We start from the raw sequence: 57671 nt of genomic DNA, 5'->3' as shown, positions 1-57671 counted from the left end.
GGGCACGGTCGATTCCAGGCTCAGCCAGCCGTTCCAGGCTGGCGTTCCGGCAGGCAAGCTGTTCAAGCCGGCCGACGCTGCTGCCCTATTGCTGGCCGTGGTCGACGGCCTCGCTCCCGCTCGATCCGGCGGCTGCTTCGCGTGGGATGGCTCGCAGATCCCGCCATGAACAGGGAACTTGCGGGAGCTTGTACAGTAAACTCACTCGGTCGAGGCCAAGTGCCCGATGAGGATGGGAAGCGAGTTTTGGTGAGCGACGAACAGCTCGACGACCATGACAAGGCCGGGAGCTCTCCTGGCGGTGCCGAGCCGAGCAGCGGCATCCCCGAGCTCGGTATGGTCGACGCCACGTCCTACAGCCCGACCGGCGGCTCCGGCATGCGCCACTGGAAGCAGAGCACGATTTCCGACCCGGGGCTGACCGATCGCGGCAGCGTGTTCTTCGCGGCCCTGCAGATGACCCGCATGCCGATGATCCTCACCGACCCGCGTCTGCCGGACAACCCGATCGTCTTCGCCAACAAGGCCTTCTTGGACCTTACCGGCTACGAGGAGGAGGAGGTGGAGGGGCGCAACTGCCGCTTTCTGCAGGGAGCCAGGACCGACAGCGCCGCCGTCCGCAGCCTTCGCGAGGCGATCCAGGCCGAGCAGGCGATGTCCCTGGAACTGCTCAACTACCGGCGCGACGGCACCCCGTTTTGGAACGCGGTCTTCATCGCGCCAGTCTACGATGCGGAGGGCGGGCTCATCTACTTCTTCGCGAGCCAGCTCGACGTGACGCGGCGCCGCTCGTCCGAGCAGGCCTACCGGCAAGCCCAGAAGATGGAGGCGATCGGGCAGCTCACCGCCGGCCTGGCGCACGACTTCAACAATCTGCTGCAGGTCATCGCCGGCAATGTCGAACTCGTGCTGAAGAGCGAACTCGACGACCGGCAGCGTCGCAAGCTGGAGAACATCGGCCGCGCCACCGATCGCGGGGCGAAACTGACCAAGCAGCTCCTGGCGTTCGCGCGCAAGACCAGGCTGGAGCCCAGGCCCACCGACCTGAACGCTTTGATCGGCGAGTTCGGCGAGATCCTGGACAATACGGTGGGACCGCGGATCGACCTGGTCACGACGCTAAAGCGGCGGCTGCCGCGGACCGTAGTTGACCCAACTCATCTCGAGATGGCGCTGCTCAACGTGCTGATCAACGCACGGGATGCCATGCCCGGCGGCGGTACCGTCACGGTCGGCACCTCGACCACCCGGCTCGAGGGCGAGGGGTTGAACGCCGGCGCCTATGTCGTGCTGAGCGTGCAGGACGAGGGCGTAGGGATGCCGCCCCATGTGGTCGAGCGGGCGACCGAGCCTTTCTTCACAACCAAGGGGGCGGAGAAGGGCACCGGGCTTGGGCTGGCGATGGTGCACGGGTTCGTGGAGCAGTCGCTCGGACGGCTCGAGATCCAGAGCGAGCCCGGGCGGGGTACCTGCGTCCGGATGTTCTTTCCGGTGGCACTGGACGATGCACCTCTTCCCAAGAGCGAGGTCGAACGCGGCCCGGTCGTGGAGGAGCCAAGAGGGCAATCCGAGACGATCCTCCTGGTCGAAGACAGCGACGACGTGCGCTCGCTGGCCGAGAACCATCTGCTCCGACTCGGCTACAAGGTGATCTCGGTCGAAAGTGGCGAGCGCGCCCTGCAGATGCTGGACGGCGGGCTGAAGGTCGACCTGCTGTTCACCGACATCGTGATGCCCGGCGGCATGAGCGGCCTGGAACTGGCCGAGGCGTTCGCGCGCCGGCTCCCGGACATACCCCTGCTCGTGACCACAGGCTACAATGACGACCTGGTGGCTGACATCCCGCGCGCCACCACGCTGGATGTGATCGGCAAGCCCTACCGGGGCTCGGAGCTGGCTGATCGTGTCCGTGCGGCGCTCAACCGCCGGCATGCGGGCGCGCGACGTGTGCGGTCGGACTTCGGTCCAGCCGAGGCGTGAGCGGGCGCGCGGGAGAAGCAAGTGGATGAGCCGGGTGGCCTGCCGCATGTGGTGGTGATAGGAGCGGGATTCGGCGGGCTGACCTGCGTGCAGGAACTTGCCCGTTCGCCGCTGCGGATCACGCTCGTCGACCGGCGGAACTACCATCTGTTCCAGCCACTCCTCTACCAGGTCGCCACGGCCGCCCTCTCGCCGGCCGAGATCGCCTGGCCGATCCGGAGCATCCTGAGCACCCAGCGGAACGCGGAGGTCCAGCTGGGCCAGGCCGCCGGGGTCGACGTGGCGGAGAAGCGCCTGCAGCTCGATGATGGCCGCACGCTCGCCTACGACTATCTGGTGATCGCCACGGGCGTCCGGCACGCCTATTTCGGCCATGACGACTGGGCACCGGTCGCGCCCGGATTGAAGAAGATCGCCGACGCCACGCTGATCCGCGAGCGCATCTTGACTTCGTTCGAGAAGGCGGAGGTCGAGCCCGAGCCGGCAAGGCGGGCGCAGCTCCTGACCTTCATCGTCATCGGGGGCGGCCCCACCGGGGTGGAGATGGCCGGCGCCATCGTGGAACTCGTCCACTACGCGCTCGCCAAGGACTTCCGGCGGATTGGGCCTGCCGATGCGCGCGTGATCCTGATCGAGGGCGGCGACCGGCTGCTGCCGGCCTTCCCGCCCGACCTGTCGGAGAAGACCTTGGCATCCCTGGAGCGGCTGGGCGTGAAAGTCCTCCTGGGCCACCAGGTGACGCAGTGCGACGAGGACGGCGTGATCGCAGGCGGCGAACGCATACCTGCAAGCTCGATCGTCTGGGCGGCCGGCGTGCGCGCGTCGCGGGCAGCGGCCTGGCTGGGTGCCGAGGCCGACCGGGCAGGACGGGTCCTGGTGGCGCCCGATCTGTCCGTCCCGGGCCGGCCCGAGATCTTCGTGATCGGGGACACGGCGTCGGTCCAAAGCGACGGAGCGCCGGTGCCCGGCATCGCGCCGGCTGCCAAGCAGATGGGCCACTACGTCGCCCGACGGATCCACGCTGCCGTGACCGGGTCGCAGATGCCCGGCCCGTTCCGCTATCGTCACGCCGGCAATCTCGCGACCATCGGCCGAAACGCCGCCGTCGCCGATTTCGGGTGGATGAAGATCAGCGGGTTCCCGGCCTGGGTGCTCTGGGGCGTCGCCCACATCTATTTCCTCATCAGCTGGCGCAACCGGTTCACGGTCGCCCTGAACTGGCTCTGGGAGTTCGTGACGTTCCAGCGCGGCGCCCGGCTGATCGTTGGCGCCCCGCGGTCCGATGATGCCGCCGACGACGAGCGCCCGGTGATCTGAAACCGCCAAAACCATGTAACTCCTTTTGGCGGTTGGTCGTACAACCTACTGGTGGCTGACGTGAAATCGCGGCCGGTCTGGGAACGGGTCCGTCCAGCGGTCCGGCGGTGCATCGGGAGGAGCGCGGAACGTGGCAGTCGACCGATACTCGGGTGTTCATGGTTCCTCGTCCCCAGCGGCGCTCGCGGCCTTCGAAGATGCCGTCGACGCCGTCGCTGCCCACCGGCCCGATGCCGCGGACGCGCTGCAGCGCTGCCTTGATGCCGATGCCGACATGGTCGCTGCGCATGTGCTGAAGGGCCTGGGCGCGGTCATGCTGGCGCGGCAGGAATGCCTGGCCGCCGCTGCGACCCAGCTGGCGGCGGCGCAGGCGGCCGCGGGACGGGCAGGCTCGACAACCAGGTTCGAGGCGGTGCTGCTGCGGGCCCTGGAGAAGGCGGTCGAGGGCGACATCCGCGCCGCCACCGCCCTGCTGGACGCAGAGCTCGATCAGTCGCCGAAGGCATTCCTGATCGCGAAGCTGGCCCACGGCCTCCGCTTCATGGCAGGCGATGCCGGCGGCATGCTGGCATCCACCACCGCGCTGCTGCCGGCCTGGTCCGCGCAGGATCCGGGCTATGGCTACCTGCTCGGCTGCCACGCCTTCGCCCTGGAGGAAAACGGCGAGTACGCGGCTGCGGAGCGGGCCGGTCGCCAGGCCGTGCTGATCGAGCCGCGCGATGCCTGGGGCATGCATGCGGTTGCCCATGTCTACGAAATGCAGGGCCGCAGCCGTGCCGGCATCGGCTGGCTGACCAATGCCAAGCCGGGCTGGCAGGACTGCCACAATTTCCGCTTCCACATGGCCTGGCATCTCGGCCTCTTCCTCCTGGAGGAGGGCCGGACCGAAGAGGTGCTCGACCTCTACGACCATTCGGTGCGCCCCGAATGCACCGACGACGTCCGCGACATCGCCAATGCCACTTCCATGCTCTGGCGCCTTCGCCAGGAAGGGGTGCATGTGGGCGGGCGATGGGAGGAGCTGGCCGAGATCGCCTCCAGGCGGCGGCAGGAGACGATCCTGGTCTTCGCGACGCTCCACCAGCTGCTGGCCCTGGTGGCCCGGGGGGAGCGCGCCCAGGCTGACGATCTGCTCAGTGCGCTGGCCCGGGCCGCTGCCTGCGGCACGACCAACCAGTCGGTGGTGGCCCGCAGGGTCGGCCTTCCCCTCGCACGGCTCATGGTCGACGGGAAAGGCGAGGGCGCGGCCGTCCTGGCCCTGGCCCGACGGCTCCATCACCTGGGCGGCAGCCACGCCCAGCGCGACGTGTTCCTGCGCATCCTGCTCGACCACGCCGCTTCGCAAGGCGACACCGCGCTGGTCGGCAGCCTGCTCGATCTTCGCCATCAGTGGCGGCGCATCGACCGCTTCGCGAGCAGGATCCTTCCCGCGAGATTGGGGAGCCGGGTGGCGGTCCAACCGTCTTGACCCCGACCAGCCGTATCGGAGGGAGCTGATGTCGATCGCCGTCGCCATTGTGCCGTCCCCGACCCATGGTCCCCCTGCTGTCGCCACGCCTGGCAATCGCCTTACTTCTGTTGGGAGCCGCCGCCCCGCTGGTGGGCTGGCCGCTGGAGCTTGTGGTGCTCGTCCGGGCAGCGTTCGGCCTGTGGGTTCTCACCCTCTTCGTGATCGCGCACCTGATCGCGGGAATTCCTGCCTTCCCGGGCTTCATTCCGCTGGCCTGAGTGTCGCTGATCGGGCACCTCCTGTTTGGCATCGTGGTGGCCATCGTGGTCCGCTTGCGGGAGGGAGCCATGGGTGATTGACGACCGGCCATGGCGGGTGGCCGACCAGATCGCCCGCACCCTGCACGCCCACGGCATCCGCCACGCCTTCGGCATGCCCGGCGGCGAGGTGGTCACCCTGATCGACGGCCTCGGCCGATCGGGGATCGCGTTCGTCCTGGCAAGGCACGAGACCCCGGCGGCCATCATGGCGGCCGGCACCTATTGGGCAACTGGCGCTCCGGGCCTGCTGGTGACGACGCTGGGGCCGGGGCTCGCCAACGCCGTCAATGGCATCGCCGATGCCTGGCAGGAGCGCGTACCGCTCATCGTGCTCTCGGGCGTGGTCGAGCGCACGATCCGCGGGCGCTACACTCACCAGATCGTCGACCACGCCGCCCTGTTGCGCCCGCTCGTGAAGGCGAGCTTCGAGGTCGAGCCGGAAGGGGCCGCGGACGTGGTGGCCCGGGCGATCCGGCTGGCCACGACCCGTCCCTACGGCCCGGTGCATCTCGACCTCTCGCCAGCCAGCGCGGCCCAGCCGTCACCCTCCGAAGCGTTGATCCGGCCGGCGGAGGGAGCGCGGCCGCAGGTAGATCCTTCCGATCCAATCCTGGCCATGGTGTGCCGCAAGCTGTCGGCGGCATCGCGGCCGGTGGTGGTCGCCGGTCTCGATGCGGCGCGGCCAGCGGCAAGCGAGCCGCTCCGGCTGCTGCTGGAACGGCTGGGCGCCCCGTTGATCACGACCTATCGGGCCAAGGGCGTGGTGGACGAGCGCCATCCGCTCGTCCTTGGCGGTGCCGGCCTGTCGCCGCTGGCCGACCGGCATCTCTTGCCTGCACTGCAAGCAGCGGACCTCGTCCTGCTGGCCGGCTACGACCCGATCGAGATGCGCCCGGGCTGGATGGACCCTTTCCCGTCCTCCGCCCTGGTGATCGAACTCGCCGCGGTTCCCGTCGACCATGGCATGCACCGTGTCGACATCCGCCTTCAAGGCGAACCCGCCGATCTTCTCCATGCGCTGGTGCAGGGTCTGGACCCGGAGCCGCACGGCCGTCCATCCGGGCCGGAACGTATCCGCGCGCCGCTGGAGGAAGCCTTTGCCGCGCCGCATGACCGGTTCGGGCCGCACGCGGTGGCCGCGGCGCTCCAGGACATGCTCACGCCGGACACGACCCTGACGGTGGACAGCGGCGCACACCGCATCCTGCTGAGCCAGAAGCTGCAGCTTCGGCACCCCTTGCAGCTGCTCCAGTCCTCGGGCTGGTGCACGATGGGGGCAGCACTGCCGCTGGCGATCGGGGTGAAGCGGGCGAGGCCCGACCGGCAGGTCGTGGCGGTGATGGGCGACGGCGGCCTGGAAATGGTGGCCGGCGAACTGGCGACCCTGCGGGACCTGGGCCTTCCGGTCACGCTGGTGGTGCTCCAGGACCAGAGCCTGGCGCTCATCGCGCTGAAGCAGGCGCAGGCCAGGCTGCCGCCGGCGGGCGTGGCCTTGCCGGCATCCGATCTGGTCGGCCTGGCCGCTGCCTTTGGCGGCCACGGCGTGCGGGCCGGAACGCGGGACGCCCTGGCGCGCGCGCTCGGCGAGGCAGCCGCCCGCGACGTCTTCACGCTCATCGTCTGCCCGATCGACGCGGAGGACTATGTCGGCCGGATCTGAAGGGGCGGGCAGCGCGCGGGACCTGCGGCTCGATTTCTTCCGCGGCATCGGGATGTTCATCATCCTGATCGCCCACATCCCCGGCAACCCGTGGATCAACTGGATCCCCGCCCGGTTCGGCTTCTCGGATGCCACCGAGATCTTCGTGTTCTGCTCGGGCATGGCGTCGGCCTACGCGTTCGCCAGCGTGTTCGACCGGCATGGCGGATGGATGGGCGCCGCCAGGATCCTGCTGCGGGTCTGGCAGGTCTGGTGGACGCAGATCGGCGTGTTCGTCGCGGTGATGGTCGTCCTGATCGCAGCCGACCGGCTCTACGTGACGGACGCCTATACGCGAAACCTCCAGCTGGACCGTTTCTTCGCCGATCCCGCGTCCGGCATGCTCGGTCTGGTGACGCTCACCTACGTGCCGATCTACTTCGACATCCTGCCGATGTATCTCGTCATCCTGATGCTGATCCCGGTAATGGTCACGATCGCACGCCATGCCGGACCTTCCTGGGCCCTGGCCCTGTCCGTGGCGATCTGGGCCGCCGCGCAGACGCGCCTGACGGCCCTGCCGGCCGATCCCTGGGTGTACCGTCCCTGGTTCTTCGACCCGTTCGGCTGGCAGCTGGTCTTCTTCACCGGCTTCGCCTTCATCCGCGGCTGGCTGCCGGCGCCGCCACGCAGCGAGCGGCTCGTCATCCTGTGCGCCTGCGTCCTTGTCGCCTCCATCCCGTTCGCCTGGCTGCCCCTGTTCAGGGCGGTGCCAATCCTGCAGGCGGCCCATGATCTGCTGCTGCCGCTGACCGACAAGACCCGCTTTGGCCTCTTGCGATATCTCCATTTCCTGGCCCTGGCCTATCTCGCCTGGCTGCTCGTCGGACCGGCCGGAAGCAGGCTCAGAGGCGCGCTGGTCGAGGTGGCCGTGGCGGTAGGGCGCCAGTCCCTGGCGGTCTTCGTGACCGGCCTCGTCACCGCGCAGATCCTCGGGATCGTGCTGGACAGGGTAGGTGCGGGTCCGGTCGTCACGGTGCTGGTCAACGTCCTAGGCATGGCCGTGCTGGTGGCTGCCGCCTATGCCGTCGGTTGGTACAAGAGCGTGCCCTGGCGACAGCGGCGCGGCACGAGCGAGCCAGCGCGCGCGGCGGAGCCCGTGGCGGTGCTTTCCCGCCCGGTCCGCTGAATTTTTCGATCCTCGCCAGCCGACGTCGCTCGTAGCACTTCGGCCGCGCGTGGCAGGCGCGCTAGGAAGGGCTCCCCAAGCGAGCGAGGCGACCCATGACCCAGACCCTGCCGGCCCAAACCGACGTCGTCATCATCGGCGGCGGGGTCATCGGCTGCTCCATCGCCTACCATCTGGCCAGGCTCGGGATCACCGACACCGTCCTTCTGGAACGCCGCCAGCTGACCTGCGGCACGACCTGGCACGCGGCCGGCCTGATCGGCCAGCTCCGCGCGACCCGTGTCATGACCGAGCTTGCCAAGTACACCTCCGAGCTGCTGCACGAGCTGGAGGCGGAGACGGGCCAGTCCACTGGCTTCAAGCAGAACGGCTCGATCTCGCTGGCGCTCAACGACGAACGCTTCGAGGAGATGAAGCGCGGCGCCTCCATGGCGAAGAATTTCGGGCTGGAGGTCGAGGTCTACTCGGTCGGGGACGTCCGCGCCAGGTATCCGCTGCTCAAGCTCGACGACGCCGTGGGCGGCGTGTTCCTGGCGAAGGATGGTCAGGCCGACCCGGTGAGCGTGACGCAGGCTTTTGCCCGCGGTGCCCGGCAGCGCGGGGCCAGGATCCTGGAGAACTGCCAGGTCGACACGATCCTGGTCGAGCAGGGCAGGGCCGTGGGTGTGCGCACCGCGGACGGCCAAGCGATCCGGGCCGGCACGGTCGTGATCGCGGCCGGCATGTGGTCGCGGGAGCTGGGTGCGAAGATCGGCGTCTCGCTCCCACTGCATGCGGCCGAGCATTTCTACATTGTCACGGAGCCGATGCCGGATCTGCCGGCCGACCTTCCGGTGCTGCGCGTTCCCGACGAGAGCACCTACTACAAGGAGGATGCCGGCAAGATCCTGCTGGGTTGCTTCGAGCCGGTCGCCAAGCCCTGGGGCATGGACGGCATCCCCGAGAGTTTCTGCTTCGACCAGCTGCCGGAGGACATCGACCACTTCCAGCCGATCCTGGAGGCGGCGATGGCGCGCTTCCCGATGCTGGAGACGGCGGGGATCCATACCTTCTTCAACGGCCCGGAGAGCTTCACCCCCGATGACCGCTACCTCCTGGGCGAGACACCGGAGGTGCACGACCTGTTCGTCGCCTGCGGCTTCAACTCGATCGGGATCCAGAGCTCCGGCGGAGCCGGCAAGGTCCTGGCCGAGTGGATCCGCGACCGGGCGATGCCGGTGGAGCTAATCGACGTCGACGTCCGTCGCATGCAGCCCTTCCAGTCCAACCGCCGCTACCTTCGCGAGCGCACCACGGAGACGCTGGGCCTCCTCTACGGCATGCACTGGCCGTATCGGCAGATGGACACGGCACGGGGTGCCCGCCGCTCGCCCCTGCATGACCGCCTGGCCGCCGCGGGGGCGGTGTTCGGCGAGACCGCTGGCTGGGAGCGACCGAACTGGTTCGCGCCGGCCGGGACGGAGCCGCGCTATCGCTACTCCTGGGGACGGCAGAACTGGCATGAACCGGTCGGACAGGAATGCCGGACGGTGCGCGATGCGGCGGCCCTGTTCGACCAGACCTCGTTCGCGAAGTTCCTGGTCGAGGGGCGGGATGCGTGCGGCCAGCTGAACCGGATCTGTGGCAACGACATTGACGTGCCCGTGGGGCGGATCGTCTACACGCAGTGGTTGAACGAGCGTGGCGGCATCGAGAGCGACCTGACCGTCACGCGCCTGGGCGAGACGTCGTTCCTCGTCGTCACCGCGGCCGCGGCCCAGACCCGGGACCTTTCCTGGCTGCGGCGGCATGTCGATGCCGAGGCGCGCTGCCATCTCCAGGACGTGACCTCGGGCCTGCCGATGTTCGGGCTGATGGGCCCGGCGAGCCGGACGATCCTGGAGAAGATGAGCGGCCAGGACCTGAGCGACGCAGCCTTTCCCTTCGCCACGTCGCGGCAGGTCGAGCTTGGCTATGCCAAGGTACGGGCATCCCGGATCACCTATGTCGGCGAACTCGGCTACGAACTCTACGTGCCGGCAGAGTTCGCCACCCACCTGTTCGACGAGATCATGGCTGCGGGGCGGGAATTCGGGCTCGGGCTGGCCGGCTACCATGCTATGAACGCCCTGCGCACCGAGAAGGGCTACCGGCACTGGGGCCACGACATCGGGGTCGAGGACACGCCGCTGGAAGCTGGCCTCGCCTTCTGCCTGGCCTGGGACAAGCCGGGCGGATTCATCGGCCGGGACGTCCTATTGCGTGCGAAGGAGGCGGGACCATCCCGCCGCCGTCTCGTCCAGCTCAAGCTCGAGGACTCCTCGCTCTCGCTGCACCACGAGGAGCCGATCTGGTGCGGCTCCCGAATCGTGGGCTCCGTGACGTCCGGCATGTACGGCCACCGCGTCGATGCGTCGCTCGGCATGGGCTATGTACGCGCGGACGAGCCCGTCACGTCGGCGTGGCTTGCAGCCCATCCGCTCGAGGTCGAGATCGCCTGGCGGCGGGTGCCCGTGGCCGCGCAGCTGCAGCCTTGGTACGATCCGCAAAACGATCGGATCAGGGTGTAGCAGGGGCCACGGCGTTCTATCGCCGGTTGCTAAAATCGCGGCCAATCATGTGAAGTGGTTGCGCGAAGGCAGGAAGTCATTAAGTATCCGTAACACAAATCACAACGTGCTTGCCGAGCTCAGCTTGCCCAGTTTCCTGCAGCGCTGCCCATTGATGTCGTCGCGCCGGTCGTCCTGGCGGCGCTGTACCGTGGCCCTGGGCTGCACGGCCGCGCTGCTGTCGCTGCAGCCGGTCGACGCAGCGGACGACGTCGATCACATGACCGCGCGGGTGTCCCAGCCGCCGGCCAAGATGGTACGTGTCACCAGCCATGCCGTTCCATCGGTCGTGCCCGTGAATGGCCAGGGCCACGAAGAGCGCACGTTCCTGGACCTTCTCACGAGCTGGCTCGGCATCGTCGGCCAGGACGAGGATGCGCAGCCGGCCGTGAAGGTGGAGCCGCAGGACGTCGATACCCCGTCTGAGCTGGTGGTCGTCCCGGACGATGGTGAGCGCGACGCGATCGTGCCGATCGACCCGTCGCCAAAGCCGGCCCCGGCCCCGGCCTTGGCGGAACCCTCGCTCGGCCAGGCCCGCCTGGCGACCACGACGATCCAGCCGCCGGTCGATCCGGAACCGCTGGGCGTGCTCACCATGCGACTCGTCTCGACCTCACTGGTTTCTGCCTCCTTGTGGGGCAAGACCGTGTCGGCGGAGGACCAGGACGACGATCTCGACCGGTTCGCGAGCGTGGCGTCCAGGCGCCTCGACCGGCCCTTCTTCCCGGTATCGCGCCGGCTTCTCGACCGGGCGCGGCCGCCGCTGAAGGCGGGCCGAATCATTACGACCGAAGAAGGTGCCGGCTTCCTCACCCCGATCGAACCCGAAGCCGCGTCGCCGGCCCAGTAGGCGCTGCGGTTCTAAGGCTTCGGGCGCCCGTTGGCTTCGAGCAGCTGCCGGGTCGCCTCGAACTTGAGCTCGGCCCGGGTCCGGCCGTCCAGTTCCTCGGCAGGCTTCGCCATGCCTGCGGCCGCGAGCGTCAGCAGGCTGCCCTGGCCGATGATCTGCCCGAAACATCGCCGCAGCCGCACCCAGGCCTGGACCGGCCCGATGGCGCGCAGATCGCCCAGCGTGCGGACCCCGATCGCCACCAGCCGCAAGGCCAGGCTCCGTGGCAGCCGCACCGGTGCTACAATGCCGGACATGGCCGGCGCGGCGATCGGTCGACCGGGCGGGCTGATCCTGATCCCGGCTCCGACCAGGCTCCGTTCCAGATCGGCGCGCTCGAACCCCAGAAAATCCACGAGCAACTCGACATAAGCCCGCACGAAGTCCGGCCCGTGCCCATCCAACGCCAAGCCATGCGCGCATTCGTGCAGCACGATCGGCCTCGTTCGCGCCCATCGGGGCAGCTTGATGACGTCCCGCGATCCGGCCGCGTGCCGCCGGCCACGGCCGTCCTCCACCCGCGGTGGCTTCTGGTCCGGACCCTGACGCTCTGCGAAGACGCGACCGACGAGCGCGCGGCATGCGTCCAGCGACATGAGCTTGCGGTCGTGGGGCAAGACGTGGTCCGCTTCCCAGCGATAGACCCGCGACCGTTGAAAATCGCGCACACGCTGGGGGCGGCGCACCCGCTTCGGCGCAGGTCGGGCGGCGGGCAAGGCGTCGGCCTCCTTGATCGACTCGTACAGCAGCAGCTTGACGGGCGGCGGTCCAGTCGGCAAGCGGCTGGGCGATGTTCAACGGACGCCCCACTCGATGACCGGCAGAGGTGATCCGCGCGGCTATTACGCGGCGCTGGGCCTGCCGTTGACGGCCTCCGCCGACGATATCCGGCGGGCGTTTGGGGAGCGGGCCAAGCAGCTCCACCCGGATCATGCGGGCAGCAGGGGCGACCCGGCGGCGTTCCAGCGCGTGCTGGATGCCTACGAGGTGCTGCGCGACCCGTCGCGGCGTCTGCGCTACGATGCCGACAGCGTCTATATGAGCCGGCCCGAGCCCACAGCCGCGGACGAGCCGGTGGCGCCTGATCCGCTGGCGCCGCACTGGCCGGTCGATGCGCCGGTACGCGCCATCCCAATTCCAGACGCGCGGACCTTGTTTCTGCTGGGCGCGGTGCTCGCGCTTTTGCTGGGCGCTGGCAGCTGGATCTGGGCGCAGAGCGGCGAGATCGCTGCCTATGAGGCGCGCGTGGCACATCTGACGGTCGACCTGGAGCGGGCCAAGTCGGACCAGGCCGAGGTCCTGGCGCGCTACCGGGCGGCCAGCGTCGTCGAGCTGGGCCAGGAGTTGGCGGGCGATGCCGCGCTGGACGCGCCTGCCCATCTCTTCGCGACCGACCTGACCTTCGCCACGGAGTCCGCGGATCTCGACCCGGAGCTGGACGCACAACTGGTCGAGGCGATCCGGCAGGTCTCTGCCATCGTCGAGCGGCTGGCGCCGGATCGGCGTTGGAGCGTCCTGATCCAGGGGCAGGCCCCGCAGGCGGCCACGGCCGGCGGCGTCGACGTGGCCGGCTGGCAGCTCTCGCTGCTGCGGATCGGTCAGATCATCGACCGGCTCGTCCAGGCGGGATTCCCGGCCGATCGGTTGACCATGGGGTTCTCGGCGGGTTTCGCGGCCGAGCACAGCGGGGCGGATCCGGCCCGGACGGTGGAACTCCGGGTGGTCTGCTGCCTCAGATAACGGGCGCAGCCCTGGGAGGTGACTGATCGAGCAGGCCCCGCAACCGACGCAGGGCCATCCTCAGATGCTCCTCATCGGCGATCGATCCTAGGGCCAGTCGCACGGCCTTTGGTGGCGGGGTCCGACCCACGGCGAACACGTCGCTGCGCGGCAGATGCACGCCGATGCGGGCCGCTTCCTCGACCAGCCGCTCGGCCGTCCAGGAGGAGGGCAGGGGCAGCCACTGGTGCAGGCTCCCTTCCGGCGGTGCCGCACCGAGCACGCTGCCCGCGATCTCCCGGCGCAGCGCGATCTGGCGGCGGATCCGCGCCAGAATCTCGTCGGCAAAGCCCTCGTTCAGCCACCAGGTGAACAGGGCCGCCGGCAGGGGCGAGGCCGCCACGAGCAGGTCGTGGAGGGCGGTCGTGATCGCGCCGACCCGCTCCGGGGGTGCTACGATGTAGCCAAGCCGGAGACCCGGGGCCAGGCACTTGGACATGCCACTGACCAGGATCGCGTGCTTCGGCAGCCGAGCGGCGAACGGGATCGGGCGCGTCTGCGGCAGGTGGCCGTAGATGTCGTCTTCCACCAGCAGGAGATCGTTGCGCTCGACAACCTCGGCAATCTGCTGGCGCCGCTCGTCCGGCATCGTGATGGCCGTCGGGTTCTGCAGGGTGGGGCAGGTGAACAGGGCGCGCGCCCCGAACACGCGGACCGCCGTCTCGACCGAGTCGGGCATCAGCCCATGTTCATCCGTGGCGACCGGCTCCACGCGGAATTTCAAGGCCCCGAGGAGATCCCTCGCACCCGGATATGTCAGTTGGTCGATGAGGACCGTATCGCCCGGGCGCAGGCAGGCCAGCGCGGTTACCGCCAGCGCCGAATGCACGCCGGCCGTCAGCAGAATCTGGTCAGGCTGCGCCGTCAGGCCGATCCGCGCCACCCAGGCAGCCAGGGCTGCGCGATGCTCCGGCAGTCCGCTGGTCGGCGGGTAGCGGCCGAGCAGTGCGGCTCCACCCGTTGCCAACGCACGAGCGGCCGTGTCGGCCGCCTCTGCATCGGAAAGCACGACCGGCGGCTGGTTGACGACCAGATCGGCGGCATTGGCCGAGTTCTCGCCTGCCAGCCGGATCCGGCTTTGCCGGTCCGGGCGCTTGAGCACGAAAGTGCCACGCCCAACCTCGCCTGTGAGGAGGCCGCGACTCTGGGCCAGTACATAGGCCCGGTTGACCGTGCCGACCGTCACCCCGAGCTTCTTTGCCATATCACGCACCGGGGGAAGCCGTTCGCCCGGTGCGAAGTCGCCAGCGCCGATCGACCGCTCCAGGGCGTCGGCGATGGCTCGGTAGGCAGGTCGGCCCTGGTCGTGGATATCGGTGCGTTCGATGGACATGGCTGGAAGCAGTGGATTGACTCGGCACATGAGTCAATCGGATGATGACGTGGAACATTTGAATCACATGGTGTAGACGGCCATCAAATGTACCGAGACACCGCGACAATGGCAGACGCTGAACCAGGTGTGTTCACCGGGCAGGGCCTTCGGCGAGGAGCGCTCGGCGTGCTGCCCATTCTGCCGGCCGCCGTTGCGTTCGGCCTGGTCTACGGCGTAGCAGCCGCCGAGAAGGGCATGAGCGCGCTCGAGATCGCATTGAGCTGCATGTTCATCTTTGCCGGCGCATCGCAACTCGTCGCGATGGAACTCTGGCGAGAGCCTCTGCCGATCGTGACGATGGTGCTGTCCGTGTTCGTGATCAATCTGCGGCACCTCTTGATGAGCGCCACGGTGGCACCCTGGTTCGCGAACTCGCCGCGCCTGGCGACCTTCGCGTCACTCTTCGTATTGACCGACGAGTCCTGGGGAGTTGCGGTCGCCGATCGTCGTGGGGGGCGAAGCGACGCCGCGTTCCTGCTTGGGGCGGGGGCGACGCTCTGGGTGGTATGGCTCGGGGCCTCTACCGCCGGGCATGCGCTGGGTGACCTGATGCGTGGCTTCGACCCGGACCTGTTCGCCTGGCTGATCACGGGGTTCTTCGTCGTCCTGCTAGCCGGTTTCTGGCGCGGTCCCGGCGATCTGCTGCCGTGGCTGCTGGCAGCTGCAACCGCGCTCGCGACCGTCCAGGTCCTGCCAGGGACCTGGTTTGTCCTGATCGGAGCCCTTGCGGGCTCGCTGGCTGGCGCGTGGCTGCATGTCCGCCGACGCTGAGGGGATCATGGCGATCCTGCTCATGGGGGCCGCCACCTATGCGACGCGCATCGGCGGCTTCCTGCTGATCCGCCGCTTCAAGCCGGGACCATTCCTTGAGGCCTGGTTCGGGCATGTCCCGGGCGCGGTGTTCGCCGCCCTGGTAGCCCCGTCGGTCTGGCAGGCCGGGCTGGCTGGCTGGGCCGGTGCAGCCATCGGCTTTGGGGCGATGTGCTGGACCGGGCAATTCCTGCCGTCCCTCGTCCTATCCGTCCTCGCCTTTTTCCTCGCCCGCCACTTCCTCTAGCCCTGCTGGACACCGATCGATGACCGACTACGCCTACCACCTCCTCGACGTGTTCACCGAAACCAAGCTGGCCGGCAACCAGCTGGCGGTGGTCCCCGAGGCGGCGGGCCTGGACGAGCGGCGCATGCAGGCGGTCGCGCGCGAGTTCAACCTGTCGGAGACGGTGTTCCTGTCCCCCCCAACCCGGCCGGAGGCGCTGTTCACGGTGCGGATCTTCACGCCAGGGTCCGAAATGGAGTTCGCCGGCCACCCCACCATCGGGACCACCGTGCTCCTGGCCCATCTCGGCCATCTGCCGACCAGTGGCGGGAAGGGCAGCGCGATCCTGGACCTGCCCGCCGGCCCTGTGCCGGTGACGATCGCGAACGGCTTCGCCAGCCTGCAGGCGCCAAAGCCACCCGTGATCCTCGGCACGTTCAACGCCGATGCCATGGCCTCGGCGGTAGGACTCGCGCCCGAACAGGTGGAAGGCGGGTTGCGTCTGGCCACGGCCGGCAATCCGTTCGCGTTCCTGCAGGTCGGCTCCCAGGCGGAACTGGACGCACTGGTCCCCGACCACGCCGCGATCATCCGTTACACGCCTTCGCCGGCGACGGGGCTGACCGTCTTCGCGAAGGTCGACGCCAATGAATATGCTGTCCGCATGTTCGCGCCCCAGGACAGGATCTTCGAGGATCCGGCCACCGGAAGCTCGGCCGCGGCGATGGCGGCCCTGCTGCTGGAGGACGATCCAAGCTGCGACGGACGGACAATCCTGATCCGGCAGGGCGTGAAGATGGGGCGGCCCAGCGAGATCCTGCTCACGCCGTCCCGGCAGGAGGACGGCACGCCGGTGGCCAGGGTTGCCGGCAAGGCCGTGATCGTCGCGGAAGGGCGCCTGTTCCTCTAGGGGTGTGCTTCGACGTCCGCCGGATGCCGGCTCCAGCCGAGTCCTTCGCCCTTTACCCGCGCTCCCGCCAACCCTAGGCGTGGACGAGCCCGGAATGTTTCGACCCCGTTCGAGAATGACATGAGCACCAAGCTGTTCGAGCCGATCACGCTAGGTGGCGTGGAGCTGCCCAACCGTTTCACCATCTCGCCGATGTGCCAGTACGCGGCCAGGGATGGGCATGTCGCGCCCTGGCACCAGCAGCATGTCGGCAGCTTGGCGCTGGGCGGTGCCGGCTTGTTCGTCATGGAAGCGACGGGGGTGCTGCCCGAGGGCCGGATCACCCCTGCCTGCCTGGGGATCTGGAGCGAGGACCATGAGGCGGGCCTTGCCAAGCTGCTGCGCGACGTCCGCACCTACGCTCCCGACCAGCGGTTCGGGCTCCAGCTGGCCCATGCCGGCCGCAAGGCCAGCTCGGACATGCCATGGAAGGGTGGTGGGCTGGTGCCTCCGCAAGCCGGCGGATGGCAGCCTGTAGGCCCAAGCCCGGTCTCGTTCGATCCGGCGCGCCCGGCCCCGCAGGAACTCGATCAGCCCGGCATCCATCGGATCCGCCAGGCCTTCGTGACCGGCGCAGAACGGGCGGACCGTGCCGGCTTCGATGCGATCGAGCTGCACGCGGCCCACGGCTATCTCCTGCACAGCTTCAACTCGCCGCTCGGCAACGAGCGGACGGACGCCTATGGCGGCAGCTTTGCCAACCGGACCCGCGCGATCCTGGAGATCGCGGCGGCCGTCCGCCTGGTCTGGCCGAAGGAGAAGATCCTCGGTGCCAGGATCACCGGGTCGGACTGGCACGAGGAGGGCCTGACCCCGGACGATGCCGCGAGGCTCGCCAACGAACTGGCCGACATCGGCCTGGACTACATCACGGTCTCGTCGGGCGGCATCCGCTCGAACATCCGCGTGCCGGTCCAGCCCTGCTACCAGGTGCCGTTTGCGGGCGCGGTCAAGCGCGCGGTCGGCAACAAGGTGGCCGTGCAGGCGGTAGGTCTGATCGTGACGCCGCAAGAGGCCGAGCAGGTCATCGCGGATGGCCATGCCGACATGGTCGCCATCGCGCGCGGCTACCTGGACGACACCCGCTGGGGCCAGCATGCGGCCGATGCCCTTGGTGCTGCGCCGGCATGGCATGTGCGCCACGAGCGGGCCGGTGCGGCGCACTGGCCCGGCTCGAAGTTCAGGAACGGGTGAGGGCGTCCGGCACCCTCGTCAGTGGATCTCGTCCGCCTCGGCCATCGCCCGCTTCAGCATCTCGATGTCGAAGTCGGCGGACCGGGCGGCCTCGAGGATCGGCCGTTCCTGGCGGATGCACACGTCGATCGCGGCCGGGAGCTTGGGCAAAAGATCCAGCGGGATCACCGTGGCTCCATGGCGGTCGGCGTGGATGATGTCGCCGTGACGCACCTTCATGCCGGCGACGGTCACGTCCAGGCCGAAGTCCACGCAATGCACGAAGGCGTGGCTCGGCCCGACCGAACCGGCGAGGAGCTGAAAGCCGGGTGCGATCATGTCGAGGTCACGGATCGAGCCGTCGGTGACGCAGCCGAGCACGCCCAGGCCCTTGTGGATGGCAGTGTTGACCTCGCCCCAGAACGCGCCGGTGCCCTTGTGCTCGTCCAGGTCCTCGATCACCGCGATCGTCGGGTGGGGTTCGGAGCAGACATAGCTGTAATAGGCCAGGCGATGCTGGCGGGCCTCGTCGCCTTTGCGGTCGGACGGGCGGGTGGCGCGGATGGTGGCGGTACGCGCGAAGCCGACGATCGGCTTCAGGTCCGTGAACGCGCAGACCAGGGGCTTCAGCGTGAAGCCTTCGGTGGAACGAAAGCCGCGTGCCTCTTCCAGGGCATTGCAGATCGTGGGCGTGTCGAAGCCGGCCAAATGGCTGAAGAGGTCCTGATCGATTCCGCTCATGCCTTGCCGGCCTCCCGTGAAACGTATTGCGTGTGCCTCTGGTAGCATGGGTGCGGTGGCAGAGCGATCCCCGGGTGCCCATGTGTTGGCCTGGGATGGTGGCCTCGCACCGGAAGCGCGCCACCTGTTCCATGGATCAGCAGCAGGAGTGAAGAGTTTGGGTGTTCATCAGAATTATATCGCTGGCTCATGGGTCGACGGCGCTTCCGTGTCGCGCAACGTGAACCCGTCCGACCTGGACGACGTGATCGGCGAATATGCCTATGCGGATGCCGCGCAGACCAAGGACGCGATCGCCGCTGCCACCCAGGCCCTGAAGACTTGGCAGAACAGCCCCATCCAGCAGCGCGCCGACCTGCTCGACAAGGTTGGCAACGAAATCCTCGCGCGCAAGGAAGAACTGGGCCGCCTGCTTTCCCGGGAAGAGGGCAAGACCCTGCCGGAGGGAATCGGCGAGGTCGCGCGTGCCGGGCAGATCTTCAAGTTCTTCGGTGGCGAGGTTCTCCGGATCGCGTCGGAGCGGGTCGAATCGGTCCGACCGGGTGTGGAAGTCGAGATGCGCCGCGACCCGATCGGCGTGGTCGGCCTGATCACGCCCTGGAACTTCCCGATCGCCATTCCGGCCTGGAAGATCGCCCCGGCGCTGGCCTACGGCAACACGGTCGTATTCAAGCCGGCCGATCTGGTTCCCGGCTCGGCCCATGCGCTGGCCGAGATCATCGTGAACGCCGGCGTGCCCGCCGGAGTGTTCAACCTTGTCATGGGGCGTGGGTCGGTCGTGGGGCAGGTGCTGCTCGAGGACCCGCGTGTCAACGCGATCAGCTTTACGGGCTCGGTGCCGACGGGTCGCAAGGCAGCCGCCACGGCCATCGGCCGGATGGCCAAGATCCAGCTGGAGATGGGCGGCAAGAACCCGCTCGTGGTGCTCGACGACGCGGACCTGACTACTGCGGTGAACTGCGCCGTTCAGGGTGGCTTCTACTCGACGGGCCAGCGCTGCACCGCTTCCTCGCGCGTGATCGTCACGGAAGGCATCCACGACAGGCTGGTAGGCGCCATGGTCGACGCGACCAAGGCGCTGGTCGTCGACGATGCGTTGAAGCAGGGAACGCAGATCGGGCCGGTGGTCGACCAGAAGCAGTTGGACCAGGACCTGTCCTATATCGACATCACTCGCAAGGAAGGGGCGAAGCTGGCGTTCGGCGGTGAGCGGCTGAACCGGGAGAAGACCGGGTTCTACCTGCAGCCGGCCCTGTTCACGGAGACGACGCCCGACATGCGGATCAACCGCGAGGAGGTGTTCGGTCCGGTGGTGAGCGTCGTGCGGGTGAAGGACTACGAGGAAGCGCTCCACGTCGCGAACGACACCGAATTCGGCCTGAGTTCGGGCATCTGCACCACGAGCCTGAAGTATGCCAGCCACTTCAAGCGCAACGCCGATGCCGGCATGGTGATGGTCAACCTGCCGACGGCGGGCGTCGACTATCATGTGCCGTTCGGTGGCCGGAAGGGCAGCTCCTACGGCCCGCGCGAGCAGGGTCGCTACGCCGCCGAGTTCTACACGACGGTGAAGACCAGCTACACGATGCCGTGACACATGGTGCAGCCCGGCCGGTGCAATTCCGGCCGGGCTGGCCGGCTCAAGGAAAGATCAGGAACTGGTCGGGAGGTCCGCGCCGCAGGATGGTCGGGGCGAGTGGATTCGAACCACCGGCCTCTTGCTCCCGAAGCAAGCGCTCTACCAAGCTGAGCTACGCCCCGCTGCGCGGACGGCTGGGAAATAGCCGTGGCGCGCGGGACGCGCAAGGCCCCATCCGGATCAGAACGCGCGGTGGACCGCGAAGTCGGCTAGATCGGTCAGCGCCGCCTTGGCGCGGCTGTCCGCAAAGCCCGCCAGCGCAGCGCGTGCGTCCGCCACATAGCCCTCGGCGCGGACAATCGTGTCTTCCAGCGCGCGATGCTTGTCGAGCAGGCGGATGGCGTGCTCGAGGTCATGGTCGCGCTGGTCCAGGTCCTCCAGGCAGCGCCGCCAGAACTGGCGCTCCTCCTCGTCGCCGCGCGCGAAGGCCAGCAGGATCGGCAGGGTGATCTTGCCTTCGCGGAAGTCGTCGCCGATCGTCTTGCCGAGCTCGGCTTGCCCCGCACTGTAGTCCAGCGCGTCGTCGACCAGCTGGAAGGCCACGCCGACCGAGCGGCCATAGGTGGCCAGCGCCTGCTCGTCCGCCATCGGCCGCCCCGCCAGCACGGCCCCGACCTGGGCTGCCGCCTCGAACAACGCAGCCGTCTTGCACTCGATCATGTGGAGATAGGCGGACTCGGTGGTGCTCGTGTCGTTGGTGGTCACCAGCTGAGCGACCTCGCCCTCCGCGATCACCGCCGAGGCGTTGGAAAGGATTTCCAGCACGCGCAGCGAGCCGTCCGCCACCATCAGCGTGAAGGCCCGGCTGAACAGGAAGTCGCCCACCAGCACCGGCGCCTTGTTGCCCCAAACGGCGTTGGCCGTGCTGCGTCCGCGGCGCAGATCGCTCTCGTCGACCACGTCGTCGTGGAGCAGGGTGGCCGTATGGATGAACTCGACGCAGGCTGCCAGCGAGATGTGCCGGTCCCCCTCGTAGCCGCACAGCCGCGCGGCGATCAGGGTCAGCACCGGCCGGATCCGCTTGCCCCCCGCCGCGATCAGGTGGCGTGCAAGTTCCGGAATCAGCGAGACTTCGCTTTGCAGGCGTTCCAGGATCAGGCTGTTGACCTTCTCCATCTCGAGCGCGACGAGAGCCATCGGGCGGTCGAGACCAGGCTTGGCGGGACGAGCGCTATCTTGTTCGACAGGAAGGGGCGCCAAATTCAACTCCGTCGTCCTCGTCCAAAGGCTCGATCAGTCAGATGCAGCGTTCGAACGCGGCGCCGCGTTGCTAACATGGCGTGGCGACGAGTGGCAAACCGACCGGAAGATCCGTGTGATTGCATCCCGCCTGCCGATAGATAGTGGATACGGTGAGGCAACGGACCCGGTTCATGGTCCAGCCGGGCAGAACGCGCTCTATTCGCTGCTCGGCGGCAGGGTCCGGATGAAGGCTGTCCAGGGGCGAGACCGGCCAGCTCTGGATGCTGTCCTGCTCGGGGCGGCAGCGCCTGTTCAGGCAAAGGAGCGTATCCTGGACGCCGGGTGTGGCAGTGGCGCGGTCGGCCTGTGCGTCGCCGCGCGGACGAACAGCCCGAACATCACGGCGATCGACGTCGCGCCCGATGCCGTCGCCGAAGCCAGCGCCAACATCCTGGCGAACGGCTGGCAGGATCGCTTCGAGGTCCGGCAGGCCGACCTTGCCGGCTACAAGGACCGGCAAGGGTTCGACCTCGTCCTGAGCAATCCGCCGTACCATGACCAGGATTCGTCCCGCTCCCCGGACGAACAGCGAGAACGGGCCCGGTTCGGCCAGCTGGCGCTGTCCGCCTGGATCGGGCACTGCCTGCGGCTGTGCAGGCCACGAGGCCACCTGGTGGTGATCCTGCGTGCCGATCGGATCGTAGAGACAGTCGCTGCCATGGACGGTATCGCCGGCGATGTGCGGATCCTGCCGGTTCATCCTTATGCCGGCGGGCCGGCCCACCGCGTCCTGATCCATGCCCGCAAGGCTGTGCGGACGCCGGCACGTCTTCTCGGCGGCTTCGTGCTGCATGCCGACGACCGCAGATGGACCGAGGGGGCGCGTGCGGTGCTGGAGCGGGGCGCTGCGATCGATTGGGACAGAGGAGACGCCGTTTGTTGAACTTGGAGCGATTCTGGCCATTCCCGAAGCACCCGATCGTGCCGCTGGTGCGGTTGTCCGGCGTCATCGGCAGCCTGCCTGGCCGAGGCGGGATGACGCTCGCCAGCGTGAACGGGATCCTCGAGGCGGCGTTCAGGCACAAGCATGCCGACACGGTCGCGATCGTGGTGAACAGCCCCGGCGGCTCGCCGGTGCAGTCCGCCCTGATCGGCGAGAAGATCCGCTCTCTTGCCGAGCGCAAGCGCAAGCGCGTGCTGACCTTTGCCGAGGACGTGGCGGCATCCGGCGGATACTGGCTCCTATGCGCCGGGGACGAGGTCTTCGCCCATCGCTGCTCGCTGGTCGGTTCGATCGGGGTGGTCTCGGCCGGCTTCGGCTTCGTCGATGCGATCGACAAGCTCGGGATCGAGCGCCGCGTGCGGACACGCGGCGAACGCAAGGCGATGCTCGATCCGTTCCGGCCGCAGACTCCAGAGGACCTGCAACTGCTCGACGAGATCCAGGGCGATGTTCATCAGGCCTTCATCGACCATGTCCGCAGCCGCCGAGCCGGCAAGCTCGCCGGTCCAGACGAGGAGATCTTCTCCGGACGGGTCTGGCTCGGCGAGCGCGGCAAGGCGCTCGGGCTCGTGGACCAACTCGGGACGCCGGAGACGGTGCTGCGCGCGCGCTTTGGTGACAAGCTGCGGATCAAGACCTATGGCCAGCGACGTTCCTGGCTGCAGCGGCGCCTGGGGATCGATCATGCGAGCGGCTTGATCCTGGGTGCCGTCGAGGAGCGGCTGGCGTTCGGGCGGTACGGGCTCTAGCCGGGCTGCCGACCGGCGCGCGTTCTACCTCGGTGACGCTGGCCACCACCGCCAACAACAGCTATTCCGGCGCCATGATCACCACCCTCTCCATCGGCAAGATTCTCGTCGTCCTGTTCGTGGTCGCCATCGCGTTCTTCCTGATGCGCTCCGCCAGCAAGGCCAGCGACAAGCGGCGTTCCAGCGCCGCGCCGAAGGGCAATCCCAGGACGGTGGAACTCGCGGCCTGCCCGCGCTGCGGGACTTTCCTGCCAAAGGGAAGCTGGTGCACCTGCGACCGCAAGTAGGTCGCCAGAGCAGGCTATCCGACACCCGTCCTCGCCTTGCCGGGCGTAGATGCGGGAACTAAGGTCCGGCCCCGGCCGAGGAACGGCACGACGCCAAGACGGAGACCAGTTTGCGCGACCAGGGCAGCCCCGGCTTCCAGGACCTGATCCTCACCCTGCAGCGCTTTTGGGCCGACCAGGGCTGCGTCATCCTGCAGCCCTACGACATGGAAGTGGGTGCCGGCACGTTCCACCCTGCCACCACCCTGCGCCCGCTGGGGCCGCAAAGCTGGAACGCCGCCTATGTGCAACCGTCGCGCCGCCCGACCGACGGCCGCTATGGTGCCAACCCGAACCGCCTGCAGCACTACTACCAGTTCCAGGTCATCCTGAAGCCGTCGCCACCGAACATCCAGGAGCTGTATCTGCAGTCCCTCTACGCGCTCGGCGTCGACCCGGAACTGCACGACCTGCGCTTCGTCGAGGATGACTGGGAGAGCCCGACCCTGGGTGCCTGGGGGCTGGGCTGGGAAGTCTGGTGCGACGGCATGGAAGTGAGCCAGTTCACCTATTTCCAGCAGGTCGGCGGCATCGACTGCCGGCCGGTCTCCGGCGAGCTGACCTATGGCCTGGAGCGCCTCGCCATGTACATCCAGGGCGTGGAGAACGTCTACGACCTGAATTTCAACGGTCGCGGCTTCACCTATGGCCAGGTGTTCCAGCAGGCCGAGCGGGAGTATTCCGCGTTCAACTTCGAGTATGCCGACACGGACATCCTGTTCCGGCACTTCGAGGATGCCGAGCGGCACTGCCGGTCGATCCTGGAACATCGCCTGCCCTTGCCGGCCTACGATCAGTGCCTGAAAGCCAGCCACCTGTTCAACCTGCTGGACGCGCGCGGGGTCATCTCGGTCACCGAACGGCAGGCCTATATCGGCCGGGTGCGCGCCCTGGCGAAGGCCTGCTGCGAGGCATGGCTCGCCACGCAGCTCGTGGAGACGGCGCGTGGCTGAGCTCCTGCTGGAACTGCTGTCGGAAGAGATCCCGGCCCGGATGCAGGACCAGGCCCGCCTGGACCTGGCGAGGCTGGTGGGAGACGGGCTGGCCGCCGCGGACCTTGCGCCCACGAGCATGCGGACCTTCGCGACGCCGCGGCGGCTGGTGCTGGTGGCGGACGGGTTGCCCGAGCAGCAGCCGGACCGGACGCTGGAAAGGCGCGGCCCGCGCGTCGACGCGCCCGCCCAGGCCAGAGACGGCTTCTTCAAGAGCCTGAACGGCTTGTCCTATCGGCTCGAGGAGCGCGACGAAGGCAAGAAGGGCAGGGTGCTATATGCCCTGGTGGCGCTGACCGGTGCGCGGGCGTCCGTCGTCGTCGGCGAGCTGATCGAGGGTGTCCTCGGCCGGTTCCCGTGGCCCAAATCCATGCGCTGGGGCTCGGGCGACGTCCGCTGGGTGCGCCCCCTGCAGTCCATGGTCTGCCTGCTGGGCGGCGAAACCGTGCCGGTGCGCTTTGGCGATCTGGTAGCCGGCCGCACCAGCCATGGCCACCGATTCATGGCTCCGCAGCCGTTGGATGTGAACGGCTTCGACGACCTGTCCGAGAAGCTGCTTGCGGCCAAGGTCATGCTCGACCAGGACCAGCGTCGCACGGCCATCCTGGCGCAGGCTCGCTCACTGGCAGATCAGGCCGGCGTGATCCTGGGTGACGACCCGTCGCTCGTGGAAGAGCTGAAGGGATTGGTCGAGTGGCCGGTGGCGCTGTCCGGGCGCATCGACAGGGACTTCATGGAGCTGCCCTCCGAGGTGCTGGTGACCTCAATGCGCGAGCACCAGAAATATCTGTCCACCCGTCAGGCGGACGGCACACTGGCGGACCGGTTCATCACGGTGGCCAACCGGGAAACCGACGATGGCGGTGCCGCTGTGATCGCCGGCAACGAGCGGGTCCTGCGCGCCAGGCTGTGGGATGCCAGGTTCTTTTGGGGCAAGGACCGCGAAGTCCGGCTGGAAGACCGCCTCCCGCAGCTGCAGCGGATGGTCTTCCATGCCGACCTCGGCACGCTGGAAGCGAAGGTCCTGCGGCTGGTCGGGCTGATAGCCTCGCTGGCGCCCGCAGTTCCCTCCCTTGATCTGGCCGCCGCAGAACGCGCGGCCTTGCTGGCGAAGTGTGATCTCGTCACGGGCATGGTCGGCGAGTTCCCCGAGTTGCAGGGGACCATGGGCGGGCACTATGCCCGGCTCCAGGGCGAATCCGCCGACGTGGCCGACGGTGTTGCAGAGCACTATGCCCCGAAGGGGCCGGACGATCATTGCCCGTCGGCGCCCGTCCCGGTCGCCGTGGCGTTGGCCGACAAGATCGACACGCTGGTCGGCTTCTTTGCGGCCGGCATCCGGCCGAGCGGCTCCAAGGACCCGTTCGCGCTGCGCCGGGCCGCGCTCGGCGTCATCCGGCTGATCGTGGAGAACCAGCTCCGGCTGCCGCTGAAGAAGATCTTCGGGGCTTCGCTTAGCCTCTATGGCGACCGGTTCCGGCAGTTGGATCCGGATGTTCTGAGCCGGGAACTTGTCGGCTTCTTCATCGACCGGCTGCAGGTCCAGCAGCGGGCCAGGGGCACGCGTCACGATCTGATCGCGGCCGTCGTGGCGGCCGCTGGCGACGATGACGACTTGGTTCGCATCCTGGCGCGCGTGCAAGCCCTCCAGGTCCTTCTGGCGACCGAGGATGGCATCAACCTGGTCGCGGCTTGGCGTCGAGCCGTCAACATCGTGCGCATCGAAGAGAAGAAGGATCAGGCGGCCTACGAGGGTCGCCCCGATCCAGCACTGCTGATCGATCCGGCGGAGCAGGCACTTGCAGCGGCTCTTCAAGAAGCCGGCCAGCAGATCGAGGAAGCCCTGCAGGTCGAGGACTACGGAGCGGCCATGGCTGCTCTAGCGGTCCTCCGCCCGGTATTGGACGAATTCTTCGACAAGGTACTGGTGAACGTCGATCAGCCCGAGCTGCGTCGGAATCGCCTGCACCTGCTTTCGACCATTCGCACCGCACTGGGTGCCGTGGCAGACTTCGGTAAGGTCGAGGACGCTCCGGCACAGCCGGGCAAGGCGTGAACCCGTAAAGCGAGGGCGAGCGATGGCGCGATGGGTGTACAGCTTTGGCGGCGGCACAGCCGACGGTGCGGCCGACATGAAGAAGCTACTGGGCGGCAAAGGCGCCAATCTCGGTGAGATGGCCAAGCTCGGCCTGCCGGTGCCACCCGGGTTCACCATCACGACCGAGGTCTGCACGCACTACTACGCCCGGGGAAAGACCTACCCGGACCAGCTGCAGTCGGAGGTCGCGGTCGCCCTCGCGGCGGTGGAGAACTTGGTCGGTCGAGGCTTCGGCGACCCTGACCGGCCGCTGTTGGTGTCGGTTCGCTCCGGCGCGCCAGTCTCGATGCCGGGAATGATGGACACGGTGCTGAACCTCGGCCTGAACAGCACCACCGTCGAGGGTCTCGCCAAGGGCAGCGGCGATCGCCGGTTCGCCTTCGACAGCTATCGCCGCTTCATCCAGATGTTCGGCGACGTCGTGCTCGAGGTGGACCATTATCTGTTCGAGGAAGCCCTGGAGGACATGAAGCGGGAACGCGAAGCCCGCTTCGACACCGACCTTTCGGCGGCGGACCTGGAAGAGCTGGTCGAACAGTTCAAGACGATCGTGCAGGAGCAGACGGGCAAGCCGTTCCCGGAGACGCCGCAGGACCAGCTCTGGGCAGCGATCGGCGCCGTGTTCAGCTCCTGGATGACGCCGCGCGCCGTCACCTATCGCCGGCTCCATGACATCTCTGCGGAGATGGGCACGGCGGTGACCGTGCAGGCCATGGTGTTCGGCAACATGGGGCAGGACTGTGCCACCGGCGTCGCTTTCACCCGCAACCCCTCCACCGGCGAGAACGCCTATTATGGCGAGTTCCTGGTCAATGCGCAGGGCGAGGATGTGGTGGCAGGCATCCGCACGCCGCAACCGCTGACCCGCAAGATGGGTGAGGAGGGGGGCAACGACCTGCCCCCGATGGAAGAGGTCCTGCCCCAGTCCTATGCCGAACTCGTTACGCTCTTCCAGAAGCTGGAAGGCCATTATCGCGACATGCAGGACATCGAATTCACGATCGAGCAGGGCAAGCTCTACGTTCTGCAGACCCGCACCGGCAAGCGGACTGCGCAGGCCGCCCTGAAGATCGCGGTGGAGATGGCGAACGACGGGTTGCTGAGCCGCGAGGAGGCGGTTCTGCGCGTCGATCCAGCGTCCCTCGATCAGCTGCTCCATCCAACCCTCGACCCGAAGGCCGAGAAGACCATCCTGACCAAGGGCCTCCCGGCCTCACCCGGCGCCGTCTCCGGCAAGGTCGTGTTCTCGGCCGACATGGCCGAGCGCCGTGCCGCCGCGAGCGAACAGGTGATCCTCGTGCGCATCGAGACGTCGCCCGACGACATCCACGGCATGCACGCCGCGCAAGGCATCCTCACCAGCCGCGGCGGCATGACCAGCCACGCGGCGGTGGTCGCGCGCGGCATGGGCAAGGCCTGCGTCTGCGGTGCCGGCGATCTCCTGATCGACTATGAGAGCCGCTGCTTCTACGTCCGCGGCACCCGGGTAGCCGAAGGTGACGTGATCACCGTCGACGGCGGCACCGGTACGGTCATGCTCGGCAGGATACCCACCGTGGAGCCGCAGCTGTCCGGCGAGTTCGCGATGCTGATGGGCTGGGCGGATTCGATGCGTTCCCTCAAGGTGCGCACCAACGCCGAGACTCCGCTGGATGCCAGGACCGCACGACGCTTCGGCGCAGAGGGCATCGGCCTTTGCCGGACCGAGCACATGTTCTTCCAGGACGACCGGATCCTGGCCATGCGCGAGATGATCCTGGCGGAGGATGGGCCGGGGCGGACCCGGGCGCTGTCCAAGATCCTGCCGATGCAGCGCCGGGACTTCGTCGAGCTCTTCACGATCATGCAGGGCCTGCCCGTCACGATCCGGCTGCTCGACCCGCCATTGCACGAGTTCCTGCCGCACGAGCCGCACGAGATCACGGAAGTGGCCGCGGCGGCGGGAGTCGAGCCGAAGTTCGTGAAGCGCCGTCTGGCCGAACTGACCGAGGCTAACCCGATGCTCGGCCTGCGAGGCTGCCGGCTGGGCGTCCTGTTCCCCGAGATCTACGAGATGCAGGCGCGTGCCATCTTCGAGGCGGCGGTCGCCGTCTACGAGAAGTCTGGCGAAACCATCATCCCGGAAGTCATGATCCCGCTCGTCGGCATGGCGCGGGAACTGGAGCTGATCAAGAACAAGGTCGAGGCGATGGCAGCCCAGGTCATGCAGGAGAGCGGCCGCGAGCTGACCTACCTGATCGGCACGATGATCGAGCTGCCGCGCGCGGCCCTGCAAGCTTCCGCCATTGCCAGCCACGCCGCCTTCTTCAGCTTCGGCACCAATGACCTGACCCAGATGACGCTGGGCCTATCCCGGGACGACAGCGGCAAGTTCATGGAGCGCTACATCCAGGACGGCATCTTTCCGGCCGACCCGTTCCAGACCCTCGATCAGGAGGGCGTGGGCGAGCTGATCCGGATCGCCAAGGAGCGGGGCAGGGCGACCAGACCCGAGCTGAAGCTAGGCATCTGCGGCGAGCATGGCGGCGACCCGGCTTCGGTAGGCTTCTGCCATCGGATTGGGTTGGACTACGTTTCGTGCTCGCCCTATCGCGTGCCGATCGCGCGCCTGGCCGCGGCGCAGGCGGCTGTGCGGGAGCGCATGAACTGAGCCACCGGGTCAGGCGGCCGCCAGCCAGGATGGTCGCCTGACTTCCAGGCGGGTTGCGCCGGCTGTCAGCTCACCCGTCGCGGCCTCGATCCGCAGGAGCGCCAACCCGAGCTGGCCAGAGGACGAACGCATCTCGCCGACCTCCTCGCCAGCCGGGCCCGTGATCGGCGTGCCGGCCTCCGGCAAGGCTTGTTCGTTCGTGACAATCGGGAACAGGCGCTTCTTGAGCAGGCCGCGATACTTCATGCGCGCCGTCAGCTCCTGGCCGACATAGCAGCCCTTCTCGAAACTGATGCCGCCCAGCTCGTCGAAGCCGGCCTCAAGCAGAGTCGTGCGATCGACGATCAGGTCCCGTGTCCCATCCGGCACGCCGGCGGCCAGCCGCGCCAGGTCCCATGTCGAAAACGGTGCGATCGTCGCGCCAGGCAGTGATGGTGGACCAGGGTGCACCAGGCGCACCCCCAGCTCCAGGACCCGGGAATCCACCGCCGCAAAGCCATCACCATAGGGCGCACACGAACCTGGGTTGGCCGCAAGTCCTGCAGCCGCGGGCGCATCCCGCCCGAGCAGGGCAAACACCTGACGATGGACGCTCTCGTCCTCGATCGTGACCCTGGCACGCAGACGATACAGCATGAGGCGGCGGATCAGGTCCAGGGCGCGTCCCGCTTCCACGTCGAGCAGGATCGACCCGCTTGCCGGATAGAGGAAGAAATCGAACAGATACTTGCCCTGAGGGGTGAGCAGGGCGCTCCAGATGGCAAGGCCCTGCTCGACCCTGGCAACATCGCCGCTCACGAGGTTCTGCAGGAATTCGAACCGGTCTTCCCCGCCGATCCGCACCACCGCACGCCCGTCGAGCGCGACTAGGTCCAGTTCGCTCATGCACCACCCCGCTTGCGTGTCCATGCAGCTCATGTCGGTCGGGGCGCCTGCCGCCGCAAGGCTTAGGAGTTGCCCAGCAGGGCCAGGAGCCGCTGTTCCAGCCGCTCGGACTGCAGACGGGCGTCGAAACCGGCCCGGACCGATGCAAGTGCAGCCGTCACGAGCGCCGCACGAAGATGCGGCTCCTTTTCCACCCGCACGAGCGCATCGCCCAGTGCAGCCGGATCGCCCTCGGGAACGAGCAGGCCGTTCTGGCCGTCCGACACGGCTTCGGGAATGCCGGCATGACGCGTGGCCACGACGAGCAACCCGCGCGCCTGAGCTTCCAGGACCACTGTCGGCAGACCCTCCGCATCGCCGCTGGCAGCAGTACGGCTCGGGACCATCAATGCCAAAGCATCCTCCATGGCCTGACCGACTGCCTCCGGGCTCTGCCAGCCTAGGAAGCGCACCGGCAGGTCTTGTGCAGCCTGCTCGAGCTCCGGCCGCAGCGGGCCGTCACCGATCAGGTCGAGTTCCAGGCGGCTACCCATCGACCGGGCATGCCTCAGAGCTGCGATCGCGTCGGCAAAGCCTTTCTTGGGGACGAAGCGACCTACGCAGAGCAGGCGGCTACCGGCTGGCTTTGATCTGGCGGTTGCTTCGGGCAGCACGACTCCCAGATGGTGCACGGCCAGGAGGTCGTCACGCACGCCTCGCTCCAGCAACAGCCGCCGCACATGATCGGACACGCAGAAGAATTTCTGGGCTCGGCGCTGGAGTTCCGGCCAGCGGCGCTGGAACACGGTCGGGAACATCTGCCGGCGGAAATGGGACGCCTTGCTCGCATCGCCGCCGTGGAAAGTCACGACCAACGGGACGCCCAAGGCATCGGCCAGCGGCAAGGCAAGCGCGCCGCCGCGGCCGAACTGGGCATGCACGATCCTCACGTCGCGCTCGCGTGCCCAGCGAACGAGCGCGCTTGGCACGATCCCGAGCTGCTTGAACAACGGCACCTGCCACGGACGTGTCCCGGCAAGTTCACCGAGGATGGCCGCATCGGCACCTAGCGCCTCAAACGCGACGTCGCGCCGGCTGCCGAGGAACAGGGGTCGCAATCGCTGGAAAGCGACGTACTGGCGCGGCACGAAGCTCTCCGGTGGAGCCAGCAGCCGATCGCGATAGACGAGCACGGCGGGCATGCAGGTTACATCTGCGGACGGGCAACGTGGAGAAGCGACAGATTCGACGGAATTACAGGTAGATAGATTATGACATATTCCATCCAGTTCTTGACGGACTGGCTCTTTAAGTACACCTGCCGGAGTGTGAGCGAGCCAACCTCAGGCCTCGCGGTCGGAGCACATCCATGCCTAGACTTCGTTCGTTCCTCGTCATCGCGGTCATGCTGTCCGCCGTCGCTGCGCTTACTGCCTGCAACACGGTCGGCGGTGCCGGCAAAGACATCTCGGCCGGCGGCGAAGCCATCTCCGACACCGCCAAGAAGGCCAGCGACGCGCTTTGATGCGACGTCGAAGCGGACGGAACGCGCCACGGCCATGCCCGCGATCCGTCCGCTCAATGCGCCAGGATCTGGCTCAGGAACAGTTTGGTCCGGTCGCTTTTCGGGTTCGTGAAGAACTCGTCCGGTGGCGCCTGTTCGACCACTTCGCCCTTGTCCATGAACACCACGAAGTCGGCGACGGCCTTGGCGAAGCCCATCTCGTGGGTCACGCAGATCATGGTCATGCCTTCCTTGGCGAGCTCGACCATGGTGTCCAGCACCTCCTTGACCATCTCCGGGTCGAGCGCCGATGTCGGCTCGTCGAACAGCATGATCTCCGGCTTCATGCACAGCGCCCGTGCGATGGCCACCCGCTGCTGCTGCCCCCCCGAGAGCTGCCCAGGATACTTGTCCGCCTGTTCAGGAATGCGCACCCTTTCCAGGTAGTAGCGCGCCGTCTTCTCCGCTTCGGCTTTGGGCACCTTGCGCACCCAGATCGGCGCCAGCGTCAGGTTCTCCAGGACCGTCAGGTGCGGAAACAGGTTGAAGTGCTGGAACACCATGCCGACCTCCCGCCGGATGGCGTCGACGTTCTTCACGTCGGAGGTGAGTTCGATCCCGTCGACGACGATCCGCCCCTGCTGGTGTTCCTCCAGCCGGTTGATGCAGCGGATCATGGTCGACTTGCCCGAGCCTGAGGGCCCGCACACCACGACCTTCTGCCCTTTTTCGACGACCAGATTGACGTTCCGCAACACGTGGAACTGTCCGTACCACTTGTTGACCTGATCCAGGTGAATGATCGGCTCGGGGCTCATCGGGTCATCCCCATCAGTGTTTATGGCCGGTCTGAAGCTTCCGCTCCAAACGCTGGCTGTAGCGCGACATGGCGTAGCAGAAGATCCAGAACCCGAAACCGGCTGCGACATAGGTCTCGATCGAGCGGCCCAGCCATTCCGGGCTGGCGACGATCATCCGGGCGATGCCCAGCAGGTCGTAGAGGCCCATGATCAGGACCAGGGAGGTGTCCTTGAACAGGCCGATGAAGGTGTTGACGATGCCGGGGATCACCAGCCGAAGTGCTTGCGGCAGGATGATCAGGCCCATGCTCTGCCAGTAGCTGAGGCCCATCGACTTGGCCGCCTCGTACTGGCCCTTCGGGATGGTCTGCAGCCCGCCCCGGACGACTTCCGCCATGTAGGCGCCACTGAACAGCGAGACGCCGATCAGCGCGCGCACCAGCTTGTCCACGGACCAGCCGGGCGGGAAGAACAAGGGCAGCATGACCGAGGCCATGAACAACACGGTGATCAGCGGAACGCCCCGGACGATCTCGATCAGCGTCACGCAGAGCGCCTTGATGATCGGCATCTCCGAACGCCGGCCCAGCGCCAGCAGGATGCCGATCGGCAGGCTCGCCGCGATGCCCACGATCGAGATGAGCAGCGTCAGGAACAGCCCGCCCCAGAGGTTCGTCTCGACCAGGTCGAGGCCGCCCCAGCCGCCTGACAGGATCCGCTCGGCGATCGGCGGCACGACCAGCAGCGCGCCGGCCGCGTACAGGAGCTTCTGCTTGATCTGTGGCAGGAACAACGGAACGACGGAGACCAGGACCAGGAGGCCAGCCAGGTTCACCCGCCAGTGCTCGTCTGGTGGATAAAGCCCGTAGATGAGCTGGCCGAAGCGGACCTTGATCACCGTCCAGCAGGCTCCGTCGAACGTGCAGACGTCCCTGGTGTTTCCCGCGATGGTCGCGTCCAGGACGGCCCAGCGCAGCAAGGGCGGGACGATCCAGGCCAGGAAAAGGGCTGCAACGATGGTGAGTGCCGCGTCGAACGGCGTGGCGAACAGGTTCCGCTTCATCCAGGCCACTGGACCTGCCGCAGCGATCCTGGGTGGCTGCTGCTGGCGGGTGGTGACGATCTCGGTCGCCATGGTCAGCGCTCCACCAGCGCGATCCGCGCGTTGTACCAGTTCATGAACAGCGAGGTGAGCAGGCTGAACATCAGGTAGACCATCATGGTGATCGCGATCACCTCGACGGCCTGCCCGGTCTGGTTGTTGATGGTGCCGGCCACGCTGAAGAGATCAGGATAGCCCACCGCGACGCCCAGCGAGCTGTTCTTGGTCAGGTTCAGGTACTGGCTGGTCAGCGGCGGCACGATCACCCGCAGGGCCTGCGGGATGATCACCAGGCGGAGGGTCTTGCCCCGATCCAGGCCCAACGCCATCGCGGCTTCCGTCTGACCCTTGCCGATGGCGAGGATGCCGGAGCGGACGATCTCCGCGATATAGGAGGCGGTGTAGATCGACAGGCCGAGGACGAGAGCGACGAACTCCGGCTGGAGATTGAAGCCGCCCTGCGGCCGGAAACGGCCGATCGTGGTGTACTCCATCGTGATCGGCCTGCCGGTGGCCAGAAAGGCGACGAGCGGAAGGCCGAAGAGGATTGCCAGGGAAATCCAGAAGCGCGGAAGGCCGTGCCCGGTCCGCTCACGGCGCAGGCGCGCAAGATGCGCGAACATCCAGGCCGCTACGATCGCCACCGGAATGGAGAGGAGGAACAGCGAGGCTCCCTCATCCAGGATGGTCCTCGGGATGAACAGGCCGCTGGTGTTCAAGAATACCATGTCCGCGACGTTCAGGCTCTCCCGCGGCGACGGCAGCGACGAGACCAGCACCGTGTACACGAAGATCAACTGCAGCAGGATCGGGATGTTGCGCAGCGTCTCGACATAGATCGTCGAAAGCTTGGCGATCAGCCAGTTGCGCGAAAGCCGTCCGATCCCGACAAGAAACCCGATGATCGTCGCAAGCACGATCCCACAGATCGCGAGCAGGGCGGTGTTCATCAGGCCGATGATGAACGCTCGCCCGAACGACCAGGTGGAATCATAGGGGATGAGGGTCTGTGACACATCGAACCCGGACGGGCGCGACAGGAATCCGAAGCCGGTGGAAACGCCCAGCCTCTGCAGGTTCTGGATGGTGTTCTGAACCAGGTAGGCACCAATCGCGACGACGATTGCGACGGCGACGACCTGATAGACCGCCGAACGCACCCGGGGATCGTTCCAGAACGGGGGACGGGTCGGTGCACGTGGTGCTGACTGGGCCATGGTCGTTCCCGAGATAAGCATCGTCCGGCGGCGCAAAGAACAGGACGAGTGCGGCGGATCGAGGGCCGCCCGCAGAGCGGCCCTCCGTCCTCAGCCGGTCAGCGGAAGGGAATGGCGTACTGCAGGCCGCCTTCGGTCCACAACGCGTTCAGGCCGCGCTCGATCTTCAGCGCAGAACCAGCGCCGACGTTACGGTCGAAGCTCTCGCCATAGTTGCCTACCTGCTTGACGATCTGCATGGCGAAGTCGTTCGGAAGGCCGATCCCCTCGCCGAGCTTGTCCAGCTTGCCGAGGAAGCGCTGAACGTCGGGGTTCTGCGTCTCGCCGGCCATCTGGTCGACATTGGCCTGGGTGATGCCGAACTCTTCGGCCTGGACCATTGCATAAAACGACCAGCGTACCACGTCGGCCCACTCGTTGTCGCCGTGACGCACGCTCGGACCGAGCGGCTCCTTGCTGATGATCTCGGGCAGCACCGTGTGGTCGGCCGGGTTCTGGAGCTTCACACGGGTCGAATAAAGGCCGGACGCATCGGTGGTCAGCACGTCGCACCGACCTGCCTCGTAGGCCGCGTTGACCTCGTCATTGTTCTCGAAGACCACGCCCTGGTACTTCATGTTGTTGGCGCGGAAGAAGTCGGCCAGGTTCAGTTCGGTGGTCGTGCCGGCCTGCACGCAGACCGAAGCCCCGTCCAGTTCCAGCGCCGACTTCACGCCCAGCGAGTTCTTCGCCATGAAGCCCTGGCCGTCATAGTAATTGATAGCAGGGAAATCGAGGCCGAGCGAGGTGTCACGCGACAAGGTATCCGTCGTGTTCCGCGACAGGATATCGATCTGGCCCGACTGCAGTGCGGTGAAGCGCTCCTTGGCGTTCAGCGGCGTGTACTTGACCTTGTTGGCGTCGCCGAACATGGCGGCCGCCACGGCCTTGCACATGTCGACGTCGAGCCCGGACCACTCATTCTTGTCGTTCACCGACGCGAAGCCGGGAAGGCCCGAGACATTCACCCCGCATTGCACGAAGCCCTTTGCCTTGACGGCGTCAAAGGTCGGCCCGGCTTCGGCCGACGCCGCACCCAACGCGACCAGGGCGCAAGCGCCCAGCAGGCTCGAAAGACGCATCATCGGGATCCCCTACATTCATTCCCTGGACGATGGGCGTTCATCGTCCGCGTTCATCGTGCGAGTGTATCGCTACACTCTGCATCCGGTTGCACGCATGACATGCAATCATCGAACTGCCAACTCCGACTTACCGGGATCCATTCGCACCAGCGACAAGCGTGCAAGCCGTGTGCCACGACAAGGGCAGCTTCGCGCGGCTTACGGTTCATGCTAGCCCGGGTCCTCGCAGGCAGGAGGAACGGATGCGCGACGCGACCCTGGTGACGGCCCTCGGGCGCGATCCCGAGAACAATGACGGGATCGTCAACCCGCCCATCCAGCGGGCGTCCACCATCCTGTTCCCCAGCGTCGAGGCTCTCCTTTCGGCCCGGCCTGGGCCCGGCGTCGTGAACTATGGCCGCTACGGCACCCCGACCACATTCGCCCTCGAAGAGGCGGTGGCCGGCCTGGAAGGTGCTGGCGGGGCCGTCGCCTTGGCCTCGGGCAAGGCTGCCATCGTCGCGACGTTGCTGGCGCTTTTGAAGGCAGGCGACCACATTCTGGTGGCCGACAACGTGTATCACCCGACCCGGCAGACCGTGGAGGGCATCCTCGCACGCATGGGCGTGAGTCATGACTTCTTCGATCCGCTGGATCCTGAGGATGTCCAGGCAAAGCTTCGGCCGCAGACCAGGATGGTCTACATCGAAAGCCCGGGCTCGCTGACCTTCGAGGTGTGCGATGTGCCGGCGATCGCTCGCATCGCCCATGGGCATGGGGCGCTCGTTGTGTTCGACAACACCTGGGGCACGCCGATCTTCTTCAAGCCATACGAGCATGGCGTCGACGCCACCATCCATGCCGCTACCAAGTATATCGGTGGCCATTCCGACCTGATGATGGGCATCGTCACCTCGACGCCGGAACTTCATCCGCGGCTGCGCAGCGGCATCCAGGATCTCGGCATGGTCTCCAGCCCCGAGGATTGCTGGCTGGCGCTACGCGGGCTGCGCACGCTGGACGTCCGGCTGCAGCGGCACATGGCGAGCGGGATCGAAATTGCCCGCTGGCTGCAGGCCCGGCCGGAGGTTTCGAGGGTGCTGCACCCTGCCCTGCCGGACGATCCCAGCCACGCCCTTTGGCGGCGCGACTTCAAGGGAGCGTCGGGGCTGTTCGGGATCGTGCTGAAGCGGACAAGCGCCGCCGCCGTGGCCGCCATGTTGGACGGCATGAGCCTGTTCGGCATGGGCTGGTCCTGGGGCGGCTACGAGAGCCTGCTCATCCCGACATTCCCACAGAAATCGCGCTCGGCAGCACCATGGCAGGCAGAGGGGCCCTGCCTGCGCATCCATGTCGGCCTGGAGGCGGTCGAGGACCTGATCATCGATCTCGAGGCCGGGTTCGAGCGGTTGCAGGCGGCAGGATGACCAGCCGTGCTGGCGGCTGCCTGTGCGGCCGGGTACGCTATCTTGCGGAGCTGGAAGAGGACGACCTTGCCGACTACTGCCACTGCCGGGAGTGCCGCAGGGCGAGCGGCGCGCCCGTGGTGGCTTGGGTCCAGTTGTCGCCAAAGCGCTTTGCCGTGACGGCGGGCGATCCCAAGGCCTTCACCTCGTCCCAGCTGTCGACCCGCTGGTTCTGCGGGGATTGCGGCTCGCAGCTCTACATGACGGATGCCGGTGACCATTCCATCGGCGTCTGCATCGCTACGTTGGATAACCCCAACAGCGTCCAGCCAAAGCTGCATGGCTGGTTCAGCGAGCATCTGTCCTGGTTCGACACGCGAGACAACCTGCTGCGATTCCCGCGTCATCCGCCCTATGACGGCTGACCGGGGGCAAGCCTGCCGGTCCGAGCTCCGCCTGGCACCCAGCAGGAACTCGATGTTGCCCGCCGGGCCGGTGATCGGGCTGGGGACAATCCCCAGGACCTCCCAGCCTTGCATCGTGAACCACTCCCGGTAGCGGGTGCAGACCTCCTCATGCAGAGCCGGGTCCCGCACCACGCCTCCTTTGCCGACCCGCTCCGGTCCCACCTCAAACTGCGGCTTGATCAGCACGACGGCATGCGCCCCCAAAGGGCAGAATGCCATCGATGAAGGCAGGACGGTCGACAGGCCGATGAAGCTCGCATCGCACACCAGCAAGTCGATACGGTCAGGTACCTGCGCTGTCGTGAGGTGCCGGGCGTTGGTCCGCTCCATGTTCACGACGCGTGGATCGTTCCGCAACTTCTGGGCGAGCTGCCCGTAGCCGACGTCGACCGCGTAGATCCGGACCGCACCCCGGCTGAGCAGAACCTCGGTGAAGCCGCCGGTCGACGCGCCGACATCGAGACAGGTCAGTCCCGCCGGGTCGATCCCGAAGCGGTCCAGCCCCTCGATGAGCTTGAGGGCGCCACGACTGACCCAGCCAGGTCCGCTCCGCCTGATTTCCAGCACGACATCGTCCGGCAGGGACTCTCCCGGCTTATCGAGCTTGCGTTCACCTGTGAAGACCTGCCCCGCCATCACGATGGCCTGGGCTTTGCTGCGCGTTTCAACCAGCCCGCGGTCGACCAGGAGCTGGTCGAGCCGCTGCTTGCGCGACTTCAACCGGCAACAACCCGCAGCGGCTCGACGCGAACACCGAGGCCCTGCAGCACCTTGCGGACGATCGCATCCGAATCCAGCCCCGCATCGGCATGCTGTCCGGCCGGCGTGCCGTGCTCGATGAACAGATCCGGCAGGATCATGGAGCGCATCCGAGCCTTGCCGCTGTCGAGCAGGCTCGCTTCCAGCGCAAACTGCTGGACCTGACTGCCAAAGCCACCGATGGAGCCTTCCTCCACCGTCACCACCAGTTCGTGATGGCCGAGCAGCTGCCGCACCAGATCGCGATCAATGGGCTTGGCAAATCGGGCGTCCGCGACGGTGGCCGAGATGCCGCGTCCGGCAAGCTCGTCCGCTGCCTTCAGGCACTCTCCAAGTCGCGTGCCCAAGGACAGGAGCGCGACCCGCGTTCCCTCACGAACCACCCTGCCCTTGCCGATCTCGATCAACTGGCCGCGTGCCGGCAGATCGATGCCCACACCCTCTCCGCGCGGGTAGCGGAATGCGATGGGTCCTTCTTCGTAGGCCACAGCCGTCCGGACCATGTGCATGAGCTCGAGTTCGTCGGCGGCGGCCATCACTACCATGTCGGGCAGGCAGCCGAGATAGGCGATATCGAAGCTGCCCGCATGGGTGGCACCGTCTGCCCCGACGAGGCCAGCCCGATCGATCGCGAACCGTACCGGCAGCTTCTGGATGGCCACGTCATGCACGACCTGATCGTAAGCGCGCTGCAGGAAGGTCGAATAGATCGCGCAGAACGGCTTCATGCCCTCGCAGGCAAGTCCTGCCGCGAATGTCACCGCGTGCTGCTCGGCGATCCCGACGTCGTAGACCCGGCCCGGGAAGCGTCGGCCGAACAGGTCCAGGCCGGTACCTGACGGCATGGCTGCCGTCACTGCCACGATGGACGGGTCGGTCTCTGCCTCGGTGATCAGGCTGCGTGCGAAAACGGAGGTATAGGAGGGCAGGTTGCCGCCGGACTTGACCTGGGCGCCGGTGGCGACGTCGAACTTCGTGACGCCGTGGTACTTGTCTGCCGCCCGCTCGGCCGGGAGGTAGCCCTTCCCCTTCTGCGTCTTGACGTGAAGCAGCACGGGGCCCTTCTCGGCATCGTCCCGAAGCTCCTCCAGGATCGTGACGAGCTGGTCGACGTCGTGGCCGTCGACCGGGCCGACATAGTAGAAGCCCAGCTCCTCGAACAGCGTGCCGCCCGTGGCCATGCCGCGCGCCAGTCCGTCCGCCCGTCGCGCCACGTTCTGCAGACGCCCGGGCAGGTGCTTCACCACCCGCTTGGCCACGTCGCGCAATTCGCGGAACTCATGGCTCGCTAGGACGCGAGACAGATAGCCGCTCATCGCGCCGGTCGGCGGCGCGATCGACATGTCGTTGTCGTTCAGCACGACGATCAGGCGGGCCTTGGAGGTCCCGGCATTGTTCATGGCTTCGTAGGCCATGCCGGCTGAAAAGGCGCCGTCGCCGATCACGGCGACGACGTTGCGGTCCTCGTTGTTCAGCCGGATCGCCTCGGCAAATCCCAGGCCGGCCGAGATCGACGTCGAGCTGTGGGCGGCGCCGAATGGATCGTAGGCGCTCTCGCTGCGCCGGGTGAAGCCGGACAAGCCTCCCGGCTTGCGCAACGTCCTGATCCGGTCGCGCCGGCCGGTCAGGATCTTGTGCGGGTAGGCCTGATGGCCGACGTCCCAGATCAGGATGTCGCGCGGCGTGTCGAACACGTAGTGCAGCGCCACGGTCAGCTCGACGACGCCCAGGCCAGCGCCCAGATGCCCTCCCGTGACGGACACGGCGTCGATGGTCTCGCGCCGAAGCTCGTCCGCGAGCTGGCGAATCTGCGTCTTCGGGAGTCGACGCAATTCGTCGGGCGTCGAGACTCGATCGAGCAAATCAGTGTCGGGCATGCTGCCGCCGGCTCCAGGACATGTGCGGTTCAGCGATCACGCGTGACGACGTAGTGGAAGATGGAATCGAGCAAGTTCACCTCTACGCCCAGATCGCCGAGATGGTGGCTCGCCTCAAGAGCAAGCACATCAAGCCGTTCACGCGCGGCTTTCACACCCATCAGACTCACGAATGTAGTCTTGCCGCGCACGGCATCCAGCCCCGCATCCTTGCCTGTCACGCTGCCGTCGCCTTCCACATCCAGCAGGTCGTCCTTGATCTGGAAGGCGAGCCCCAGACATCTCGCCCAGCCGACGACGTGGTGGCGGACCGGCGCATCGGCACCGGCGATGACGGCACCGGCTTCAGCGGCAAAGGCGATCATGGCGCCGGTCTTGAGCCGCTCCATCTGTTCCAGGCCTGCCAGATCCGGCGGGTTCGCCTCGCCCTGCAGGTCGAGCATCTGCCCGCCACACATGCCAGCAGCGCCGGCGGCCCGAGCCAGACCCGCTATCAGCGTCAGCCTGGCAATTTCCGGCAGCCGCGCGTCCCCGGCAATCCACTCGAACGCAACCGCCTGCAGAGCATCACCGGCTAAAACCGCGGTCGCTTCATCGAAGGCGAGATGGCAGGCTGGGCGGCCACGGCGCGTGGACGCGTCGTCCATGGCCGGCAGGTCGTCGTGGATCAGCGAGTAGGCATGTACGGCCTCGATCGCAGCAGCGGTGGCCATCCAGTTCGACTGGCTAGCGCCGGCCAGGGCATCCGCCACGGCTCGCACGAGTGCTGCCCGCAGCCGCTTGCCGCCGCCGAGTGCCGCGTAACGCATGGCCTCGACCAGCCTCGGCGCCGCGTGATCCGCAGGCGAACCAAGCAGCCGGTCGATCTCCGCCTCCACGCTGGCGGCCGTATCCTGAAGAAAGCTGGTGAGCAAGGTGGACGGCCGACGTCAGCGGGAGGGATCGAAGGGTTCGACGCGGGGCTCGCCAGCGGCGTTCACCGACAGCTTCTCCACCCGCATCTGCGCGTCCGCCAGCTTCTGCCGGCACAGCTCCTTGAGTGCCGTACCGCGCTCATAGGCCGAGATCGCATCGTCCAGGTCCAGCTGGCCGCGCTCCAGCTCCTGAACCAGCTTCTCCAGTTCTCCGAGCGCAGCCTCGAAGCTCATCTGCTTGTTCGTTTCGGTCACAGGGCTGCTCTTCCTCCGCTCACTCTTGGCCAGCGAGCGCGCAGACATGGGCTTTGACGCTCCGGCCGAGCGCGTCGACGTCGTAGCCGCCTTCCAGCACCGATACTACCCGCCCCTGCGCATGACGGTCGGCCACGGCGACGAGTTGCTTCGTCACCCAGGCGAAGTCTTCCTCCGTCAGGCGCAGGCTTGCAAGCGGGTCGGCTTCATGCGCGTCGAACCCTGCCGAGATCAGCAGCAGTTCCGGCGCGAACCGGTCGAGCACCGGGATGACGCGGTCGGCCACCACCTTGCGGAAGAACGTACCGTCGGTGCCCGAGCGCAAGGGTATGTTCAGGATGTTGTCGCGTGCGCCTCGCTCGTTGTCGGCTCCCGTGCCGGGGTAGAGTGGTGACTGGTGCGTCGAGACGTAAAGCGTCTGCGGATCGGACCAGAAGATCTCCTGGGTGCCGTTCCCATGGTGGACGTCGAAGTCGACGATCGCGATCCTGCCGACACCATGCACGGTACGAGCCTGGGCTGCGCCCACGGCTACGCTGTTGAACAGGCAGAAGCCCATCGCACGGTTGCTCTCGGCATGATGCCCAGGCGGCCGCATTGCCGAGAAGGCGCGCTTGGCCCGACCGGACAAGATCGCATCCACCGCCGAGGCGGCAGCACCGGCCGCGCGCAAGGCTGCCTCGCGGCTGCCGGGCGAGCCGATGGTATCGGCGTCGATCTGCACGAGGCCCTGGTCCGGCAGGGCCTCCAGGAGGGCGTCGACATAGGCAACGTCATGGACGCGCTTCACCTGCTCGATCGATGCCTCCGGGGCTTCCTGCCGAAGCAGCCACGGGGCGTCCAGCTGATCCAGCGCCTCGACGACCGCCCGGTAGCGCGCCGGCCGCTCGGGATGGCCCGGTCCCGTGTCGTGGAGCAGGGCGCTGTCATGAAGATAGAGCAGGACGTTCACGTGCGGACGCTTCCTTCTGGTTGACAATGCGGGCGCTCGCCTGCGGTTGACATCGGTCGCAATCGGACCATCCTCAAGCCCGCCAAGGGGTGTTCGTCGTGACCGGCGGACTGAGATCAAACCCGTTGAACCTGATCTGGGTCATGCCAGCGAAGGGAGGCCAAGGAAGATGTCCCAGGACGTGGGACGGGTGCTCGATGCGCTGAGAAGCCGCCGGCCGCTCGTCCACAACATTACCAACTATGTCGTGATGAACTCGACGGCCAATGCCTTGCTGGCGGTGGGCGCGTCACCGGCCATGGTGCATGCCGCGGAGGAAGTCGAGGAGTTCGTCGCGATCTCCGACGCCCTGGTCGTGAACATCGGCACCTTGTCCCGGCCCTGGATCGAAGCAATGCATCTTGCTGTCGCCAAGGCGGACGGTGCGGGCAAGCCTTGGGTCCTGGACCCGGTCGGTGCGGGAGCCACGCGCCTTCGCACCGAGACGGCCCACAACCTTATTCGCCACCGGCCGGCGGTCATCCGGGGCAATGGCTCGGAGATCATGGCGCTCGTGGGCAGTTCCGGCACCACCAAGGGTGTCGACAGCACCACGGGCAGCGATGCGGCACTCGATGCCGCCCGCGGGCTGGCTCTGTCCACGGGATCCTGCGTGGTCGTCACCGGGGCCGTCGATCACGTAACCGATGGCGAGCGGGTTGTTTCCTGTGCCAACGGCGACGAACGCATGACCCGCGTCACCGGCCTCGGATGCACGCTCAGCGCGTTGACCGCAGCCTGTCTGGCTGTCGAGGAAGACCGCATCCTGGCGGCGCTTGCCGCCTGCACCATCCTCGGGGTCGCCGGGGAGTTGGTATGCGGCCAGAGCGAAGGGCCGGGCTCGCTGCAGGTGAGCATCCTGGACAGTCTGGCCAGGATCGACCGGACGATGCTGATCGGGCGGGCGAAGCTCACGTGAGGCGTCATGTGGATCTTGGCCTTTATGTCGTGCTGGACACGGCCACGACGCCACCGGCGCGCATTGCGGATCTCGCCGATGCCGCCGCTCGTGGCGGAGCCACGATCCTCCAGCTCAGGGACAAGACTTCCAGCGCGCGCCGCCTGATCGAACTGGCCGGTGCGATCCGGGCCCGGGTCGCCGGGATGGGCGTTCCCCTGATCGTCAACGACCGGGTCGACGTGGCGCTCGCGGCCGGTGCTGACGGTGCGCATGTCGGCCAGGACGATCTGCCGTCCCCTGCCGCCAGGGCCATCCCCGGTCCCGACGCGATCATCGGACTGTCCGTCACGAGCATGGATGAGATCGGGACCGTCGATCCGGCGGTGGTGGACCATGTCGGCCTTGGCCCGATCTTTGCGACCAGTACAAAGCTGGACGCGGCGCCGCCACTGGGGGCGATGGCCTTCCGGTGCATCCGCGGCCGACTGGATCTTCCGGTCGTGGCGATCGGCGGGATCGGGCTGCACAACGCCGGCGACGCCATCCGGGCCGGTGCCGACGGCATCGCGGTGGTGACGGCCGTGGCTCATGCCGCTGATCCCGAGGCTGCAGCCCGGCAGCTCTTGAGCGCTGTCCGGGATGCACGTGAAAGGGGCGCCTCTTGATCCACAACATCCTGACCATCGCCGGTTCCGATCCCAGCGGCGGTGCCGGCATCCAGGCGGACCTCAAGACGTTCGCGGCCATGCAGACCTATGGCTGCGCCGTGCTCAGCGCGCTGACGGCCCAGAACACGCAGCGCGTGACGGGCGTGCATCCGGTTCCGGCAGCGTTCGTTGCGCAGCAGATCGACACGCTGTTCGCTGATGTCCGGATCGACGCCGTGAAGGTCGGGATGGTTGCTACGGCCGAACTGGCTGCGATCATCGCCGATCGTTTGCAGGCGCATGGTGCCAGGAACATCGTGGTTGACCCGGTGATGGTCGCCAAGGGCGGCGACCGGCTGCTCGCCGAGGAGGCGGTGGCGGCTGTGCGCGAGTGCTTGTGCCCGCTGGCTACCGTGCTGACTCCCAACCTCCCCGAAGCGGCCGTGCTGACCGGAGGCGACGAGCCGACCACGCTGGCCGGGATGCATGGCCTGGTCCCACCGCTGCTGGCCCTCGGACCGGCCGCCCTGGTGCTGAAGGGAGGACATCTTGGCACCGACGACGCACCGGACCTGTTCGCGGACGGCGGGCGCGTCGTGGAGCTGCCGGCGCGCCGGATCCCCACGAAGAACACCCACGGCACCGGCTGCTCCTACTCGTCGGCGATCGCGGCACTCCTGCCCACGCATGACCCGCTGGAGGCGGTCAGGGCCGCCAAGTCCTGGCTGACCGGCGCCATCCTCCATGCGGACGAACTGGCGGTCGGCCACGGCCACGGTCCTGTCCACCACTTCCACAACCTCTGGACCCCCAGATGACCGTCTCCTTTTCGGCCTCCATGCGCCATGAAACCGCGGACCTGCTGAAGCGTATCCTGGCGCTGCCGTTCAACCGGGAGCTGGCCGCTGGGACGCTGGAGCCGAGGCGGTTCCAGCACTACGTCGTCCAGGACGCCATCTATCTGCTGGAGTATGGCCGCGTCTTGGCAAGGATCGCCTCGGTCGCACCCGAGCCCGCCACCATCTCGCTGTTCGCCAAGTCGGCCGACGGTGCGATCCAGGTCGAGCGGGCGCTGCATGCCAGCTACTTCGAGCTGTTCGGCATCACGCCCGAGCAGGTGGCCATGGCCGAGCCGTCACCGACCTGCCTGGCCTATACCGACTTCCTGCAGGCCAGCATCGCGCGCGATGGGCTGGCGGTGGGCGTGGCGGCGATCCTGCCGTGCTTCCGCATCTACTGGGATGTCGGGCGCCGGATCGCCGAGGTCACGGTCGCCGACAACCCGTTCTCCGCCTGGATCGAGACCTACGCCGACCAGAGCTTCGGGGATGCGGTCCTCGCCGTGGAGGACGTGGCCGACCGTCTGGCGGCCGAGGCATCGCCGTCGACCACCGCCGCGATGAGGCAGGCCTACCACCGCTCGTGCCAGTACGAGTGGATGTTCTGGGACAGCGCCTATCGCATGGAGAGCTGGCCCGTCCGCATCTAGGCCGCGAGCCGTGCCAGCTGGTCCATGAGCCTGTTCGCGACCTTGAGCCGCTCGCCGGGGCTCTTCGTTTCCTGGACGAAGACGATCTTGTGGTCCGGGCGGACCTTCATCTTGCCCTTGCTGTCCGAGATCAGCCCGATCAGCTTGTCCGGCTGCGGGAACCTGTTCTGGTGGAGGCTCAGCACGATTCCCTTCGGTCCTGCGTCGAGCTTGGCCACATTGGCACGCTTGCACAGCAGCTTGACGGCAATGATGGCGAGCAGGTTCTCGGTCTCGGGCGGAAGCTTGCCGAACCGGTCCACCAGCTCGGCCGCGAAGCCGTCGATCTCCTCGAGCTCGGTCAGCGAAGCCAGGCGGCGGTACATGGCAAGCCGCAGATCGACATCGCCGATCCAGCTCTCGGGCATGAGAGCCGCGGCATCCACCGTGATCTGCGGCGTCCAGTCGGTCGGTGCCTCGTCCGGCCCGCCCTGCGCGCCGGCCTTGGCTGCCGCGATCGCCTCCTCGAGCATCGAGTTGTAGAGCTCGAAGCCTACCTCCTTCACATGGCCGGACTGTTCGTCGCCAAGCAGATTGCCGGCACCACGAATGTCCAGGTCATGGCTCGCGAGCTGGAACCCGGCGCCCAGCCCTTCCAGCGACTGGATGACGTTGAGGCGCCGCTCCGCCGTGTCGGCCAACTGCTTGTCGGGGGTCGTCAGGTAGGTATAGCCGCGAACCTTCGACCGACCCACGCGCCCCCGAAGCTGATAGAGCTGGGAAAGCCCGAACAGGTCGGCGCGGTGGACGATCAGCGTGTTGGCCGACGGGATGTCGAGCCCGCTCTCGACGATGTTCGTGGCCAGGAGCACGTCGATCCGATGGTCGTAGAACTGCCCCATCGTCTCTTCGAGGTCCTTCGGCGCCATCCGCCCGTTCGCGATACCGATCTTCAGCTCAGGCACCAGCTTGCGCAGGTCCTCCGCCAGCTTGTCCTGGTCTGAGATGCGAGGGCAGACATAGAAGCTCTGGCCGCCGCGATAGTGCTCCCGCATGAGCGCTTCCCGGATCACCACCGGGTCCGTCGGCATCACGAAGCTGCGCACGGCCAGGCGGTCGACCGGCGGCGTCGAGATGACGCTCATGTCCTTCATCCCCCCCAGCGCCATCTGGAGCGTGCGCGGGATCGGCGTCGCCGTCATGGTCAGCACGTGCACCTCGGCGCGGTACTGCTTCATGCGCTCCTTGTGCACGACGCCAAAATGCTGCTCCTCGTCGATAACGACGAGGCCCAGGTCCTTGAACTGGACATCCTTGGCCAGCAGCGCATGGGTGCCGACGACGATGTCCACCCTGCCCTCCGCCAGCTCGGCCTTGACCTGCTTTTGGGCCTTGGCTGGCACGAAGCGGGAGAGCTGCTCGACGCGGATGGGCAGATCCGCGAAGCGCTCGGTGAACACGCGGTAGTGCTGCCGGGCAAGTAGCGTCGTGGGTGCCAGCACCGCGACCTGGCGACCGGCCGCGGCCGCCACGAATGCCGCGCGCAGGGCCACCTCGGTCTTGCCGAAGCCGACATCGCCGCAGATCAGGCGGTCCATCGGTTGGCCGCTGGCCATGTCCGTCAGCACCGCCTCGATGGCACTCAGCTGGTCCTCCGTCTCCTCGTACGGGAACCGCGCTACGAACTCGTCGTACAGACCGGGAGCCGTTTCCAGCGGCTGCCCCTTGCGCAGTGCGCGCTGGGCAGCGATCGCCAGCAGTTCCTGCGCGACCTCGCGGACCCGCTGCTTGACCTTTGCCTTTCGTGCCTGCCAGCCGGCCCCGCCCAGCTTGTCGAGTTGCACGGCCTGATCGGCATGGCCGTAGCGGGACAGGATCTCCAGGTTCTCGACCGGAATGAACAGCTTGTCGCCGCCGGCGTACACGACCTTGAGGCAGTCATGGGGTGCGCCGCCGATCTCAAGGGTGATCAGCCCTTCAAACCGGCCGATGCCGTGCTCCGCATGGACGACATGATCGCCCTCGGCCAGCACCGAGAGGTCCTGGATGAACTTGTCGGCGCGTTTGCGCCGCGTAGCTGACCGCTGGAGGCGGTCGCCGAGAAGGTCGACCTCGCCCAGGATGATGATGTCGGTCGTGTAGAACCCGCGCTCCATCGGCAGGACCGCAAGCTTGGCACCCGGCTTGGCGTCTGCCTCGGCCAGGCTCGTCACGACCGGCAGGCCGGGCAGCCCGTGATCACCCAGCACCGTCCGAAGTCGATCGGCCGAGCCTTCCGAGTGCGTCGCCAGGATCGGGTCCTTGCCCTCACGGGTCAGGTCGCGGACGTGGTCGGCGATCGCCTGGAAAAGGTTGATGTTGCGGTCCTGCCGCTCCTGGGTGAAGTCGCGGACCGGCCGGGCACCCAGGTCGACGACGAGGTCGATCCCCTGCGGCTTCGTGAGCGGCGGGGGTGACGGGGAGTAGGTGAGCGACGGCCGGTCCGCCAGCTGCCGGGCCAGGGCGTTCTCGTCGAGATAGAGCAGTTCCGGCGGTAGTGGCCGGTAGACCGTCGTACCGAAGCTCGTCCCCTTGGGTGCCGGCTCCTGGCGTGCCCGGTAGTGCTCGCCGACCAGAGCCTGCCGGGCCTCGATCGCCTCGTCGGCATGATGGTCGAACGCAATGGTCCAGCCGCTGCCGAGGTGATCGAAGAGCGTGACCAGCTTTTCGTGGAACAAGGGCAGCCAGTGCTCCATGCCCGGAAAGTGCCTGCCTGCTGAGACAGCCTCCAAAAGCGGATCGCCGGTGACCGCCCCGAATCGCTGGAGGTAGGCCGTCTTGAACCGGTCGATCGAGGCCGGGTCCAGCGTGACCTCGCTCACCGCCTGGAGCACGATCCGCTCGTGCTTGCTGCTGCTCCGCTGCGTGAGCGCGTCGAAGCTGCGGATGGTCTCCAGCACCGCGCCGAAGAAGTCCAGGCGCAGCGGCTCCGGCTGGCCAGTCGGCCAGAGATCCAGGAGCCCGCCCCGGACGGCATACTCGCCCGCCTCGACCACGGTCCCGGCGCGGCGAAAGCCGTTTCGCTCAAGATGCGCGACCAGATCGTCCCGCTTGATCCGAGTTCCTGCCTTCACCACCAGGCGCCCGCTGCGCACCACGTCGGGCGCCGGCACCCGCTGGGTCAGCGCGTTCACCGTGGTCAGCACCAGGCGAGAGCTGCCCTTCTCGCCAAGTCCGGCAAGCGTCGCCAGCCGCGTCGCCATGATCCCGGCATTCGGGGAGATTCGGTCGTAGGGTAGGCAGTCCCAGGCCGGGAACGGCAGGACGGGGATCGATGGAGCGAAGAAGGCGAACTGGGCCGCAAACTGCGCCGCCCGTTCCGCATCCCGCGCCACGAAGACGGTCGAACTGCCGTTCTTGGCGATCCGCCGCGCCAGGTGAAGTGCATCCAGACCGCCGACCCCGCGCGCCAGCAGGATCTTGCGCGGCCGGGTGGCGCTGGCAGTCGTCGTGGGTGCTACGGAAGCGACGGACATCAGGATCAGGCTTTCCCTTGTGCCTCGGCACGGATCAACGCGAAGACCTCGTTGTCGTGCCTTGGCGGAAGCGGCTGCATCCCGGTGATCCAGGCCCAGATGTCGACGTCGGCCTCGCCGAGGAAGCGCTCGTAGGCGTCCAGGGATGCCTCGTCGAACTGATGCAGGTAGGCTCTGGCGAAGCGCCCCAGCAGGATGTCGTTCTCGACCTGCCCCCGATGATGGCTGAGGTAGAACAAGCGCTTCTTGCGATCTTCGATGGTCTCGGTCATTCGCAGCGCTCCGGGCGGGCGTCGTCGCGATCTAAGAGGTGTGCGGTCTAGCGGAGATGGGGGACGGTTCCAAGGACGGCACGTACCAGCCGGTCGCCATGCCACATGAGCGCCCGTCGATCCTCCTGCCTCTGTTCGCGCCCTTGCGCGGCCTTCAAGGCGTGGGACCTGCCCTGGAGCGCCGCCTGGCCCGGCTCCTTCAGGCCGCCGATCCGGTGGTGCTCGATCTGCTCATGCATCTTCCCTCTTCCTTCCTCGAATCGCGCCCGATGGCGGCGTTGTCGGACGAGGACGAGGGCAGGTCCCGTACGCTGCGTGTCCGGATCCTGTCCCATCAGCACACCATGATCCCGACCCGCCCGACCCGCATCCACGCCGAGGGTCCCGCCGGCGACGTCGAGCTGGTGTTCTTCAAGACACCAAGAAGCATGCTCGAGCAGCGGTTCACGGTCGGCAGGGACCTCCTGATCCACGGCCGGCTGCAGCGATTCAACGGCCGCTGGCAGATGGCTCACCCGGAAAGGCTCGATCCCGCCGAGGCCGATCTCCCGATTCCGGTCTATCCCTCGATCGGGGGTCTGCACCAGGGCGTCCTGCGTGGCCTGGTACGGCGAGCCCTGAAGAAACTCCCGTTGCTTGAGGAGTGGCAGGAAGACGGGTTGCTGCGCGCCGCCGGGTGGCCCCGGTTCGACGAAGCGCTGCGTCTGGCCCATGCGGCTCCTGATCGAGCGGCAGGTGCCCGCCTTGCAATGGACGAGCTGCTGTCGATCCAGCTGGGCCTTGCAATCGCCCGGCGCGCGCGCGAGAGGGCATCGGGCAGGAGCACCCAAGGGGACGGCAGGCTTCGACGACAGCTTATCGCCTCCCTGCCGTTCCAACTGACGTCCGATCAGGAACGCGCGGTCAATGAGGTCGTCGCCGACATGGCTTCCCCGGCACCGATGCTCAGACTCCTGCAGGGGGATGTCGGGTCGGGCAAGACCTTGGTGGCGCTGCTCGCGATGCTGGCTGCCTATGAGGCTGGCTGTCAGGCGGCTTTGATGGCGCCGACGGAAGTGCTGGCGACACAGCACGCCGCTGGGCTGGGCAGATTGCTGGCGCCGATGGGGCTGGCCCCATTGCTGCTGGCCGCCCGCATCAAGGGCAAGGATCGCGCGGCGATCCTGGAACGCCTGCGCTCCGGGGAACCGGCCCTGGTCGTCGGTACGCATGCCCTGCTGAAGGACGAGGCGGCCTTCACCAACCTGGCGCTGGCCGTCGTCGATGAACAGCATCGCTTCGGGGTCCGGCAGCGCCTCACGCTTCGCTCGAAGGGCCGCGCAGTGGACCTGCTCCTGATGACCGCGACGCCGATCCCCCGGACGGCCGCGATGAGCATGCACGGCGACATCGCGGTCAGCATCATCGCGGAGCGTCCGCCCGGGCGCCTGCCCATCGCCACCGCAGCCGTGCCGATGGACCGGATCGAGGAGATCTACGCGGCTGTCCAGCGAAGGCTCGAGCGTGGCGAGCGCATCTATTGGGTCTGCCCGGCAATCGATATGGGAGAGGAGGAGGACCGATCCGCAGTGGAGGCGCGCGTGCTGGCCCTTCGCGAGCGATTTGATACCGCCGTCGGCGTGGTCCACGGCAGGCTCAAGGAAGTGGCAAAGAATGCCGCTATGGCCGACTTCGTCGAAGGTCGCACTCCTCTCCTCCTCGCGACGACAGTGATCGAGGTCGGCGTAGACGTCCCGCAGGCGACGCTGATCGTCATCGAGGCGGCGGAGAAGTTCGGGCTGGCGCAACTACATCAGCTGCGCGGCCGGGTCGGCAGGGGACCTACGCCGTCCGCGTGCATCCTGCTGTGGCGAAACCCGATCTCCGCCATGGCCAAGGCGCGCCTCGCATCCCTGCGGGCAAGCGATGACGGATTTTATCTGGCCGAGCAGGACCTGTCCCTGCGTGGGCCAGGTGAGATCCTGGGAGATCGCCAGAGCGGCATGCCCGAGTTCAAGCTGGCGGACCTGGCTCGTCACGCCGAGCTCGTCACGCTCGCCGCGTCCTCGGCCCGGCGCATGCTGGGCGACGATCCTATGCTCACCGCGCCGCAAGGGCGCGCGCTTCGCATTCTACTACACGTTTTCCGGCGCACGGACGCTCTCGGGCTCCTCGACGGCGGCTGAAGGCTTGGCGGTTTTGACACCCCCGACGATCCCGAAAGACAGGATGAGCTTGAACGCTTCGTCGACGCTGATCGGCAGCACCCTGATGCGGCTGCGGGGTACGAAGACGATGAAGCCTGAGGTTGGGTTCGGTGTCAGTGGTACGAACACCGAGGCGTGTGGCCCCTCGAGTTCGTCACCAAGCGCCATCGGAGCGTCGCCAGTCAGAAAGCCCACCGACCACTGGCCCTCGGTCGGGAACTCCACCATGACGACTTCGCGAAACGCCCTCGCCTGCTGCGCGAACAAGGTCTCGAACAGTTGTTTGAGCGTTGCGTGGATCGACCGGACGATCGGCATGCGCGCGAGCAGCAGCTCACCCCAGCGGACAATGGTTCGACCGATCAGGCCGGCCGTCGACCAGCCGATCAGCACCAGGAACGCCAGTGCCATCAGCAGCCCCAGGCCGGGAAGGCTGAACGGCATATAGGTTTCGGGATTCCACTTCGCCGGAAGGATCGAGTTCATCCAGCCGTCGAAAAACCCGACCACCTGCCACACGACATAGGCCGTGATGAGCAGGGGCGCCGTGACGATCATCCCGGCGAGCAGGTAGTTCCGGAGCCGCAGGCCGATAGGCTGCCTCGGCAGAGACATGGCCGCACGATCGAGTCCCAGACCAGAAGGCGAGTTCTTATGTGACATCAGTGCAACAAGGAAGCGGCGGACCTCATAGAAATATGAGTCTCGACGGCTCCACGTCCAGCGCCGAATTGGCGGTTCCACCCTGGCCGCTGGACCCAGCCTCACAAAAGTTCACCTAACGCGCGAAACGCCGGAACGGGATCAGCGCAAGAAGCCCTGATTCTCCTACAGAAAATGATCGTCGGTGGTCGAGCGGGACATCTTAAACTCATATATCAGCAAAATTTTAGGGATCTTTAACGCAACAGCGGCAATAGTTATTGAGGATTTCGAAATGTTGACACACTTCGGTCAAGGTAACATCAAGTCGTCCTATAGGGCGCTACAACGACCGTTGGGGGCATCGAAGAGATGACTGTCGTGAACAACATGCTTCTCATCCGGCGGATCAATGACCTCCATCGCAAGCGCGATGCGCTGATAGAGCGCCAGGACCGCATGCGTTCGGTGCTTCCCGACTGGGCAATCGAACCGCTCAAGATGGCCGGGATGTCGGCGAGGGAGATCGAGGACATGGTCGCGGAGGCGTCCATGGCCGAGCAGCAGTGCGGCCTCAGCGAGATCGAGCGTGATGTTGATCGTATCGATCAGCAGATCGAGGAAGCCGAGAACCAGCTGATCTCGGCGCCTCACAAATCGCTCGATGCTGTCGAAACCGTTCTTCGCCTGGCGGTCGACCGGCTGAAGCGTCAGGTTTCGACTGATCCGAACGACGTCTTCTACGACTATGGCGAAGCGCGGGGCATGTTCATGCTCGACAGCGTGGTCGAGGATCTCGCCGCCTTCACGCAAGCTGGGCAGCGCGTGGCGAGCTGACGGGCGATTTGGGTGCATCGTCCTCGTTAGCTATCCGTACGAGGCATCGCTTCTTCCCATCGCCGCCGCGACGCCCCAAGCTGCCATCGTGGCTAGGGAGATGGGATGGTGCAGATCGCGGTCATCGGCGCTGGGACGGCAGGAGCGGCCTGCGCCCGCTCGCTCGCGGACGCCGGCCTGATGCCAACTGTGTTCGACCAGGGCCGCTATCCAGGGGGACGACTGGCACATCTGTCGGTTGAGGACGCCAGCTTCGATGTCGGCGCGCAGTACTTCACCGTGCAGCATCCCGACTTCCGGCGGATCGCGCAGCAGTGGGTTGCCGAAGGGCGCGCTGCTGTCTGGGAAGCGGTATCGTCGGATCCGGTCCCCCGCGCGCGCCATGTCGGCGTTCCCGGCATGGACGCGCTCGCGGCCACCCAATTGCAGGGCCTGTCGGTCTGCTCAGGGCAATGCGTCGAGGAGATCAAGCGCAGCGGCCATCTATGGCAACTTTGTGCTGCCGGACGATCTCTTGGCCGGTTCGACGCCGTCGTCACCTGTGTACCGGCACCTGACGCGCAGCGGCTCCTGGCGTTCCACCCGATGCATGACCTGATGGACCGGGTCCGCCTGGACCCATGCTGGTCGGCGATGGCCATCTTCGCCGACCGCGTGCCCGTCGACTTCGACGTGACCGAGCCCGGAGATGGTCCGATTGTGTTTGCGGCGCGGAACAACAGCAAGCCCGGCAGACAGGCGGCCGAGGCCTGGACCATCCACGCGCGGGCCGCCTTCTCGGCCATCCACCGGACGCGCGGCACGACCGAGGTCGCGGATCTGCTGCTTGACGAGTTTGCCCTGCTGATCGGTCGGCGTCCGCCGCCGGTCTGCTGGAAGCACGCCCACTTCTGGCCACACAGCAAGGTGGCTCGTCCCATGCACGAACCCTGCCTGCGGGACCCCGAGTTGAAGCTCTTCGCCGCTGGAGACTGGTGCATCGGTGCCCGCGTAGAGGCTGCGTGGCTCTCTGGTCGCGCGGCCGCGACCGAGTTGCTCAACGCAATATGAAGTACGCCAGCTTACGCTCGCTGTATCGCTGTTGCGAACGATGTGCCATCCGCAGGAGGGATCTATCCTTGTCCTAGTGAGCCCTCATGCGTCCGGACATCCTCCTCTTCCAGGTCGATCAACTCGCGGTGCGATGGCTGCCGATGCACGGCCATCCTGTTGTCCAGGCGCCGACCCTCATGCGCTTGGCCGAAGCTGGTGTCCTGTTCGAGAACAACTATTGCAATGCTCCCCTCTGCTCGCCATCCCGCTTTTCCATGCTCACCGGAGCGCTGCCGTCGCGTATCGGTGCCTATGACAACGCGGCCGATTTTCCGGCCGACCTGCCGACCATTGCCCATTATCTTCGTGCAGCCGGCTACCGTACCGTTCTATCCGGCAAAACCCATTTCTGCGGTCCGGACCAGCTCCACGGGTTCGAGAAACGGCTGACGACCGACATCTATCCGTCGGACTATGGGTGGACCCCGGACTGGGAACAGCCGGAGGTCCGGCCGTCCTGGTACCACAACATGGTAAACGTCCGGGATGCGGGCACAGCCTTTCGAACCAATCAGCTGGACTATGACGAGGAGGTGGTCCAGGCGGCGCGCCGCGAGATCTACGATGCCGCGCGCGACAATGACGGTCGGCCCATGTTCATGATGGTGTCGCTGACCCACCCCCATGATCCCTACGTCCAGCGGCCGGAATTCGCCGACCGCTACGATCTTGCTGCTATCGATCTGCCGGCCATCAGCGCGGCGGCTGTGCCACTCGATCCTCATTCGGCACGGTTGCGGCACGTATCGGCCATGGACGAGTTCGAGATCACCGAGGACATGGTCCGTCGTGCCCGGCGCAGCTACTACGCATCGATCACCTATGTCGACGAGCAGCTCCGTCTGATCCTCCGGGCATTGGAGGAAACCGGCCGGGCCGAGCGGACGGTGATCGTCTTCACCTCCGACCATGGCGACATGCTCGGCGAGCGTGGCCTCTGGTACAAGATGAGCTGGTTCGACCCCTCGTCGAAAGTCCCTCTCCTTGTCCATGCCCCCTTCCTGTTCGGTCCGCGGCATGTGCCTGAGGTGGTCTCGCTGGTCGATGTCCTGCCCACGCTGATCGACATCTCGGAGACAGGGCCCCGCCATGCAGCACCATTGGATGGCCGGTCGCTGATGCCACATCTGACCGGCAGCAGCGATGGCCATGACGAGGCGATCGGCGAGTATCTGGCCGAGGGCGCGATCGCACCCCTGTTCATGATCCGCCGCAACCGGTGGAAGTTCGTGTCGTCCTTGCCGGACCCGGACCAGCTCTACGATGTTGCAGCCGATCCTCATGAGCAGTTCAACCTGGCGCATCTGCCTGAGCACCAGGATCTGGTGCGACAGTTCCAGGCGGAGTTGGCCCGCCATGCCGATCCGCATGCACTCCGCGCGCAGGTCATAGCCAGCCAGAAACGGCGGAGGCTGGTCGATGCAGCCATGCGCCAGGGTGCCTGGACCTCCTGGGATCATCAGCCGGTCGTCGACGCTACCACCAGCTATGTCCGCAGCCATCTCGTCCTTGATGATCTGGACGCGAAGAAGCGCTGGCCTCCTGCAACCTCCTGATGCGTCCGGTGCGGCATGGATGCTGCCCCCGCAGCAGAATCATGAAACATTGGTAAACTTGGATTTGACAGGCGCAGCGGCAGAGGCGATCCACCCTGCGCCATCATCGGCATCCCGAAGCGGTCATCCGCTTCGCCTTGTGTAGATCTGTGCTTGGGGGAAATGGTGCTGACGGTCAGAGTTACGCGTTGGCTGATGCTGACGGCGATCATGCTGATCGCCATGGGATCGGCCCATGCCGGTACGGCGCCCGATCCGACGAGACGCGGGCCGTATGTCGTCGGCGAAGGCAGCTATGCCTTGCCTGCCAAGCTCGACAGGGAGTTGTCCGACGAGCTGAAGACCGATCTGGCGGCGGCCGTCTGGTACCCCAAGAACGCACCGGTCAGCGTGCCGCGCCCGCTTCTCGTCTTTCTCCACGGGAACCATTCTACCTGTGGACGGTATGATCGCACCCGCAAGATCCGGGTGGATGATGATACTTCGTACACATATGACGGACGCTGCCCTAAGGGCTATGTCCAGGCCCCCAGCCACCTGGGCTATCGCTACCTGGCGCAGCGCCTGGCGGAGTGGGGCTACGTGGTCGTCTCCATCAACGCCAATCGCGGCGTGAACGCGGCCCCCGACAGCTTTGACGACCCCGGATTGATCCTTCGCCGCGGCAGGCTGATCCTGCGGCACCTCGAGAAGCTCGGCCAGTGGAGCCGCGCTGGTGGTGCGCCCAGCACGATCGGCTTCAACCTGCGCGGCCAGCTCGACTTCGCCAATATCGGTATGCTGGGCCACTCACGTGGCGGCGATGGCATCGTTGCCGCCGTTGAGCTGCTCCGCGACAAGACGGAGCCCTGGGCCCGGCGCCTGCCCACCAACACGCTGGTGCGCGGCCTGTTTGCGATCGCCCCGACCGACTTCCAGGAGAACCAGCCGCGTCCGCTGAACCTCGCGTACACGGTGCTTCTGCCGCTGTGCGACGGCGACGTGTCCGACCTGGAAGGGCTGCGGTTCTTCGAGCGCGCCATGCAGTCGGACCGGGAGACGACCAAGGCGTTCAAGGCAGCCTTCACGGTCTGGGGCGCCAACCACAACTTCTACAACACCGAGTGGCAGGAGTCCGATTCCTCCGGCTGCGTTGGCCATGCTCCACTGTTCGGGCAGACGGTCGGCTCCGCCAAACAGCGTGAGACGGCGGTGGCCCCTGTCATGGGCTTCTTCCGCGCGACCGTCGGTCGCAACGCCAATCCGGTCTTCGCGCGGCTCCTGGACAGCACGCACCAGCCGGCCGAGCCATTCCGCAACCTCACGCGCTATACCCAGGCCTGGTCGTCCTCCCCGGATGCGAGCGTGAGCAAGGTGCTGGAACGGTTCCAGGCCACGAGTCTGCGCAGCAAGGTGGGCGTGGCCCACAAGCTGACGCGGATGCAGGCCAAGCCCGTCACGATCCCCGACCACGAGATCAGCGGCCTGGCGCTGTCGTGGCGCAATGCGACGCCGGCCAAGCCGTCCAGAGCCGTCGTGACGTTCGCCAAGGCCGGTCAGTCGGTCAACGCCCGCATCTATTCGAGCCTCGAGGTGCGGATGAGCGTCGGTTGCGGCGGCGAGCTGGCCTATCCCGACTGCTATGAGAATCCGCCGATCAAGGACAATGTCGAACTCGACGGAGAGATCCGGCTGATCGATATCGGCGGCCGTCGCTCCACGCCTGTGTCGGTGGCTGGCTACGGCAGTGTCTATGCGCCGGGCGGCGTCGACTTCGAGGGCTACTATTTCGTTCGTCATCCAGTGCTGGACGGGCTGCGCATTCCCACCAGCATCTTCCGCGGCGTCGACCTGGAGCGGGTGCGGAGCATCGAGTTCTCGTTCGGCAAGCAGAGCCGCGGCGTGGCCTATGTCGCCGACCTCCGCCTCTCGCGCGCACCTGCCGCCTACCCGCCAGGGACAACCAGCATAGCCGCGGCGGCAGCACCTAGCCTGCGCATGGCAGCCCAGGCCCAGACGCTGCAGCAGGCGGCCATGCCCGACGAGGAGAACGAGATCACGTTCCAGCGCAGCATCGGCAGCGACCGGGACGGACGACAGGTCGCCCTCATCGACATCGTGGCCAGCTCGCCCAGGGCCTTCCCGGTCACCGGCAACGGGCTCACTCTGCGGATCGGGGAGGTCGAGGTGCAGGGCGGCAGCTTCGTCGGGCCCGGCCGCACCGACCAGGTGCTGTTCCGGATCAGGGAATCG

At 66.9% G+C, this 57671-nt stretch carries 49 protein-coding genes, 1 tRNA gene, 2 pseudogenes and 1 riboswitch (1 of these 53 running past the window's edge); of the genes and pseudogenes, 33 read left to right on the top strand and 19 right to left on the bottom strand.

The genetic code is table 11. The annotated features are described in order from the left end of the window. The 9 genes from VHL31_RS11295 to VHL31_RS11255 form a co-directional block, all read left to right on the top strand. Positions 1-169: the 3' portion of an SDR family NAD(P)-dependent oxidoreductase gene (locus VHL31_RS11295; RefSeq protein ID WP_329661314.1), read on the top strand. 566 nt of this gene lie to the left of the window's left edge; the window shows 169 of its 735 coding nt (coding positions 567-735); the start codon falls outside the window, past its left edge; it ends in the stop codon at positions 167-169. A gap of 80 nt (positions 170-249) precedes the next feature. After that, positions 250-1980 carry a histidine kinase famiy protein gene (locus tag VHL31_RS11290; protein ID WP_329661313.1) on the top strand — a complete coding sequence of 577 codons (1731 nt, stop codon included), beginning with the start codon at positions 250-252 and terminating at the stop codon, positions 1978-1980. Between the two features lie 21 nt (positions 1981-2001). Then, entirely contained in the window at positions 2002-3297 is a 1296-nt protein-coding gene (locus VHL31_RS11285) for an NAD(P)/FAD-dependent oxidoreductase (RefSeq protein ID WP_329661312.1), read from the top strand. Positions 3298-3427: 130 nt separating this feature from the next. Next, entirely contained in the window at positions 3428-4765 is a 1338-nt protein-coding gene (locus tag VHL31_RS11280; RefSeq protein WP_329661311.1) for a tetratricopeptide repeat protein, read from the top strand. Positions 4766-4830: 65 nt separating this feature from the next. Further along, positions 4831-5025, top strand: a complete 195-nt coding sequence (locus VHL31_RS11275; RefSeq protein ID WP_329661310.1) for a hypothetical protein — start codon at positions 4831-4833, stop codon at positions 5023-5025. 73 nt (positions 5026-5098) lie between these two features. Further along, a complete protein-coding gene (locus tag VHL31_RS11270) occupies positions 5099-6727 on the top strand; it encodes a thiamine pyrophosphate-binding protein (RefSeq protein ID WP_329661309.1) in 1629 nt (542 codons plus the stop codon). Next, complete coding sequence (locus VHL31_RS11265; RefSeq protein ID WP_329661308.1) at positions 6711-7895, top strand: OpgC domain-containing protein; 1185 nt, start codon at positions 6711-6713, stop codon at positions 7893-7895. Before VHL31_RS11270 ends, VHL31_RS11265 begins: the two co-directional genes overlap by 17 nt. Positions 7896-7990: 95 nt before the next feature. Continuing rightward, on the top strand, positions 7991-10444 hold the full coding sequence (locus VHL31_RS11260) for an FAD-dependent oxidoreductase (protein ID WP_329661307.1): 2454 nt from the start codon (positions 7991-7993) through the stop codon (positions 10442-10444). A 124-nt stretch (positions 10445-10568) separates the two neighbouring features. After that, positions 10569-11333, top strand: coding sequence for a hypothetical protein (locus VHL31_RS11255; protein WP_329661306.1), 765 nt, complete (start codon positions 10569-10571; stop codon positions 11331-11333). An 11-nt stretch (positions 11334-11344) separates the two neighbouring features. Here the strand turns inward: VHL31_RS11255 and VHL31_RS11250 are convergent, their stop codons facing one another. Beyond that, positions 11345-12151 carry a TfoX/Sxy family DNA transformation protein gene (locus VHL31_RS11250; RefSeq protein WP_329661305.1) on the bottom strand — a complete coding sequence of 269 codons (807 nt, stop codon included), beginning with the start codon at positions 12149-12151 and terminating at the stop codon, positions 11345-11347. Between the two features lie 34 nt (positions 12152-12185). Between VHL31_RS11250 and VHL31_RS11245 the strand changes: the two genes are divergently transcribed. After that, positions 12186-13112, top strand: coding sequence for a DnaJ domain-containing protein (locus VHL31_RS11245; RefSeq protein WP_329661304.1), 927 nt, complete (start codon positions 12186-12188; stop codon positions 13110-13112). On the opposite strand, the gene VHL31_RS11240 is transcribed toward VHL31_RS11245, so the two are convergent. Next, entirely contained in the window at positions 13105-14484 is a 1380-nt protein-coding gene (locus VHL31_RS11240) for a PLP-dependent aminotransferase family protein (RefSeq protein WP_329661303.1), read from the bottom strand. The genes VHL31_RS11245 and VHL31_RS11240 overlap by 8 nt on opposite strands. A 168-nt stretch (positions 14485-14652) precedes the next feature. On the opposite strand from VHL31_RS11240, the gene VHL31_RS11235 reads away from it, so the two are divergent. From VHL31_RS11235 to VHL31_RS11220, 4 genes are all read left to right on the top strand, one after another. Next, a complete protein-coding gene (locus tag VHL31_RS11235; protein WP_329661302.1) occupies positions 14653-15297 on the top strand; it encodes an AzlC family ABC transporter permease in 645 nt (214 codons plus the stop codon). Next, the gene (locus tag VHL31_RS11230) at positions 15281-15583 is read left to right on the top strand and encodes an AzlD family protein (RefSeq protein ID WP_329661301.1); all 303 of its coding nucleotides are present in this window, start codon (positions 15281-15283) and stop codon (positions 15581-15583) included. Before VHL31_RS11235 ends, VHL31_RS11230 begins: the two co-directional genes overlap by 17 nt. A gap of 19 nt (positions 15584-15602) precedes the next feature. Then, the gene (locus VHL31_RS11225; RefSeq protein ID WP_329661300.1) at positions 15603-16472 is read left to right on the top strand and encodes a PhzF family phenazine biosynthesis protein; all 870 of its coding nucleotides are present in this window, start codon (positions 15603-15605) and stop codon (positions 16470-16472) included. A 120-nt stretch (positions 16473-16592) separates the two neighbouring features. Beyond that, the gene (locus VHL31_RS11220; protein ID WP_329661299.1) at positions 16593-17705 is read left to right on the top strand and encodes an NADH:flavin oxidoreductase/NADH oxidase; all 1113 of its coding nucleotides are present in this window, start codon (positions 16593-16595) and stop codon (positions 17703-17705) included. Between the two features lie 18 nt (positions 17706-17723). On the opposite strand, the gene VHL31_RS11215 is transcribed toward VHL31_RS11220, so the two are convergent. Continuing rightward, on the bottom strand, positions 17724-18425 hold the full coding sequence (locus tag VHL31_RS11215; RefSeq protein WP_329661298.1) for an RraA family protein: 702 nt from the start codon (positions 18423-18425) through the stop codon (positions 17724-17726). 157 nt (positions 18426-18582) lie between these two features. Here VHL31_RS11215 and VHL31_RS11210 point away from each other — a divergent pair, with 157 nt between their 5' ends. Then, positions 18583-20019, top strand: a complete 1437-nt coding sequence (locus VHL31_RS11210) for an aldehyde dehydrogenase family protein (protein ID WP_329661297.1) — start codon at positions 18583-18585, stop codon at positions 20017-20019. Between the two features lie 90 nt (positions 20020-20109). Here the strand turns inward: VHL31_RS11210 and VHL31_RS11205 are convergent. Beyond that, positions 20110-20186, bottom strand: a tRNA-Pro gene (locus VHL31_RS11205). A gap of 58 nt (positions 20187-20244) precedes the next feature. After that, positions 20245-21201, bottom strand: coding sequence for a polyprenyl synthetase family protein (locus VHL31_RS11200; RefSeq protein WP_329661296.1), 957 nt, complete (start codon positions 21199-21201; stop codon positions 20245-20247). A 289-nt stretch (positions 21202-21490) separates the two neighbouring features. Here VHL31_RS11200 and VHL31_RS11195 point away from each other — a divergent pair, with 289 nt between their 5' ends. The 6 genes from VHL31_RS11195 (at position 21491) to ppdK (ending at position 29064) form a co-directional block, all read left to right on the top strand. Then, entirely contained in the window at positions 21491-22189 is a 699-nt protein-coding gene (locus VHL31_RS11195; protein ID WP_329661295.1) for a tRNA1(Val) (adenine(37)-N6)-methyltransferase, read from the top strand. Continuing rightward, on the top strand, positions 22186-22998 hold the full coding sequence (locus VHL31_RS11190) for a S49 family peptidase (RefSeq protein ID WP_329661294.1): 813 nt from the start codon (positions 22186-22188) through the stop codon (positions 22996-22998). Before VHL31_RS11195 ends, VHL31_RS11190 begins: the two co-directional genes overlap by 4 nt. Positions 22999-23030: 32 nt before the next feature. Beyond that, on the top strand, positions 23031-23285 hold the full coding sequence (locus VHL31_RS11185) for a hypothetical protein (RefSeq protein ID WP_329661293.1): 255 nt from the start codon (positions 23031-23033) through the stop codon (positions 23283-23285). Between the two features lie 110 nt (positions 23286-23395). Next, the gene (locus tag VHL31_RS11180; protein ID WP_329661292.1) at positions 23396-24277 is read left to right on the top strand and encodes a glycine--tRNA ligase subunit alpha; all 882 of its coding nucleotides are present in this window, start codon (positions 23396-23398) and stop codon (positions 24275-24277) included. Then, on the top strand, positions 24270-26372 hold the full coding sequence (gene glyS / locus VHL31_RS11175; RefSeq protein WP_329661291.1) for a glycine--tRNA ligase subunit beta: 2103 nt from the start codon (positions 24270-24272) through the stop codon (positions 26370-26372). The genes VHL31_RS11180 and glyS overlap by 8 nt, the downstream gene beginning before the upstream one ends. 22 nt (positions 26373-26394) lie before the next feature. Then, entirely contained in the window at positions 26395-29064 is a 2670-nt protein-coding gene (ppdK, locus tag VHL31_RS11170) for a pyruvate, phosphate dikinase (protein ID WP_329661290.1), read from the top strand. A gap of 9 nt (positions 29065-29073) precedes the next feature. Here the strand turns inward: ppdK and VHL31_RS11165 are convergent, their stop codons facing one another. Together VHL31_RS11165 and VHL31_RS11160 are read right to left on the bottom strand one after the other, a co-directional pair. Further along, on the bottom strand, positions 29074-29949 hold the full coding sequence (locus VHL31_RS11165) for a hypothetical protein (RefSeq protein WP_329661289.1): 876 nt from the start codon (positions 29947-29949) through the stop codon (positions 29074-29076). Positions 29950-30011: 62 nt separating this feature from the next. Beyond that, a complete protein-coding gene (locus tag VHL31_RS11160) occupies positions 30012-31130 on the bottom strand; it encodes a glycosyltransferase (protein ID WP_329661288.1) in 1119 nt (372 codons plus the stop codon). 203 nt (positions 31131-31333) lie between these two features. On the opposite strand from VHL31_RS11160, the gene VHL31_RS11155 reads away from it, so the two are divergent. Further along, complete coding sequence (locus VHL31_RS11155) at positions 31334-31453, top strand: entericidin A/B family lipoprotein (RefSeq protein WP_349262411.1); 120 nt, start codon at positions 31334-31336, stop codon at positions 31451-31453. Between the two features lie 53 nt (positions 31454-31506). Here VHL31_RS11155 and VHL31_RS11150 read toward each other — a convergent pair whose 3' ends face one another. The 4 genes from VHL31_RS11150 to VHL31_RS11135 all read right to left on the bottom strand — a co-directional run bounded on the left by VHL31_RS11150 (position 31507) and on the right by VHL31_RS11135 (position 35675). Then, positions 31507-32250: an amino acid ABC transporter ATP-binding protein gene (locus VHL31_RS11150; RefSeq protein WP_329661286.1), complete on the bottom strand. Its 744-nt coding sequence runs from the start codon at positions 32248-32250 to the stop codon at positions 31507-31509. A gap of 13 nt (positions 32251-32263) precedes the next feature. After that, positions 32264-33367, bottom strand: coding sequence for an amino acid ABC transporter permease (locus VHL31_RS11145; protein ID WP_329661285.1), 1104 nt, complete (start codon positions 33365-33367; stop codon positions 32264-32266). 2 nt (positions 33368-33369) lie between these two features. Beyond that, positions 33370-34551 carry an amino acid ABC transporter permease gene (locus tag VHL31_RS11140; protein ID WP_329661284.1) on the bottom strand — a complete coding sequence of 394 codons (1182 nt, stop codon included), beginning with the start codon at positions 34549-34551 and terminating at the stop codon, positions 33370-33372. A gap of 98 nt (positions 34552-34649) precedes the next feature. Beyond that, positions 34650-35675 (bottom strand): amino acid ABC transporter substrate-binding protein, encoded by a 1026-nt coding sequence (locus tag VHL31_RS11135; RefSeq protein ID WP_329661283.1) that lies wholly within the window; start codon positions 35673-35675, stop codon positions 34650-34652. 242 nt (positions 35676-35917) lie between these two features. Between VHL31_RS11135 and metC the strand changes: the two genes are divergently transcribed. Continuing rightward, the gene (metC, locus tag VHL31_RS11130; protein WP_329661282.1) at positions 35918-37081 is read left to right on the top strand and encodes a cystathionine beta-lyase; all 1164 of its coding nucleotides are present in this window, start codon (positions 35918-35920) and stop codon (positions 37079-37081) included. Continuing rightward, positions 37078-37485, top strand: coding sequence for a GFA family protein (locus tag VHL31_RS11125; RefSeq protein ID WP_329661281.1), 408 nt, complete (start codon positions 37078-37080; stop codon positions 37483-37485). The genes metC and VHL31_RS11125 overlap by 4 nt, the downstream gene beginning before the upstream one ends. 27 nt (positions 37486-37512) lie before the next feature. Here VHL31_RS11125 and VHL31_RS26645 read toward each other — a convergent pair. From VHL31_RS26645 to VHL31_RS11105, 5 genes and pseudogenes are all read right to left on the bottom strand, one after another. Beyond that, positions 37513-38247, bottom strand: a pseudogene (locus tag VHL31_RS26645) (TlyA family RNA methyltransferase); the annotation flags it as partial. Further along, a complete protein-coding gene (gene dxs, locus VHL31_RS11120) occupies positions 38244-40163 on the bottom strand; it encodes a 1-deoxy-D-xylulose-5-phosphate synthase (RefSeq protein ID WP_329661280.1) in 1920 nt (639 codons plus the stop codon). The pseudogene VHL31_RS26645 and the gene dxs, both read right to left, overlap by 4 nt. Positions 40164-40192: 29 nt before the next feature. After that, entirely contained in the window at positions 40193-41077 is an 885-nt protein-coding gene (locus VHL31_RS11115) for a farnesyl diphosphate synthase (protein ID WP_329661279.1), read from the bottom strand. Between the two features lie 15 nt (positions 41078-41092). Continuing rightward, positions 41093-41332, bottom strand: a complete 240-nt coding sequence (locus VHL31_RS11110; RefSeq protein WP_329661278.1) for an exodeoxyribonuclease VII small subunit — start codon at positions 41330-41332, stop codon at positions 41093-41095. A 19-nt stretch (positions 41333-41351) separates the two neighbouring features. Continuing rightward, positions 41352-42284 carry a histone deacetylase family protein gene (locus VHL31_RS11105; protein WP_329661277.1) on the bottom strand — a complete coding sequence of 311 codons (933 nt, stop codon included), beginning with the start codon at positions 42282-42284 and terminating at the stop codon, positions 41352-41354. Between the two features lie 75 nt (positions 42285-42359). Continuing rightward, positions 42360-42459, top strand: a riboswitch (TPP riboswitch). Between VHL31_RS11105 and thiM the strand changes: the two genes are divergently transcribed. The 4 genes from thiM to tenA all read left to right on the top strand — a co-directional run bounded on the left by thiM (position 42454) and on the right by tenA (position 45360). Further along, positions 42454-43242: a hydroxyethylthiazole kinase gene (gene thiM, locus VHL31_RS11100; RefSeq protein ID WP_329661276.1), complete on the top strand. Its 789-nt coding sequence runs from the start codon at positions 42454-42456 to the stop codon at positions 43240-43242. (Overlaps the previous riboswitch by 6 nt.) Then, entirely contained in the window at positions 43239-43889 is a 651-nt protein-coding gene (gene thiE / locus VHL31_RS11095; protein WP_329661275.1) for a thiamine phosphate synthase, read from the top strand. Before thiM ends, thiE begins: the two co-directional genes overlap by 4 nt. Then, entirely contained in the window at positions 43886-44689 is an 804-nt protein-coding gene (thiD, locus tag VHL31_RS11090; RefSeq protein WP_329661274.1) for a bifunctional hydroxymethylpyrimidine kinase/phosphomethylpyrimidine kinase, read from the top strand. Before thiE ends, thiD begins: the two co-directional genes overlap by 4 nt. Next, positions 44686-45360, top strand: a complete 675-nt coding sequence (gene tenA / locus VHL31_RS11085; protein WP_329661273.1) for a thiaminase II — start codon at positions 44686-44688, stop codon at positions 45358-45360. The genes thiD and tenA overlap by 4 nt, the downstream gene beginning before the upstream one ends. Here the strand turns inward: tenA and mfd are convergent. Beyond that, on the bottom strand, positions 45357-48854 hold the full coding sequence (gene mfd, locus VHL31_RS11080) for a transcription-repair coupling factor (protein WP_329661272.1): 3498 nt from the start codon (positions 48852-48854) through the stop codon (positions 45357-45359). The genes tenA and mfd overlap by 4 nt on opposite strands. Positions 48855-48859: 5 nt before the next feature. After that, positions 48860-49126, bottom strand: coding sequence for a succinate dehydrogenase assembly factor 2 (locus VHL31_RS11075; RefSeq protein ID WP_329661271.1), 267 nt, complete (start codon positions 49124-49126; stop codon positions 48860-48862). A 56-nt stretch (positions 49127-49182) separates the two neighbouring features. On the opposite strand from VHL31_RS11075, the gene recG reads away from it, so the two are divergent. After that, positions 49183-51291 carry an ATP-dependent DNA helicase RecG gene (recG, locus tag VHL31_RS11070; RefSeq protein WP_329661270.1) on the top strand — a complete coding sequence of 703 codons (2109 nt, stop codon included), beginning with the start codon at positions 49183-49185 and terminating at the stop codon, positions 51289-51291. Here recG and VHL31_RS11065 read toward each other — a convergent pair. Further along, positions 51241-51831: a DUF502 domain-containing protein gene (locus tag VHL31_RS11065; protein WP_329661269.1), complete on the bottom strand. Its 591-nt coding sequence runs from the start codon at positions 51829-51831 to the stop codon at positions 51241-51243. The genes recG and VHL31_RS11065 overlap by 51 nt on opposite strands. A gap of 495 nt (positions 51832-52326) precedes the next feature. On the opposite strand from VHL31_RS11065, the gene VHL31_RS11060 reads away from it, so the two are divergent. The 4 genes and pseudogenes from VHL31_RS11060 to VHL31_RS11045 form a co-directional block, all read left to right on the top strand. Further along, complete coding sequence (locus tag VHL31_RS11060; protein WP_329661268.1) at positions 52327-52791, top strand: hypothetical protein; 465 nt, start codon at positions 52327-52329, stop codon at positions 52789-52791. Between the two features lie 105 nt (positions 52792-52896). Beyond that, positions 52897-53841, top strand: coding sequence for an NAD(P)/FAD-dependent oxidoreductase (locus VHL31_RS11055; protein ID WP_329661267.1), 945 nt, complete (start codon positions 52897-52899; stop codon positions 53839-53841). 86 nt (positions 53842-53927) lie between these two features. Further along, complete coding sequence (betC, locus tag VHL31_RS11050; RefSeq protein ID WP_329661266.1) at positions 53928-55439, top strand: choline-sulfatase; 1512 nt, start codon at positions 53928-53930, stop codon at positions 55437-55439. Positions 55440-55634: 195 nt separating this feature from the next. Then, positions 55635-57671 (top strand): annotated as a pseudogene (locus VHL31_RS11045) (hypothetical protein); the annotation flags it as partial.

The organism is Geminicoccus sp., assembly GCF_036263595.1.
Classification (GTDB): Bacteria; Pseudomonadota; Alphaproteobacteria; order Geminicoccales; family Geminicoccaceae; genus Geminicoccus.
The sequence above is the reverse complement of the archived record's forward strand: the minus strand, read 5'-3'. Positions and strand labels throughout refer to the sequence as shown.

Excerpts from the sequence above, each read along its gene's own strand:
- VHL31_RS11195 (WP_329661295.1), top strand. The coding sequence starts at position 21,491 with ATGAAGGCTGTCCAGGGGCGAGACCGGCCAGCTCTGGATGCTGTCCTG.
- mfd (WP_329661272.1), bottom strand. The coding sequence starts at position 48,854 with ATGTCCGTCGCTTCCGTAGCACCCACGACGACTGCCAGCGCCACCCGG.
- recG (WP_329661270.1), top strand. The coding sequence starts at position 49,183 with ATGGGGGACGGTTCCAAGGACGGCACGTACCAGCCGGTCGCCATGCCA.
- VHL31_RS11145 (WP_329661285.1), bottom strand. The coding sequence starts at position 33,367 with ATGGCGACCGAGATCGTCACCACCCGCCAGCAGCAGCCACCCAGGATC.
- VHL31_RS11135 (WP_329661283.1), bottom strand. The coding sequence starts at position 35,675 with ATGATGCGTCTTTCGAGCCTGCTGGGCGCTTGCGCCCTGGTCGCGTTG.
- betC (WP_329661266.1), top strand. The coding sequence starts at position 53,928 with ATGCGTCCGGACATCCTCCTCTTCCAGGTCGATCAACTCGCGGTGCGA.
- thiM (WP_329661276.1), top strand. The coding sequence starts at position 42,454 with ATGTCCCAGGACGTGGGACGGGTGCTCGATGCGCTGAGAAGCCGCCGG.
- VHL31_RS11055 (WP_329661267.1), top strand. The coding sequence starts at position 52,897 with ATGGTGCAGATCGCGGTCATCGGCGCTGGGACGGCAGGAGCGGCCTGC.
- VHL31_RS11220 (WP_329661299.1), top strand. The coding sequence starts at position 16,593 with ATGAGCACCAAGCTGTTCGAGCCGATCACGCTAGGTGGCGTGGAGCTG.
- VHL31_RS11160 (WP_329661288.1), bottom strand. The coding sequence starts at position 31,130 with ATGCCCGCCGTGCTCGTCTATCGCGATCGGCTGCTGGCTCCACCGGAG.
- VHL31_RS11140 (WP_329661284.1), bottom strand. The coding sequence starts at position 34,551 with ATGGCCCAGTCAGCACCACGTGCACCGACCCGTCCCCCGTTCTGGAAC.
- VHL31_RS11155 (WP_349262411.1), top strand. The coding sequence starts at position 31,334 with ATGCTGTCCGCCGTCGCTGCGCTTACTGCCTGCAACACGGTCGGCGGT.
- VHL31_RS11230 (WP_329661301.1), top strand. The coding sequence starts at position 15,281 with ATGTCCGCCGACGCTGAGGGGATCATGGCGATCCTGCTCATGGGGGCC.
- VHL31_RS11125 (WP_329661281.1), top strand. The coding sequence starts at position 37,078 with ATGACCAGCCGTGCTGGCGGCTGCCTGTGCGGCCGGGTACGCTATCTT.
- VHL31_RS11260 (WP_329661307.1), top strand. The coding sequence starts at position 7,991 with ATGACCCAGACCCTGCCGGCCCAAACCGACGTCGTCATCATCGGCGGC.
- VHL31_RS11265 (WP_329661308.1), top strand. The coding sequence starts at position 6,711 with ATGTCGGCCGGATCTGAAGGGGCGGGCAGCGCGCGGGACCTGCGGCTC.
- VHL31_RS11240 (WP_329661303.1), bottom strand. The coding sequence starts at position 14,484 with ATGTCCATCGAACGCACCGATATCCACGACCAGGGCCGACCTGCCTAC.
- dxs (WP_329661280.1), bottom strand. The coding sequence starts at position 40,163 with ATGCCCGACACTGATTTGCTCGATCGAGTCTCGACGCCCGACGAATTG.
- VHL31_RS11225 (WP_329661300.1), top strand. The coding sequence starts at position 15,603 with ATGACCGACTACGCCTACCACCTCCTCGACGTGTTCACCGAAACCAAG.
- VHL31_RS11215 (WP_329661298.1), bottom strand. The coding sequence starts at position 18,425 with ATGAGCGGAATCGATCAGGACCTCTTCAGCCATTTGGCCGGCTTCGAC.
- ppdK (WP_329661290.1), top strand. The coding sequence starts at position 26,395 with ATGGCGCGATGGGTGTACAGCTTTGGCGGCGGCACAGCCGACGGTGCG.
- VHL31_RS11200 (WP_329661296.1), bottom strand. The coding sequence starts at position 21,201 with ATGGCTCTCGTCGCGCTCGAGATGGAGAAGGTCAACAGCCTGATCCTG.
- VHL31_RS11060 (WP_329661268.1), top strand. The coding sequence starts at position 52,327 with ATGACTGTCGTGAACAACATGCTTCTCATCCGGCGGATCAATGACCTC.
- VHL31_RS11245 (WP_329661304.1), top strand. The coding sequence starts at position 12,186 with ATGACCGGCAGAGGTGATCCGCGCGGCTATTACGCGGCGCTGGGCCTG.
- VHL31_RS11165 (WP_329661289.1), bottom strand. The coding sequence starts at position 29,949 with ATGAGCGAACTGGACCTAGTCGCGCTCGACGGGCGTGCGGTGGTGCGG.
- VHL31_RS11075 (WP_329661271.1), bottom strand. The coding sequence starts at position 49,126 with ATGACCGAGACCATCGAAGATCGCAAGAAGCGCTTGTTCTACCTCAGC.
- VHL31_RS11275 (WP_329661310.1), top strand. The coding sequence starts at position 4,831 with ATGGTCCCCCTGCTGTCGCCACGCCTGGCAATCGCCTTACTTCTGTTG.
- metC (WP_329661282.1), top strand. The coding sequence starts at position 35,918 with ATGCGCGACGCGACCCTGGTGACGGCCCTCGGGCGCGATCCCGAGAAC.
- VHL31_RS11150 (WP_329661286.1), bottom strand. The coding sequence starts at position 32,250 with ATGAGCCCCGAGCCGATCATTCACCTGGATCAGGTCAACAAGTGGTAC.
- tenA (WP_329661273.1), top strand. The coding sequence starts at position 44,686 with ATGACCGTCTCCTTTTCGGCCTCCATGCGCCATGAAACCGCGGACCTG.